Here is a 57671-nt window from a genome sequence, read left to right as displayed (position 1 = left end):
CAGCAAGCAACCAAAGGTGATTTTCTTCAAGCGATTGCCGCAATTGCAGCAACAAGCACTACGGCCACAGCTGCAAATAAGGATGCCGCACAGGCACCTGCCTTTAGCGATCTTAAACCGGGTGATGCAGCCTACGATGCAGCCGTTGCCCTGTTCAATAACGGAGTTTTGACCGGAACAGAAGTACACGCCAAGGATCAGCTGAGCATCTACGCGGCAGTATTCCTTGCCGTAAAAGCAGCCGGATTCAAGGAGCTCGCTTACACTTACCCTGCTGACAAAACAGCCAAAGCACTGGCAAAAGCCGGAATCAAGCCTAACCGCCTGCAAGGAAAATCAGCGCAGGAACTCGCTGCTGCAATTGATACAGGACTGGTTCCAGAAAGCTTGTATCCCGCGCTTGTTAAGGGCGGTGCTGCAAGCAAGGATGCAGCCAACCTCTTGCTTGGACGTGTGCTGGTCAGTCAAGGGAAATACAAAAACGAAATCGGACGCTCCAGTGATGCAGACATCTACTCCAAGCTCTATGCTGCATATCGCACAGCTGATCTCATCGAAGCTCCCGAGCTGAGAAAGATTGTAGATCAGGCGCTGCGTGAGGATCTCGTTACAGGTTACAACCTCAAGGACAGCCGCTTCGATTCCAATTTTATTGATGAATTGACGTTGACTTATGGTCATGACAGCATCAACCATGCAGTGCAGCTGATCGGATTGCTTCGCAGTGAAGGCATTGACGCCGATGTGCAGTTCCAGCCTAAAACCTCTGCCTTCATCTATCTGAAGGAATGGGGTGAACCTAAAGAAACACCGGATTACAAAGTTACACAGATTGAAAATGGAAACTATATTGCTTATGCCAAGGAATATGACATTCAGTTTGAATTCAACAATACAGCTGACAAAGCACGTTTTAACGACATCGTACTGAATTACGCCAAGAAGAACAGTAACAGCACATCACCGCTCATTATCAACTCCTGGTGGCAGCCGCTGTATTATTCTCCGACAGCACTGGCGAACTTCCCGATGATCACCAATAGCAAAATCACGCTCGGTCATTATTATGCTCAATCCTTCTCACTGAAAGAAAATGCCAAGGCTATTCAGGACGGCTTCCGCAAGCTTGCTCCTGAAGCGAAGATCACCTCGTATAACTTCTGGGTGGATCAGCCTTTCTTCAATTATTTGAATGGTGGCTCGGAGTAATCAGCCTTCAAACAATTTATTGACTAAGATTCCCCGTTTATAGCAAACAATACAACCGTCTTCACCGATTTGGATTCAGGTTTCGACCTATGTTTTTCGGTGAGACGGTTTTTGTCTATGCATTTACAAAATTCTTCTTAAAAATCAGACGTCTGATGCAGGAATTGCCAAAAACAGGTCGAATTTCTTATGTACACAAACACGCAATCACCGTTGCGCATCTCCGCAAGAACAGGAGTTAATCATGGTATATGACGGTATTCTGATCGGCTTGATTGTTGGTCTGTTCAGAGGCGGTGTCCGGCACGGACTCCACCAGTTTGCTTCACTCCGGCTACGCGGTGGCTGGATCTTCCCTCTGTTGCTGCTCTTTCAATTTGGCATTTTCTATCTGCAGGAACGCTGGAGCTGGATCGCATCAATAAATGGTTATCTGTTTGCTGCTGTATATATTACCGGGCTTGGTTTCCTGTGGATTAACCGACATCATCGGGGTTTCACACTAATCTGGATCGGGGTGTTTCTTAACTTTCTCGTGATGGCTGTCAATGGAGGCCGGATGCCCGTTTCTGTGGAAGCCTCGGCAGTGCTCGGTCCCTTTTATGTCGATCTGCTTCGGGAAGGCGGAGCTGTATCCAAACATTACATGATGGACGCCTCAACCCACCTGGCATTCCTCGGTGATATCATCCCGCTGTCCAGCCCGTATCCACGGACACAGGTCATCAGCATCGGTGATGTTGTGATGAATGTTGGTATATTCCTGTTCATCCAGCACATCATGGTGAATCGAGGCGCGAAAGTAGCGTCATCCTCAGAGACAGAAACAGCAGAAACATACCAAACCCAATGAGCATCAGACAGACTCCAAGGAAGGGAGGTCTTTTTCCATGAAGAAATTCGAGGGTATCAAATATTCCCGAATTGTTATCAACGCAATCATCGTAGCTTCTGTCGTTGTGGCACTAACTTCGGGGTACAAGCTTGGCGGCTAGGTTCTACTGCCAACCAGACAAACAGGCTGCGAGCGGCCTGTTTTTTCTTGCTGGATTTTTGGGAGCGATCTTGTTATGTTAAAAAACATATAGTATATCTCTATACAAGAATAACCAATATAAATGCAACAAGTTACTCACACGTAAACGAGACGTTGTGCTGTAGCGTTCATTTATCCCTAACATCAAGAGATGACTAAACCCAAGCAGGAGATTTTTTATGAACTTTATCCGTAACCTTATCCGCAAAGCAGATCGAAGCAAAATGTATGTTGTCGGCCTCAGCTGCACCGGGATTGGCGTTTTTATCTATACGAACCAGTGGTCCTATTTCCACCTGTCTACAGCCGAATGGGTCATGGTTTATACCATGCTGGGAGCTGCGCTCATCCTCGACTATTTCACATTCCAGATCCCCCCAAAGGGCAATCAGCAATCCATGGATTCCTCTGTGTATCTGGCCTGCATATTCATGTTCAGCGGAGCATTCAGCCTCTCTGTGTTGCTGCCGATTTCCATCATACTGTTAGTCAAAGACCGCAAGCTCGCCTGGTGGAAGCATGTCGTCAACTTCAGTATTTATAGTCTCATGATCACAGGAGCCTCTGTCGTGTTTGAGTGGACAGGCGGGCAAGCCGGAGCAATCAACGGGTATAACCTGTTCCCTTATTTTGCTGCTCTGGCAGCTTATTTTATGATTAATACAATCACGCTGGGATTGTTCTTTCATTTTTCAACCAAGGATGCATTGCAGCAGATGAAACGGGTATTCGTAACCGAATCCCTTCTGGTGTATCTATGTACGCTTATTCTGTCGCTGGTGCTTACCATTCTGGTTGTGCATAACGGCGTGCTTGGTCTACTGTTGTATCTGAGTCTTAGCATCCTGTTGTCCCACGCGTTCAAGCAGCTATTCATCATGTACCAGTCCATTGAAGAGAAGGCAAATTCGGATCAGCGGACAGGTCTGTTCAATCATAGTTATTTCGAGAACATGCTCGAGATTGAGCTTAATGTGGCACGCACACAGGAAACCCCGCTTTGTCTCGGACTGCTGGATATTGATGATTTCAAAAAATATAACGATCAGTTCGGTCACCTCCAGGGTGACAGCCTGCTAGCCTTGCTCGGGGATTTTCTGCTTCGCAAAACTGCGGGTACTCCCGTTACTGCTTTTCGCTATGGAGGCGAGGAGTTCACCCTGCTGATGCCAGGCATGGAGCTCGATGAGTCCTACCGTTTCATGAACAAGCTGCGCAAGCAGCTGAATGATACGCCATTTGAGGGAGTCGAGGTGTTACCACACGGTTGTCTCTCCTTCTCTGCCGGAGTTGCCGCATATCAGGTGGATATGTACAACAAGTCTCAACTGGTGGATCAAGCGGACAAAGCGCTCTATTATGCCAAAAAGCAGGGCAAAAACAACGTGCACCGCTACGGCAGCAATGACGGCATGGAGCACGAGATTGATCTGGTTCAGGACGTCCGTGACATCGAGCAGCAGCTGAACCTGTTTCAATACAAAGACATGGATACGTTCAAACATTCCAAGAGGGTCTACAAGTACGCGCTGGATATTAGCGAGGTGCTCAAGCTGGACAATGCGGAGAAACGGCGTTTTGTGCTCGGGGCCTTGATTCATGATATCGGAAAGCTGGAGATTCCGTGGTCTATTCTGAACAAAAAGGAAAAACTTACAGTAGAAGAATGGGATACGATTAAGGGTCATGTAACCTGGGGCAAAAAAATGGTGATGACGAATGATCGCTTCGCCGATCTGATTCCGTATATCGAACTGCATCATGAGCGCTACGACGGTCAAGGATACCCTTATGGCCTGAAGGGACAAGAAATTCCGAAGCTGTGCCGGATGCTGACCGTCATTGATTCCTTTGATGCCATGACAACCGAGCGTCCATATCAGGAGACAAAAAATATAGATGAAGCCATTGAGGAGCTGAGAGCATGCTCTGGCACACAATTTGACCCGGAGCTTGCGGAATTGTTTATCCGTTATATCCAGAAGCGTACCGCTCATCAGCGATTACCGTAGACGCGCGGCTCCAAAAACGTCAAAGCGCTATCCCGTCCAGGGATAGCGCCATTTTCATTTTCATCGTGATGTAATCTCATACCAGATATAATGGATATATTCTGGAGCTTCAGTCCTGTGAGACTTCTTCGCTGCTCATCGTATTGAGTTCATGTGAGGTCTGGTGCAGCTCTTTGATCATCTGCTGCAAAAACATGTTGTCCTGGCGACTGATTCCGTGCTGATTGTCTTGAATAAGCATCTGGTGAATGTTCTTCTTGAGCAATTCACTGCGACGTTCCAATACTTCTTGACTCATGTTGTTGCGTCACTCCTTAACATGTTTTGTAATGATTTCTCGTTCTCTATAAGTATAGAGGACCTTCCCTCATAGCGAAAACGGGCAGAGCCCTCCTGAGAAGAGCACATCAAGCCTCACCTAGCATGACAACATTTCACCCTGTGTCATTCTTAGATATGCTTCTGTATCCTCCATGATCCTGCCCCCTTTCCTGCAAATAGCCCGGACTAGGGTCTTGGACAAGGTTGCGTTATAATAATGCCATTACACTTCATTACACTCATTCCATTGATGTCACCATACTAATAACGTCTGAGAACTAAGTTTCGATCTGCCCTATCACGTATCCAGGCCAAATAAAGGAGTTTTGCAAGCATGTCTTACAAACAGATTAAATGGATGATTTTGCTCATCCCCACCATTACGGTAGGGCTATGGGAATATATTCGCCACCAGTTTCTAATGCCTTATCTGTCAATGGATGCCGGAAACTGGCTGACACCTGTCATCGTTTATCTTGTCAGTGTGACGTTGCTGAGCCGTTTGTTCCGCATGCTGGAAAGTGCAAGGGCCGCTCTGGAGCAGGAGCGGGCATCCAAGACTGCTCTCGAAGCCCGCGATCAGCTGGCCCGTGAACTGCATGACGGCATCTCACAATCCTTGTTCCTGCTCTCTGTCAAAGCAGATAAAGCCGGACGCAGCCTCAGCGGGACCAATCATGAGCAAGACATCCGCGAGATTCAGAAAACGGTACATGAGGTCAATACATATGTAAGACAGTCCATTGCTCAGTTGCGTTATGTGCCTTCTCCCACCGCTGATCCTGAAGCAATTGCCCTGCAAGTGCAGGTTGAATCCATCGTCAGCGATACTGTACCTGAAGCAGACATGCAGTGGCACTGGACTGAAATTTCTCTCTCCGCCAAAGAACAAGTGGAGCTGCTGGCCTGTATTCGGGAAGCACTCCTGAACGTACGCAAGCACGCCAAGGCTTCCAAGGTGCAGGTACATGCCGAAGGTAGCGTCTCCGACTGGCTCATTCAGATTCAGGACAATGGCATTGGCCTACAGGGAGACCCGATGCTGCTGAAAGACCGCTATGGCCTGCGAATCACAAAGGAGCGAGCCGAGCAGATGGGCTGGTCATTCCGACTGGAATCCAGGCCCGGTGATACGCGAATGATCATTGGAAAGGGGCGAACATAATATGGAACGGGTTCGTGTACTTGTCGTGGACGATCATGCGCATGCACGTGAAGCGATCTGCAGCATTTTATCGGAGGATAGCCTGTTTGAGGTCATTGGCATCGCGAGAAACGGTCAAGAAGCACTGGAGCAAACAGAGCAGTGGATGCCTGACCTGATTCTAATGGATGTTCAGATGCCCGATATGGATGGACTGGAGGCAACGAGACAGATCAAGCTGCGTTTCCCATACGTTATCATCGTAATGGTGACCGTATCAGATGATGTCACCTACCTCTTTGAAGCATTGAAGCAAGGAGCTCAAGGTTATTTGCGCAAAAATCTGTCTCCCTCCACCTGGCTTGAATACCTTCGAGCAATTGTCAGTGACGATGCACCACTCAGCAAGGAGCTGGCGTACCGCATTTTGCAGGAGTTTCCATCCCCCCGTCATGAGGAGATACAGGAAAATCCGTTAACGGCCCGTGAACTGGAGATCCTACAGTGGGTATCAGCCGGATATACCAATCGCGAAATAGCCGAGCAGTTAGGCATCTCCGATCAGACGGTGAAGAATCATCTAAAAAACATTTTGCAAAAGTTGCAGCTGGAGAACCGGGTTCAGCTTACACGTTATGCGCTGGAGAGCGGACTTGCCGGACGCAAGTCGCGTAAGTAACGTGTCACGAACCGTGCACACGCCAGAATTATCCAAACACACGAGCAATGGAGGATACCATACGTTCAGCATGTGATGCTGTGCGCAATGTAACAGCGCACCAGCATCACATATTTCATTTCATGCATTTGTCACAATTATGCGGTAATCTATGATTTTATATAGCCCAATGTAGTCATACGCCTTTATTTTGGACAAAGTTATAATGGTATAGATTGTGCGCGAATGAACAATTATGGGAATAAACTGCAAATCTATAACCTGAGGGTGATGAATTTTTGAATACAAGAAGCTTGAACCTGCGATGGAGCAAGCGTCATTGGATACTGCTCACCAGCCTGCTGCTGGTGTTCTGCCTTGTGATGCCGCAATGGGCATCTGCACATGCTTATGTTGTGAAGTCATCGCCGGAGGAAAATGAATTGCTCGTCACCGCACCTCAGCGACTGACGCTGGAGTTTAACGAATCACTACAGACCGCCTTTTATGATATTAAAATTACCGACCCGGATGGCAATCCGGCAGGCGACGGCAACGTACAGATTGACCCGCAGCGCCCGCATATTCTGGAAACCGGTTTACGCACCGGGCTTGGCAACGGTACGTATGCGGTCAGCTGGAAAGCAGTATCTGCGGATGGCCATCCCATCTCTGGAGCGTATGTGTTCCATATCGGCGAACCCTCCGGCTCACCTGTCGGTCTGAAGGACCTTGCGTCCGGTTCAGGTGCAGCCGGAGGACCCCTGAAATGGATCGTTTCGTTTACCGACTGGATTCAGTATCTCGGACTGTCGATCATGCTGGGAGCTCTGGCCTTTCTCATGCTGAGAATCGCCCCCGCATCGCTTCAGCGAGAACCGATGGATGTACCTGGCAGCTACAAGCTGATGTGGATTAGCTACGGTGCTGCATCCTTCGCCGCACTGGTAAGCCTGCCACTGAACACCCTGTACGAATCTGGTGTGGAGCTGAATCAATTCAGCTGGGCTTTGATGGGCAGCGCACTCAAGCTGACCGCCTTTGGACAGACCTGGATGCTACAGATGCTAATCGCCCTGCTGATCGCCGTTACACTTTTATCAGGTTATGATCTCGACCGAACTATACGTGTGCGCATCTGGTCTTCATACGGAACGTTACTGCTTGTACTGGGCTGGCTGCTCACACACGCCATGACCGGGCATCCCGCTGCTGCGGAGCAGCGCGTGCTTGCCGTGACCATGGATTTTATCCATCTGGTGGCCGCTGCGTTCTGGATCGGAGCTCTCACCGCCATGGCGGTATGCCTGCCTCTGCTGACGAACCGGCTGCCTGCCAAGGTACGCGGTGAGATATACTGGGCTACGCTACGCAGATTTATGGCTTGGGGGATTGGTGCCGTTGCCATTCTAGTCGCTACCGGCATCTATAGCAGTCTCGTCATCCTGCCTGCACCGATGTTTAAGTCCCTCTTCACGACAGCCTACGGGCTTGTGCTGATTGGCAAAATCGTGCTGCTTCTCGTGATGCTTGCGTTCGCAGGATATCATGCCAAGCGGGCAAGAGCCGCTACGGGAGCACGCCTATCCGGCAGCCTGAAGGCTGAACTCGCTACAGGTGCCATTGTACTTGCACTGGCGGCAATCCTGACCCATCTTTCTCCTGGCCAGCCAGCGTCAGCCGGACCTTATCAAGGCACAGAGACAACAGAGGATGGCTCAGTAATCACACTTCAGGTCAGTCCAAACGTGACGGGAGAGAACCAGTTCGAAGTCGGCATCAAAAAAGCCGACGGCAGTGTGATCAAGGACCTCGAACAGATCACGTTGTCCCTGACGCATCTGGATATGGACATGGGCATTTACGAAATCACCATTCCGAAGAATGATACCGGCATCTACAAGGCAGATGACTACATCTCCATGCCCGGAAATTGGAGCATTAAAGTGCATGCGCTGACACGATCGCTCGATGCGCTCGATGCCGAGTTCAAGATCAATGCAGCCAAGCCATAGTTCATGTCTTAAATGACCTGAGCAGGACAACATATATTTTACAACGAATTGAGAGGGGTTATGAATATGAAGAAAACATCATGGGTATCCAAGCTTACATCAACGGTAGCAGCAGGTGCAGCAGCATTTCTGCTGTTTGCCAGCTTTGCCAGCGCTCACGTTACGGTAAATCCGTCCAACGCACAGACAAGTGCATGGCAGATGTACACCATTAAGGTGCCATCCGAGAAAGAACTGCCAACCACCAAAATCACACTGAAAATTCCGAAAGAGGTTGCGTTCAAGCAATATCAGCCGCTTACGGGCTGGAAAATTTCAACCGAAAAAAATGACTCGAACGAAGTAACCTCCATTACGTGGGAGGTTGACGGAGATAACCAAGGGATTATGGCTGGACAGTTCCAGCAATTCAACTTTGTTGCACAGAACCCGAAGACTGAAGCAAAAGTAGCGTGGGATGCGTTTCAATACTACAGCGATGGAAGCATTGTAGAATGGACAGGCCAGCCTGGCGACAGCAATCCCCACAGCATCACCACGATTAGTGAAGAACCGGTCGCTGCCGGCACTGGTGCAGCTGGAGATGACCATCACAGCTCGGGTACAGCAGGGGCGGGACATGACAGTGCAGGTACAGCTGGCAACACGTCAGGTGGCACATCCAACAATACAGCCTCTGACACTTCGAGCGATGGCAAAAAAGCGAATGATGACACCACGCTGGGCGATGCCCTCTCAGATACCGTAAAAGGTCAACCTAACAACACAGATACGGATACGGGAACGCTGAAGCTTCAGCAAGCAACGCTGATCGTCTCCATTCTGGCTTTGATCATGTCCTTCCTGGGCATCGCACTCGCAACACGTCGCAAAAAGCGTTAATTCACACTTAAATATGCCGTGTCATAATTGAATGAATAGCGAATTCTCATGTAAAAAGGAGTCTGCGCCCTAAGGGAACATCCCTCTGGTGCAAGACTCCTTTTTATTTCATACGATGTATGCCATCCGCAATGTGGCAGTACACGTTGGTGTTTAGCGCTGCTGATCCGTTTGAATCATCACTTCAATGTACTGATTCAAGCTCCGCTTCTGCATTTCAATTGATTGAATACGCTTGGCGAGACCTGCGAAGAATTCTTCAATCTGCTGCCTCGTATAGTTGGCAGACTGCCCTTTCCAATCGTTCAAGCGGCTGTAAAGCGCTCTGGCCTCCTGCTCATCTGCTTGCAGACGAACAAGCAGCTGTGTCAGTTCTTTTTCCGCAATCCGCAGGTCATTCAGTTCCACCAGTAATTGTCCGCTCACTTGCACCCCTCCCCTTATATGCACACTTCTAACATCGACTGCTCGCACTTCACTCGAACGGGCGGGACTCAGTTAAAATGACGAACCGGGCTTTCATCCGCCTGCCGGAAGGCCTCCGCCTTCTCTTCAATAAAGGTCAGGAACTGGCTTGTATGTTTCATATGCCATGTGCTCAGCTCCTGAATGGATGCATCCAGCTGCGTTACGATAGGCTCCAGCCTGCGGCTTCGGCTCGAATGCAAATATTGGGCCATACGTGTCCGCACCTGATTAAGCTCCGCATTACACTGCAAAGCATTCTGCTTCCATCGGGAAGCGACGCTTTTCAGCTCTTCCGGCGTGACCTGGATCAGACCAGACCCAAGTACCCCGGCCATGCCTTTGCCTGCACCCAGTCCCAAGCCCAACGGACCTATCGCTTTACCAAGCGGCCCCAGATTCTCCATAAGCCTTGGTGAGTAACGAACGCGCTCGCCCGTAACCGGATCATACAAATCATTGGAGATATATCCGTTCTTGAAGTCATACTGATCCAAGCTGTGATAGTTTTTTCCACCAAATGTATCCTTCACCTTATCAATCAGACTTACGCCATCGTTCGCATCCGCATAATTGGAATCTATATAATACGTAGAGCCCACATGACGATCATATCCACCTAACGCTCCGCTGGCGACCAGATCTCCTGGACTGGCATAATTTGTGACCTGACCATCAAGCTCGCCCGCCTCCACTCTGCGGCGCATTTCAGGGGTCAGATTCCCCATAACGGACGGTGCACTGAAAGTAACAGCTGGAAGACCCGTATAAGCAGATGCATACTGTGCATCGCCACCCCCAAGAGAATGCCCGGTCAGGGAAAAATTCAGATCACTATACTTATCCTTCATGCGGTTTGCGTAGTTCTCAGAGTGATACATCTGGTTAGCCCAACCCGTAGGGGATAGCGTTCTCTCGATATCCTTCACACGGTCGCCCGCCCAATTCTCCGCATCTCTTAATCGCTCACCTGCCCAGCCTTCCACCCTGGATACCCCTGTGACATCCTTGACATGCTGAACACCCTTGTCAAGCCATTCCGGCGTCAGATTGTCGACAGCTCTCGTAGCCTCCTGTTGTCCTTTACGAATTAATTCTCCGCCCCCAATACGAGCATCCATCACGAAGTCAGGTATGGAGCGATCAAGAGGCGCACTGCCTTCTGTTCCCCGGTACGCAATCACAGCTTCCTTCGTCTCCGGGTTGTAGAACGTTACGGCATCAAAGCCGGACAGCTTGTCGCCCTCCGTGCCCTCCAGCACTTCCCAACCTGGAAGCTCTGTCAAGCGGTCACCTGTCTTCTGATCCTGATAAGCTAACTCTGACAGCGTTTTATACGTTTCGTCATCAATATTCCTGCCGTTACTCACTCACTGCACCTCCCCTTTATTTGGCGTATGGATCATGTCCTTTGGCCCGGATCACTTCCTCGATTTCTGGACTAATCACGAGATTTTTAGTGATTTTTTTCTTATAATCATACGAGATGCCAAAGCTCTGGTCCGTATGATCCTTTACATGCCCTTTAAGTCCAATCTGCGACATCGCCATCTCTGGCAGCAGCTCTTTGCTTGTAATGACAACATCCAGATCAAACTTTTCTTTGAAATGCTGTACCACAACCTTCTCAGCCTCTTGGTACAACGCCTGTTTCTCACTTTCGGTCATCTTCTGACACCCTCCCAGTAATATAGTAAACACCATCATCAGTGCAAATAAACCTTTCATCCATCTTGTGCGCGGAATAGCAATTCCCCCTTTTGGCTTAAACCCTTATATGTAAAAAACGCCCCTCTCAACTGTTACATGCATCATAGTACAAAATCAACATACGACACATCGGCTCACAGGAGCGTTTTCCTGAAACTTTTTTCCTAGATGATTCATGCCTATATTTGGGTGTATATTACCCTCTTCCCATACCTTTGTATCAGCCCGGACTGAATTTTTCCATCTCAAAGCAAAAACGTCCTCCCTAACACCTCTGGGTGTCAAAAAGAAAGCCTTCATTGGTTTGAATACATCCTGCAATTCTAAACCTTGCTATCCTGATGTGAAACGAAATGACATGTCTCATTGACCCCAATTACCAAACAAGAGCCTGCTCTGATAAGAGCGGCTCTTGTTGTCCACCAGCCAGCTTGTGGCCAGCCCTGCCTTATTACTCAAGCACCATCCGCAGCGCAGTCAGCACAACCCCGATAATAAAGCCGGTCACTGCGCCGTTGATCCGAATCCACTGCAGATCCTGCCCCACCTTGTCTTCAATTAGCGAGATGAGCGAAGCATTGTCCATTTTATCTACATTTTCACGAACGAGATTCCCGATTTTGGAATGGTTTTTCTCCAGCAGCGTGGTGACGCCTTCTACAATCTTCGCATTCATACCTGTCATTAATGCTTCATCTGCACGCAGATCAGCCAGAACTTTCTCGATTGCAGGTAGTGCATACGCATCTACGTAACGACCATCCTCCATCGCCACCAGCGCTTTATCCCGCATCTCCGTGAGCTTGTTCAACACGGTTTCCTCGGCATTCCAGCCATCCAGCAGATTGTTCTTCCAGCCGTTAAGGCCATCCTGCACAGCCTCGCTTACCGCAAGACGCAACGCCTGCGTACGCAGCATATTTAGTACTTTGTAGCGCAGCGCACTGCCCTCACGTTTCATATCCTCTACCCGGTCAAAAAGATATCCTTGAATAATGCCGCCTAGACGGTCCTCATTCAGATATCCCATGAATGCGTTCATCGCAAACTGCATGAGTCCGTTCATCTGAATACCACTGATTGCTTTCATGCCGCTCTCACCCAGAAACATAATCGTCTCCGGCTGCACCAGCCACTCCTCCGCCTGCTTGAGTGCATAGTCCAGAGCCTGAGCATCATATCCTTGTTCTGTGACCTGCACTGCGGCCTTTTCCAGAATCGGCCCCAAGTCAAACGCTCCGGCTTGTGACTTGATCTCTCTGGCAACGATTGGAGCAATCTGCTCCAGCGGAAGTCCTGCCAGAATACGCTTGCACAGCGTATCCAGCATTGTTTTGATCCCGTCACTGTGCAGCTCTCTCCCCAGCGTATCAAGGACTGTCTCCGCTGCTTTGAAGCCGGCAATTTTCTCAGTGATACTATCCTTATTCAGCAGGTTATTCTCAACAGCAGAGACCAGACCTTCTGTCATTTTATCCCGATTTTTTGGCAGCAGTGCCGTATGCGGGATGGGAATGCCGAGCGGATGGCGGAACAACGCTGTAACTGCAAACCAGTCTGCAAGTCCACCTACCAGCCCGGCTTCAAAGGACCCTACCAGAAGTTTACCTACGGGAACGCCCTGAAACGGTAAAGATGCTGCAAAGCCGGCACCCATAATTACGAGTGACCAGGCTGCTGCTGTTTTGGTTTTTTTAGGTTTAGCCATGATTCATCTTGCTCCTTTATCATTCATCTTGCGGCACGGAGGTTGTTACCGATAAACCGCATCTTGATGGTTAAAATTATGTATAAGCTTCATACTGCTCAACTGGGCAGATTCCGATTCATGAAGAGCCGCTGTGTTGAGCACGCTTCATTCTTTTTCTCGTATAATTCATCTTATCACCCGGAAGCGCTAAAACCAAACCTGCCGCTGCCGGAAAAGGATAAAACAGGAGCTTTTTCACCTGTGAAATCACTATGCTTTTTTAATGTGCAGGAAAACTTTAGTATAATAAGAGAGGACAGTCTGGTCTACATACGATTGGTTCCCAGGCTGCAGGGTAATAACTTCAGGTAAAGCGAAGAATCAGAGGAGGAATGACAGATCATGAAACACGTTCAGGACACAACAACACTTAATAACGGAGTCAAAATGCCTTGGCTTGGATTTGGCGTATTCAAAGTGAAGGATGGAGATGAGGTCGTAAACGCAGTAAAAACAGCGATAGAGGCCGGATACCGCAGCATTGATACCGCCAAAGTATACAATAACGAAACGGGTGTGGCGCAGGGTATTCGTGAAGCCGGTGTGGCCCGTGAGGATCTGTTTATTACAACCAAAGTGTGGAACAGTGACCAAGGCTATGAAAGTACACTCGCTGCCTTCGAAGATAGCATGAAACGCCTGGAGCTGGATTATCTCGATCTCTATCTGATTCACTGGCCTGTCAAAGGCAAATATAAAGACAGCTGGAGAGCGCTGGAAAAGCTATATAAAGAAGGACGTGTACGCGCCATCGGCGTGAGCAATTTCCAGATTCATCATCTGGAGGACCTGATGATGGATGCAACCGTGAAACCTGCTGTCAATCAGGTTGAGCTTCATCCGCTTCTCACCCAGACGGAACTGCGTGAATACTGCAGCAAACACGAAATTCAGATTGAAGCCTGGTCTCCGCTGGGACAAGGCCATCTGATGGAGCATCCTTTGCTTCAGGACATTGCTGCGAAGTATGGCAAGTCTCCGGCACAAGTTATTCTGCGTTGGGACCTTCAGAACGGTATTGTGACCATTCCGAAATCGGTAACTCCCGAGCGTATTCGGGCTAATACCGAGCTGTATGACTTCGAGTTAACTGCTGAGGATATCGAACAAATCAACAGCCTGAACGAAATTAAACGTTTTGGCTCCGATCCCGATAATTTTAATTTCTAAACCAGAATAGCCTGCTCATCATTCCTTACTTGCGGAAATAGAGGCAACTCAAAAAATCCCGATTAGATGCTCATACATCTAATCGGGATTTTTTATATTTAAAGCATGTGGAATAAGCTTACCCTTTGGACACCAGCTTGAAATCATCGAAGTGAAAACCTGGTGCAACGACACAAGTAACCAGCACCGGCTCATCACCCAGTGGACGTGCGGTTTGCCACACTCCCGCAGGAACCAGCACTTGCGGAGATTGCCCTGCCGCGATATCCATACCGAGAACCAGCACTTCCTCATGCTCAGGATTTTCTCCGTTGCCACCCAGCTTCAGCTCAATTGGACTGCCGCTGTGCCACAGCCACAGCTCATCCGACAGCACGGTGTGCCACTCGGAGACTTCATGGGAATGCAACAGGAAGTAGGTTGAGGTTGCCGAGAACCTTGGACCAGAATAAGCTTCTGGCAAAACGGATTGTGGAATCTGGTACGAGGCCTTCCATACTTCTTTATACCAACCACCTTCAACGTGCGGCTGCATATCAAGCGCAGCGACGAGCGGTGATAATTCATGTGTTGTCATAACATCTTTCCTTCCTTCCAACTCATTTTCGAGGGGCTCCCGGACCGGAGTCTGACCTCGCTCTCCTTACTCTAAAACAACATGACCGATTTGTCACCTTGACAACAAACTTCCTAGCCTCGGGTTCCCCGATTACCAGATCCATTGGCATATCACAAAAATCATGCCACTTCCAATGATAGCGTTTACAAAAATATGAATTTTCCGTTATGATATGGATATCAACCTGAGAAGCGACTTGAATCGTGAGTAGAGAGGAGCTGCATAATGAGTCTCATCGAGGATCGGATTGGCCCCAAATATCGAATCGGTGAATATGCCTTTACCATTGAACATATGCGAAGACATGACGGGAGTGCAATGCCCCAGCCTCATGCCCATCCTTTTTACGAATTATATTATCTGCTTGAAGGAGAACGGGTCTACTCCATGAATGGACAGATTCTGCCTGCACGCAAAGGCGATCTTGTGCTTATCAACCCGCATGATGTACATACCACCTCCAAAGGTAACAAGCCTGGCTTCGAGCGGATACTCATCGGCTTCTCTCCTGCTTTTGCCACAGGCATGGAGCTGGGAATCTGCGGTCTGCTGCCCTTTGAATGCTCCAGTCTGCTGCGACTTCCCGAGTCCGATCAGCCAGAAATTGAACGTATTCTGTGGCAGATGCTGCAGGAATGCAAGGAACGGCGGCCGCATTACGAGATTGCTGTGCGAAGCCTGCTGGCTCAACTGCTTATACTGATCCATCGGGTTCAAGAGGTTATACGAGAAGCCAATCCAGGCTCCCTGCATCCGATGCAGGACAAAATCAGCGAGATTGTAACCTATGTAAATCAACATTATACGGAACCGCTAACCTTGGAAGGTACGGCAGCCCGCTTCTATATCAGTCCTTCATATTTAAGCCGCATGTTCAGCCGTCTAACAGGCTTTCGATTCAGCGAGTACCTGCGGATTGTGCGTGTGCGTGAGGCGCAGCGAAGACTGCTGTCGACACAAGAACGTGTTCAATTCATTGCCGAGAAGGTCGGCTTCGAGCATACAGCCCATTTTAACAAAACATTCAAACAAGTCACCGGCACAACTCCGCTTCGTTATCGCAAGGAGCATCGGTGAACACCAGATCATTCAAAGAACAGCCGCACCAGCGGGTCCGCCTTCCACTAACGGAGAAGCGCTCCCTTCTGGATTGCGGCTGTGCATCCACATCTTATCAGCATTTATCTGCGAATAATAACTCCATTTCTGACTTCCGGCCCCACCGAGATCTGCCGACCTTCGGTATCTGCATCACCTTCCCGGCATACAATTCCTGCCGAATCAAGCCCGCTTACCAGCAGCAGCTTGCCATCAGCTCCCACGCCATGAATGCCCTCCAGTGCTGCACCCTTGCAATTGTGCAAATGAATCAGCGGGCCTTCCATAATACGAGCCTGAAGATTCGTAATCTGCAAATGTTTTGCCTGGGCACATTGAACACCAGTGCGAGACTCTACGCTATAACCTTCAATACTCACGCTGTCCAGCGGCATCTCTGGCAGACCACTTACAAACAGAGCCGTATCGGCACCAGCACAGACCACATCCGAGATTCGAATATCTCTGAAGATTGGTGTCTCTTCACTAACCTCCTGTGCCAGATCACCACCCCGTGCAGAGCCCTCCTGATTGGCGTAGAAAAAGGAAAACGAGATCGCTTCCATAATGATGTCTTTCATATAGATACGCTCGATCTGAATATCCTCCACCACACCTCCGCGTCCGCGTGCGCTCTTGAAGCGCAAACCAATGTCCGTACCGATAAACGTACAATCCATAACTCGTACATGCCGGACTCCGCCTGACATCTCACTTCCGATAACAAAGCCACCATGACCATGGTACACCGTGCAATCCCGAATCGTGACATATTCTGAAGGCAGTCCAAGCTCACGTCCCTCCGCATCCTTGCCTGACTTCATGCAGATTGCATCATCACCAACATCAAATACACTTTGCTCCACCAGAACATGGCGACAGGATTCAATATCAAGCCCGTCTCCGTTCTGGGAAAACCATGGGTTGCGCACACTCACATTACGAATCGTTACATGCTGACATGCCCAAGGATGCAGATTCCAGGCAGGGGAGTTCTGGAACGTAGGCCCGTCCAGCAGTACCCGTGTGCATCGGCGCAGACTGACCATGTTTGGACGCAGGAAATCCCGAATGTCCTGATACGCAGCAGCATCACGGACCCTATCCCGATGCAGCTTCTCGGCAAGCACTGCACCATCAAGTGCAGATTGGGAAGGCCACCAGATTTGTTCATCTGAGCCGGACTGCTCTACAACCCCACCCGTGGCAAGCAATCTCTTCCACTGGCCAGCTGTCATTTTGGAGCGCTTAACCGGACGCCAGGCTTCACCGCCCCCATCCCAGATTCCTTCCCCGGTAATCGCAATATCTTCGAGTCCGTCAGCATCAATGGGAGATTGACAGCGCACAGCTTGCCAGCCTTCAAAGCTTGATGCGATAAGCGGATACTGGTCGAAATTCCGGCTGAAGGTGACCAGAGCACCGGCTTCTACATGCAGTTCAATCCGGCTGCGAAGCACAATGGGTCCCGTGAGCCATACTCCGGCGGGAATGATAATTCTACCGCCACCCGCGTCTGCACATGCAGCTATAACAAGGCGAAATGCCTCTGTATTATCCGTAATCCCATCTCCAACAGCACCATACTCCGTAATGTGATATTCACGTTCAGGAATAACGGGCAGCGTCACTTCATAAGCTTGCAGATCAGATACGCTGCCTGATCCTGCCGACATCGGGGATTGATATATATTCATGGTGCCAATCATCCTCTCTACTATGGTTCTATCGTTCCATCCATCATATCAACGGTATTATGGTGCTAGGTTGAGCTTTCTTGCCATCTACAGGGTGAACTTGATGTTATTTGTTATTTATAGGTTAAATGCACTTCAGTAGGTTTCAAGACACGCCCTAGAACTATTGATTCAATTTTCTGTCAGGATTCGTCATAAGTCTTTCATTCACCTAACATATATATTACGCATTTAATGGCTATAGCCCTATAAAAACCATTACTTATGTCATGTTTTATCACAGACTAATTGCTATTAGCAGGATGACTATGTATGATTAAATAACTACTTTGCAATATTTACTTTTTATTCCTTTTAATCCTCATTGCAGAAAGGGTGTGTGTGTTCTTGATTGAATTCAAAAGTGTCCAAAAGCATTTTGGTCATTTCCACGTTCTCAAAGATATTCATCTTCGTATTGAAGAAGGAGAGGTCGTGGTCATTATCGGACCCTCAGGCTCTGGCAAAAGCACACTGCTCCGCTGTATCAACCGACTCGAAGCCATCAGCGATGGCGAACTCATCGTCAGCGGCATCCCCTTACATCAGAAAAAGGTGGATATCAACCTCTTCCGCCGCGACATCGGCATGGTGTTTCAGCATTTCAATCTGTATCCCCACAAAAAAGTCATCGACAACATCACTCTTGCACCCGTCAAGGTACGCAAACAACCCAAAGCCCAAGCAGCAGCAACCGCCATGAAATATCTGGAGCGCGTCGGTATTGCCGATAAAGCAGACAGCTACCCTTCCCAGTTGTCCGGCGGACAGCAGCAGCGTGTAGCCATTGCAAGGGGACTCGCGATGGAGCCCAAAATTATGCTTTTTGACGAACCCACTTCAGCCCTTGATCCAGAGATGATCGGGGAGGTGCTTGATGTCATGCGTTCCCTGGCTCACAACGGTATGACTATGGTTGTTGTTACACATGAGATGGGCTTTGCCCGCGAGGTGGCCGACCGGGTTATTTTCATGGATGAGGGTCGGATTGTGGAGGAAGCTTCTGCGGCAGAGTTTTTTGACAATCCCCGAGAAGAAAGAGCACAGCAGTTCCTTAGTCGTTTAATCCATCATTAATTTTTTCATTGATCAGGATGTTAATCTCATTGCGAAAGGGGTCTTATGTTGATGCAACTGAATAATAAATTGAAATGGCCATCATTGACGATTATGTTGGTCCTTATGCTCTCACTTGTTCTGTCAGGCTGTAACTCAGGCACAGATACACCTTCTGCAAGTGGCGGGGGCGATGCACAAGCCAAAGGAACGATCGAGCAGATCAAGGATCGCGGCAAGCTTATTGCTGGTGTAAAATACGATACCAAATTATTCGGACTGAAGGACCCGGCAAGCGGGGATGTGGAAGGCTTCGATATTGATATAGCCAAGGCGCTCGCCAAGCAGATTCTGGGCGATGAAACGAAGGTTGAGCTGAAGGAAGTCACATCCAAAACACGTATTCCGATGCTGCAAAATGGAGATATCGACATTATCATTGCCACGATGACCATTACGGATGAGCGTAAGGAGCAGGTTGATTTCAGTGATGTATATTTTGAGGCAGGGCAATCCTTGCTGGTAAAAAATGATAGTGACATCACCGGGCTGGAGAGCCTGGATGGTGTAAAGGTGCTTGCCGTGAAAGGCTCCACGTCGGCACAAAATATTCGCGAAAAGGCACCGAAGGCCGATGTGCTGGAGTTCGATAATTATCAGGATGCCTTCACCGCACTGAAAGCAGGTAAAGGTGAAGCCCTGACGACCGACAACATCATTCTGATCGGCATGCAGCAGACGGACAACAATTACAAGCTGGTTGGCGGCAACTTTACCAGTGAGCCTTACGGCATGGCTATTCGCAAAGGCGACACGGCCTTTGTCGAAGAGGTTAACAAAATGCTGAAGGAGCTGAAGGACAGTGGCGAATACGACACGCTGCATGAGAAGTGGCTTGGCAGCAAGCCCGAGTAACGTTCAAAGGACAGTCTACTGCTGACTTTGGATATACATCCTGCTGCTGGCGTTTCTATGCGTCTAATGATGGGAGAACAATTGGACCTTCTGACATCAGGCTGTCGCTTAATCTGATGATAAGCGAGTCTATACTGGTCTGACACGCACTATGCACCTGCAAGCATCTGCCGTATGCGAGAGATATGCATACAGCAGATGCGCTGTTGTTTTATTTTCACACCTGGAGAACGGGGGCTCTTGTTATGGGTACATTGGATTTTAGCGTACTGTTCAGGCACTCCGACCGATTCATCGAAGGGTTTCTGAACACGATTCAAGTAAGTGTGATGGCCCTGATCGGCAGCTTTGTGCTGGGAGCTATTCTCGCTATTTTTCGCATCGCTCCGGTCAAACCTCTGAATTGGTTCGGTACAGCTTTTGTTGAATTCATTCGCAATATTCCATTGCTGCTGGTTGTGTTCTTCTTTTACCTTGGACTGCCTGCGCTCGGCATATCCCTGGATGGATTTGTTTCAGGAACACTGGGGTTGACCATCTACACGGCCGTTTTCATCGCAGAGGCCATTCGGGCAGGTATTCAGACCGTACCTCGCGGACAACTGGAAGCCGCACGCTCCTCGGGGCTGTCCTATATACAGGCCATGAACCTGGTCATTCTGCCGCAGGCCATCAAAATTGTACTGCCCTCCATTGGCAATCAATTCATTAATCTGGTCAAAAACTCTTCCATTCTGGCGGTTGTAGCCGGCATGGACTTGATGTATTTTGCCGACATTGTGAACTCGGATACGTTCCAGCCGTTAAGTGTATACACCATTGTTGCCCTATTCTATCTGACGCTGACCTTACCGCTTAGCTTTCTGGTGCATTATATGGAACGCAAATTTGGACAAAGTGATGCCGAGGCCCGCAAACCGAAGGGCAAACCCGGAAAGAACAAGCCCGCCGGGCAGGTTACGATATAAGCTGGCTACTCTCCAATCACTGAACGTCATTCGACCCGACCGTGTGACTGGCATCGGTATACCGTTCATACGCTGCAATCTGTTGTATTACACTACTCACCATGGGAACTGTAACTTCAGCGCTCATTGCAATTTATATCGCTCACCGAAGGAGGCATCTGATGTATGGACTTTAGCGGGGCCTATGAATGGCCTAACCTTCGCTTCCTGTTGCAAGGATTCTGGGTGACCCTTCAAGTCGCGGGATTATCCATTGTTATTAGCTTTGCACTGGGTACACTGCTCGGTACGCTACGTTATACACGCATTCCCGTAATCTCGCAGATTGTCGCTGTCATCGTGGACACCATTCGAAACCTGCCATTGCTGCTAATCATCTTTTTCATCCATATCGTACTCCCCCAGCTTGGCATTAAAATGTCTGTTTTCTGGTCCACAGTCGTGGGGCTAAGTCTGTTCGAAGGAGCGATGATCGCAGAAATTGTGCGAAGCGGACTCAAGTCAGTAGAACGCGGTCAGGTGGAAGCTGCCCGTTCCTCTGGTCTGAGCTACATGCAGACACTCGGCGGCATCATTATGCCACAGGCCCTGCGCCGCATGTCACCGCCAATGGTCAGCCAGTTCATCTCACTGCTCAAGGATACGTCACTGGCGATCATCATTTCCCTGCCGGAGTTGATGCGCAATGTGCAGATTCTCGGCGGTCAAAGCTTCGATTATGTGATTCCGGCGCTACTGCTGGCAGCAGTGCTGTATTTTATCATCAACTACTCCCTTTCCATCGTTGCAAGAAGGCTTGAAGCACGTATGAACTAGGGAATACACGTTGTCGCTTTGCGCTTGTGTATGTGGGTGGAGCAGGAGCCGCAGGCGCAGGCAGCAGACGCATTTAGCGCTAACGATCTCAGATGACCTTATTTAGCCATTTTCGAGACATGTTCAGTTCTAACGATCCGTGGGGAGCTTATTTTGCCGATTCAGGCCACTTTTCACTCCATCAGAAGCCCTCTCAGCAAATAGCATCACTGGGGATCGTTAGATTTACAGCACCAATTACTCCTGATTCCTTACGATGCCTGCTCCTTCACTCAGCCTCGTTAGTCCCCCCAATATGATCCATCTGACCTCGGGCGCGAGTTCATATCACTCCTTCGCTTCATCAGATTCTTCCTATTGATCCTTCCTATTGATCCCTCACATACCTTTCCTGCATTTCTTCCCGTGTTCCTCCCTGTAATCCCCGCCTCCCTCTCTTCACTCGTTCCTGCTCGCTTTCGCTGTTTTTCTATTTCGCGGCTTCCTTCATTCCTTGCTTCACACCCTTCATTCCGTCTATCTCCGGTTCCTTTCCTTCGTTCTTTATCTATTCCCGCTCCGTCCCTCCAACCTCTCGCCCTTCCTCATGGTTTATCCTGTTTGCATGTCATACTCACTCAGATCGCTGCGCCGCTGCGTCGCAGTTCCGTCTGTAATCGTGATATTGGCAGCATCGCAGGAGTGAGCTTCAGCTTCACTGCCAAAGCGGCGGCTGTTCCCGCAGCCTCTCCCGTTGCCATACAGCTTGGGGTCAGCCTGGTGGTCGCATGGGCCTCATGTGTCGTAGAGATACAGCGACCGGCAGCCAGCAGATTGCTCATATTCTGCGAGAGGAGACAGCGATAGGGAATATCATACGCTCCGTCACCTTGGATAAAAGCCGCCGTCACACCTTGACCGGAGGGATCATGAATATCAACAGGATAGCCACTTCTGGCGATCACATCATCGAACTTACGCCCTGCAATCACATCCTCCTGCGTCAACGCATAATGCCCGATCACACGTCTGGACTCCCGAATACCGATCTGCGTTGCAACAGCCGAGATGGAAGCCCGCTCAAATCCCGGAACATCACGGCGCAGAAATTCGGCAATCATTAACACCTGCTTCCGCCCTTCCTGCTCTGCCACCGTTAAATCCTCCGTATTTGTGGCATCAAGCCCCTGCACCCGGGTACAGTTAATCAACACCTCATCTTCAGCCGGCCCCGTAAAAAATAATACCTGATCACGTTGAATCGGCATCGCCGCGTTCTTCCAGTGCGAGTAGAAGCCGCTCACACCCGTTAACGGAATCGTGTCCAGCTCCTCAAAGGGTGTCTTCTCATAAAAATCCTCCGGGTGCTCCTGCATGTACTGCTTGACACGCGCAAGGTCTACTCCGCGCATGCGAAATTTCATCGTCATGGGCTGGGACTGACTGTCCACATCCCTTCCCTTCGCTATAGCAGCACCAGCAAGATCAGCCACATCCGCATCACCGCTTGCATCCACAAATATGTCCGCCTGAAGCTCCAACCGACCAGATTTACTCGTCACTCGCACGGCTTCCAGTCGGTCACCCACCACAGCAACGCTATCCACGAAGCTGTGCAATAACAGTCGCACGCCTGCCTCCTTCAGCATCTCTGCCGCAACCACCTGATAGACAGCAGCATCGTAAGGTGTCACACTGTGCACAAAACCGACCGTATCCCGCAGATGCCCCGGCGAACCTCCGCAGGCCTGCAAGCGATCTACAATCTCCTGTGCAATCCCCCGAATAACCTGCTCGCCCCGCTCGGTATGGAACGTCATCCACGGATAGACCATCGCGGCTGTTGACATGCCGCCTACGAATCCGTAGCGTTCCACCAGCACAACGCGCACACCCTGTCTCCCTGCTGCAATCGCCGCCGCAATTCCTGCGGGACCCCCACCAACGATGACTACATCGGCTGTTTCTCTTGTTACGTTTGTCATTTCACTCAAACGGTACCTCTCCCTTCCACTCCTACAGGGTGAACTTCTTCATGCTCACGACACCTTGCTCCCCCTGCTTCCAATGCTTGCGTCCCGCTCACTCGCACCCATCCGTTCTTCCACCGACACACTTAACAATATTCATACACTCCTTCACGCTCCTCCTCCCACTTGCGTCCTCGATCCTCTTCATTCCACTCACTCCTTCAGCCCCGTCATCGCCACACCTTCAATGAAACGCCGCTGCGCGAGGAAAAAAACGATCAATAGCGGTACTGTGGCCATTACCGTAGCACTCATCAAATACTGCCAGGCTGTGCCCGCCTCATCCGTAAACAGGGACAATCCCAGCGGCAGCGTCATCAGCTCTCTTGAATTGATAAAAATCAACGGATCAAAGAACTCATTCCAGCTTGTCACAAATGTAAAAATCGTCAGGGTCGCCATGCCCGGCTTGGCCAGGGGAAGCATAATCTGCGCATATATCCGAAAACGGCTACAGCCGTCAATCATGGCCGCTTCCTCCAGCTCGGTAGGCACCGTCATGAAGAACTGCCGCATTACAAAGATGCCAAACACACCGCCCGCGCCAAAGATCGGCATTAAAATCAGCGGAAGATGCGTATCAATCCACCCCAGCTGCCGCATAAACAAGAACATCGGAATCGCCGTCACCTCATGCGGAATCATCATTGCGCTCAGTAGAATAAGAAAGACCACATTCCGTCCCTTAAACGGAATCTTCGCGAAGGCATACCCTGCAAGAGAGGCAAAAAACACCGTGCCAAGCACCACCAAAGCAGAGATATAGACACTGTTCCCGTAAAAACGGTGAAACGGAATCAATCGAAACACGTCGATATAATTCTGAAATTGCAAGCTATCCGGTATCCACTGCGGTGGATAGGTAAATATGTTTTGCGGCTCCTTGAAGGAGGTCGAGATCATCCAGATCAACGGAACAACCATGACTAGCGAAACCACCGTCAGTACGAAATATGTGCCCGCAGCGGAGCCGAACCTCCGGCCTGTCAATCTAGGCATCGCCTTCACCAAATACCCACCTCTTTCGGAGCTGCCATTGCAGCAGCGTCAGAATTAGTACAATCAGGAACAGCACGTACGCCAGGGACGAGGCATAGCCGAACTGAAACAGCCTGAACGCTTTTTCCCAGATGTAATAGACCAGAACCTTCGTGCTGTTGCTCGGCCCACCTTGGGTCATTACATAGATCTGTCCAAATACTTTAAGTGACCCAATGACGGTCATCACTACGGTCAGAAATACAGTCGGCGTAATCATAGGCAGGGTGACGTTGAAAAAAGTAGCCCTCCTGCCCGCGCCATCCAGCGTCGCCGCTTCGTACAGGGAACGAGGCACTTGCTGAAGGGCAGCAATGAACAGCACCATGTTCAGCCCAACATTTTTGAGCACACTGGTCACAATGACCGCAGGCATCGCCAGATTCGGATCGTACAGCCAGGCGGGACCCTTGATGCCAATCATCAGCAGCAGCTGGTTAATTAACCCCGATTCTGTCGCGTACATCAGCTTCCACACAATGGACCAGACAATTAATGACGTCATGACCGGCACAAAAATGGCCGTTCTGAACAAACCAATCCCCCGTAAACTCTTGGATAACAACAAGCCGAGCAGCAGAGCAAGAACAATATTCAGCGGCACCAGACCTGCGGTAAAGTAAACGGTATTACCGAGCACTTCCCAGAACATGGCGTCCGTCATAATATGCGAATAATTGTCCAGTCCGATAAAATGATGCTCCCCCAGCAGCGGCCAGTCCGTCAGGCTCATATAAAACGCAAGCCCCATCGGGAACAAGAGCAGCAAGGTAAAGCCCAGCACCATCGGTGAAATAAACAGCCAGCCGGCAATCTGTGCCTCTCTGGCGAGTGGCCCTCCGCGTCTTCGCTTGCTGGAGCGGCTCACGCCCCGTCCCTCCCTGCCAGACGATCAATTGCATGGCGAAAACTACTCACCGCTCTGCGCAGCTGATCCTCCGTCTTACCTGTGACAATGGCCCCAAGCATAATGGCCTTGATGCCGCTATGATGCAGCACCGGAATATCCTCCGGCACCAGCTTGCGCTGGGAAGGAACCAATACCGGCACTCCGGCCTGCAAGACCAGTTGCCGATAATGAAGCACGTCCGCGAAGCTGAGCGGGGTACCGTATTCTTTGCCGGGTACAATCGAAGCCTCCAGTGCATCAATACCGAAGTGCGAAGCCGATGCCACCAGAGACGAGTCATATTCATCGTTAATCGCAAACGTAGATTCCAGCCCCGAGTTACCCAGCATAAAAGACGGCAGATGGTGCGCGTAGATCGAGTAAAAGTCAAAGCCCAGTCCCGCGAGGCGTTCCACATCTTCTCTCCGTGTCCCTTCAATGCTGCCAGATGGCACAACGCCGAATGGACCCCCGAACTCCGAACGAATCGCACGAAATACCTCGGTGTACTCATCCAGCGGACCAAAATGGTTGCCGCTGGCTCGGTGGCCCACATTACAATGCACCTTCAGTGCATCCGCACCTTCCTCCAATGCTGCCTGGGCCAACGCAAGATCGTTCTCAGGCAGACTGACGATAAGCGAAAGCGGTTTGTGATTCAGCATCGCTTGCAGTTGACCTGTCTTTGGCGTACCCTGAGTATCCGGTGATCGGCCCACCTCCTTGATTTTCTCCATACTCTTCATCCCCCTTCCTCTGTTCTTCCAGATCCCCTTACCTCTTCAGGGCTGCAATATACGCTGCACCTCAGTCTGCATCTGCTTCAAATTATCCTCAGACGATGCTGTACGGGCGAATAACCGATCAAATCCCTGCAGCACCGCATTATCAATATCCTGCCAGCGAATATGTCCCGGAATTAGCCGCGCCTTTGGCATCTCATCAATAACAGCCTGCACGATATGCTCCTTGCTGGGATTGTTAGGCTGCTGGATGAAGACATCGGAGTTCAGCACCGATGTACGAGCAGGGACAAAATACGTCGCGGTTGCCTGAGTCCCCTGTTCATTGGCAAAATACTTCAGCAGCTTCTTCGTCTCCTCCGGGTGTTTGCTATCGTTAAACATCGCATACCCCGCCTGCCCCAGCATCGGTACACTGCCCTGTGAGCCGGACGGCATAGGTGCAATGCTCCATTCAAAGTCCTTGATCTCCCTTGCTTTGGACACATAGCTGTAGTTATCGAAGAACATACCCACATTGCCTGTATCAAAGCTCACCTGCTCCCCCGCTTTCGGGTGGGATTCATCGGTAAACATCATGCGCTCCAGCATGGCAAAGGTCTGTACACCGTACTCATCATTCCAGGTAAACGCTGTCATATCCTCATTAAATGGCCCGCTTCCATTCGACCAGGAATAAGAGGAAAGCACCGCCCAAGTCTTCCAGTCCCGAAAAAAGTTAGCCCCATAGATGCGATTCGCCGCATCCTTGCTGGTAATCGCTTTGGCAGAAGCCTCAAACTGCTCCCATGTCCACTCTCCTTTGGCAGCCAGCGTATTCGGATCGGTCAGCCCAGCCTTGTCAAACAGCGTCTGATTATAAAACATCACCACAGGCGGTGTGGAAAACGGCAAGCCTAACAGTTGATCTCCCTCACGGAAGAGATCCAGCGTGCTGGGAATATAATCGTCCAGCTTGAACTGTGCATCATCCTTGAACGCCGACACGTCGGCCAGGATGTGATTGGACTTGAACTGTGGTATCATGCGTTCCGATACCCAGGCCAGATCGGGCAGAGAGCCACCCGCCGCAAGCACCGATATTTTCTGCTGATAATCGGCAAAGGGTACAGATTCCATCGTCACCTTGATGCCCGGGTTTTCTTTGGTAAAGCCATCAATCAGCTTGTTGTACACATCAATATGTGCCTGGTTGCCCCACATCATGAACTTCAGCTCTACCGTGTCGTTCTCTCCACCAGATACATTCGAGTTACCAGCCTTCTCGCTGCTTGTGCACCCGATCAGAGCGGTAATCATAAGTAAGAGAATCAGCGTCAGTCCTGCTTTTTTCATGAAAATCCCCCTTATGGACGTTATGTTATTCCTGTGCCACCCCAGTATATCGAAAGCGCTGCTTGCTCCTAAATCACGTCAGTTGCAGAAATGGTACGGAATTTAAAGAGGTTTTTTCGTGCTGTATCCATCACGATACTCCCCTGCTGTACACCCCATCTGCTGCTTGAACACCAGCATGAAATGCTTTGGACTCTGGTATCCGGATAACCGAGCAACGTCATAGATTTTGAGCCCGGTGTTGACCAGCAGCCATTTGGCTCGCTCCATCCTTGCATCCGCAATGTAATCCGAGTAATTGATGCCTGTCTCGGTTTTGAACAGCTGGCTAAGATAGGTCGGGTTCAGATTGACCAGCGAAGCAACCGTCTGGAGCCGCAGATCACCATCGGGATGCTGGTGGATATGCTGCTTCACGCTGCGAATAATTTTGCGAGGTTCCCCGTAATCCGGCTCAGATACGCCAGAGGATTCGGATATGGGAAGTGTAGAGCGGCCGTATCTGCGGTCGAGCAGCGATTGCATTTTTTGCAGACATTTTACCAGCTCATGACGCTCGATTGGCTTCAGCAGATAACTTAATACCCCGTGCTCCATTGCCCTGCGTGCATATTCAAACTCACCGTACCCGCTGATGATAAGCATCAGCAGATCAGGGTACATCTCTCTTGCCAGCGAAACGAGCGTCAATCCATCCATCTCGCGCATGCGGATATCGGTGATTAATACATCGGGCACTTCGCAGCGCAGCACCTGCAGCGCCTCGGCCCCACTTGCCGCTTCCCCTACCACCTCAAACTGGGGTGAGGCCTGTACAATCAGCTCCCGTAATCCCTGACGAATTACCGTCTCATCCTCTACAAGCAGCACTTTGTACATGTGTTTCAAGCCCCTTTCGAATGCAAATGAATGGATAATGTGACCACCAGTCCTTGTCCAGCGCTTCCATCAACACTTAGTCCGCTGTCTTCCCCATAGATCAAACGAAGCCTTTGAGCGATATTATGCAGCCCCAGACTATCCCCGGCGTGGCGATGCAAAATGGGATTGCTGGGTTGGGATTGCTCCATGACCTGTCCAGAGACAGAAGCATTCAAGCGATCCAGCTCGTCCTGCTCCATGCCTTTGCCGTTATCCCGCACACTGATCAGCAGCTCCTGATCAAATAACACCGCAGACACCCAGATGATGCCGCCCTCTTCACCACCTGTTTGCTGTCCTTCAATTCCGTGACAGATGGCATTCTCCACCAGCGGCTGCAATATCAGCTTGGGAACCATACAATCGTTAACTTCTTCCTCCATGTCGTAGATGATTTTCAGCTTGCCGTTATAGCGCACCTGTTGAATTCGCACATAGGCATCGACAAATGCCAGCTCCTCCCGAAGTGTCACCATGCGATCAGCTTGGCCAATCGTGTATCGCAGCAGCTTGCCAAGCGCCGTCACCATTACAGATACCTCGGCATGTCTCTCACGGATAGCCATCATGTTAATGGACTCCAGCGTGTTGTATATAAAATGAGGATTAATCTGGCTTTGTAGCGCCGAAAGCTCGGCCTCCCGTTCCTGAATTTGGAGTAAATACACCTCATGGAACAACCGATGAATCTCCTCCATCATGCGGTTAAAGCCGCGGCTGATCTGCCCCAGCTCATCATTACTGTAGTGTGCAACCCGCTGGCTGAAATCCCCCCGCTCTACACGAATCATGTGATGCTTCAAGCGAATGAGCGGACGGGTAACCCTGTAAGATATCAGCACAGCCAGGGTTGCTACAGCCGCCATACATAGCAGGGCCAGCCCCATGGTGAAGGTAAGCATCTCCCTGGATTCCTTCTGAATAACAGCTATGGGCGTCAGGCTGATCACCGACAACCCGGAATACCCCGAGACATGCCTTACATGGAGATAGGACTGTCCATCCAGTTCTACCTTCTGGTTCTCTGTATTATTCGGAAGATTTTTGCCGTCAGATAACAAAAGTTTGTAAGCGTATAATCCTTCCGTAGAAGCTCGCTCAAACATAAGACGCTGCTGGCTGTCCACAATCATCAGGCTTGCCTTTTGCTCAAAATTCAGATTGGACAGCAGCTGCCCAAAGGCCTCCGGGCGGATATCAATTAAAATGTAACCCAGCCGCCGAAGCGTGCCCGGGTCACGCAGCTCCCTGCCCACGGTGATGTATTCCGCTTCCCGCTCACCCACGTCATATCCGGGGACATGTGGAGGAAGCAAGCGCCATTTTCCTTCCGTATCCCTGAGCTCGGCAAACCAGCTCTCCCGGCTTCCATCCCAGACCGGTTTCACTGTGAGTGAGTCCAGATTAGAGAATAGGATACCGCTGTTGCTGAGCAGATGAATGCCCCGAATTTCCGGCCGATCATAGGCTTGAGCTGACGTATACAGCTTCATTTTCAGATAATCATTCGACTTCGCCCACGTCCCCGAACCCATCGGGCCATCGTACTCTCGTAAGATATCAAGCACCGTCTGGTCATAGAGCGGCAGGAGCGACAAACGCTCGAAGTCCTTGAGCATCCGGTTCAGATTCGTGTTGATCTGGCGCACCATATCAATCGTGAACTGCTCTGTCTTGCGATCCAGCGTCTGTGAAAAATGTGAATAGCTCATCACCCCCTGCAAGCTTAGCGGCAGCAGCGTCAGTGCAAGAAAAAGCACTAGCAGCTTGGTGCGCAGGTTTATACCTTTTCCGAAATAACCCTGTACCTTGTCCATCATTTCTATTCATTCCTCCCTCTCCCGAACATTGTATGAACCTCCTTCAAAGATCCATCTGGGTATAACTGGAGTTCATCATATCCAGTTTTAATGATCGTTGGCTATCCTGCCAACCTTGGGATTGTTATGGAATTTCAAGATGGGATTATTCATTTTGATACAAATACAAAAAGGCCAACTGTATCGCTACAGTCGACCATTTCTCAATGAACAAATCAGCTCAATGAGAAGAGAAATCCATTCATGTATTTGCTGTAAATGTGTTGAATAACCAATAATAGATAGAAGAACCTCAACCTCGGGCCGACTTGATTGAATCCGCCGCAATTAACTGGATTAACTTAGATGATTCGGCAATTGGAGATTAAAATAATTACAGATAAACGGGAAAATATCTTGATTATTATTAATAGGCTTCTTTAAACTCACTTTGGTACTTCCTACTATCGCTCCAACAAAAATTCCATGGAGAGATTGAAGTCCATTGTAAGTTCCGTGACTTGCTGTTTTGGGAAATGGGACTACTACTCTCCCCTTCGTTTGCAAGTTTGCCGAAAACTCATATCCAGGAGCAGCTAAAATGAGCATATCTCCAAGCATATCAGTACCTTCTCTGGGTTTATCTATAAGGGAAATGATTTCTCCAATCACTTTATTCCCATATTCTTCTTGCCAGTGAGTTAATATATCAATGACGGATTTAACAATACGCGACTTATACGCAATTAAAGATTCGTCCCCTTTTAATTTGGGGTTTAATATCCATATAGAACCATTATTTGCGGGATGATATATCACAAGACTATCGTCCAAATCAATACAGTTGTCGCTGTCCACACTCAGTAAACCATGCATTCGGAATAGTTCGTTAATATTCACCATCTGGCTCACGCCAGCCATACCGTGATCTGAGGTTACAAATAGTAAATCTCCACTCGATAAGAACGACTTGATATGGCCTAGGTGGTTATCTACAAACTGATAGACCTCTTTAATGTAGCTCCAAATGGCTTCAGCATGTTCGGAAGAATAGCGATTACTTGCGGGATCACACCACCCTAATAATTCATGCTCAATATCATCAATACAGGGTTGATAAGATAAAACTAATTGACTATCTTTGCTATTTTGAATAACGTTATTTGCACACTCGGCAAAATATTTCCCAACCTGTAGTATACTATCCGTCAAACAACGCTCAGCAAAGCCATCTCCGCCTTCCACTAGCTTTGGACCAAAAAATCCTGAACGGTATAATCGACCAAGCCCTTCTCCAATAAAAGTTTTACAATCTGGTGAGAATTCACCATGTGTAACCACCTCCCAAATCCCCGTGTGAACTATATAGAGATTCTGGTTGAAGTCTTGATATACTGCTATTAAAGTCCCTTGATTTTTATTGTTAAACATCTTAAATTCCAAATTTGAACTATAACAATAATCAATACTTTTTTGGGTACTTATTTCTTTTACTTTAACTGATGTATTACGAGTAGTGATTTGAAACGTAAAAGACTCAAGATTCAGTGTCATTGGTACATCCATGTCTATATTCTCAATCCGTACAGCCCCGCTTTTTAACAGAGGCGAAGAATACCCTTCGATATAATTAGAATTCTTATTTTCAGAGAGATACTTTTTTTTAACCCATGGAATATGGGAGAAGGAACTGACATAACCGAATATATTCAAATGCTCCCAAATGGTTTCTACTTGTAGAGGTATATTAAATCCAACTTCTGGAAAACGGACGTTATTATAATTAGGTACACGAAATCCTGTAATTCCATGCTTTAACAGAGAAGAGCCAGTAAATAAAGTAGCCAGACTTGGAGGTGTCTGACAGTTCGGATAAGGAGGCTGTATTTCAGAATATTCCCCCTCGCTTGCCAGAACCTGCAGATTAGGTAATATTCCTTCATTCATTAATTTTTGCACGACCCAATTTGCAGCCGCATCCCATATCATCCAAACTACTTTTTTCTTCCGATCTATGAGGTAGCACCTCTTTCTTCGGTGACTTTTAATATTAGGAGTTGTTGATCACTTATTAATAATTCGTCATTTGTTTTTATTTCATCAATAATAGGGGAAATCAAACTTGGGATCTCATTTTCTCTTAATAGAACAGATAAATGACAAAGTAGAGATCCTTCTTTAAAAATGAATCCTGCAACCTTATCGAAAAAAATGGATAGAACTGCATAGGGTTTATCAACCACAATGATGGGTTTAGTTTCAAATGCCTCTAAAACGCCAAATATTTTTTTTAATTCTGTATGATAAGCTAGATCATCCGACTTGTTAATACTAACAGCTGGTCCAACACTTAGTCTAAATAGTGTCTCTTTTTCTTGAATCAAATTAAGTGCAGGACCATGAGCAGACCCTTTGACAATGGCTAGACCATCACCATTTTTTTCAAAAGTGATTAGAGAACTCTCATTAGAATAATCAACAAAATATGGAGTTCCCTGATACATTACCCATTCTAACTGACATCCATGGTGCTTGTTGTTCATTTCTTCAGTCAGTTTTTTTATGAAGTTAAAATTCTCAGCCAACGTTGTTGATACTTCTTGATCGGTCTGAATTTCAACATTACCTTCTTCAGTAAAATAAACTTGATAACAATCAGCTATACCTCTATTTATAGCAAGCAATCCATCATAGGAGTATTCAATGAACAATTCATTTTCCTTATAATATTTACTTATGAATCCAAAATCGCCTTGTATAAACTCCCGTAGAATCACTGTGTGCTGCTCTAGTGAGTTCAAGGTTAACGTGTATGTATCCACGAGGTAGGTGAAAATATCATCTTTCGTTAATATAACTTGTCGGATATTGTCGTTAAGATCCAATACATATTTATCTGATTGAGAAGAATTTAACAAATCATTAAACTTATTTGCAAAGGTAAGTAAACCTTTCCCATTAAAATTAAGGACGTATCCTTTACCTGTTTTGCATCCGAGTTGTTCAGCGAGCTGATAAATAGATGATCTTTTCTTTACATAGGACGCGTATACTGAGGCACACTCACCCAGGTTTAGATCTAATGGTAGTTGTTCTAAGTAAAGAGAGGCGACTAAATATTTTGGGTCATTATTTGTTTCCGCTAATTCTTTAGTAACAGGACGCATTTGCAAAATATATAAATCTTTGCGATGATTCATAGCCCATTCAACATCAACTTGAAATCCAATTACTTTCTTTAATTCCAATATTACAGAAATGATATCATCAAGTTTCTGGTCGTCAGTCGCATAATTACTCGCATTATAATCGGTTTCTGTGCTATACCTGTATGGTTCGATATTACCAGATACAAGCTTATCACCTAATCCTTCTACATACTCCAACATGCATTCTTTTTCTTTAAATGTAAAAGCAACACCTGCATATAATGGTTCCACCATCTGCTGAATTATTATTCCTAAATCAGGCATATACTCATAGTTATTGACCCTGATTCTTGAAGCAATTGATGAATAACTATAATATTGACTCATAATTAATAGAATTGAACTGCAAATCTGTCCAATGCCCTTTACATTTAGTTCTGAATGATATACACCTGCGTAGCTGTTATTTACTGAATCTTCCGAGACACTGGAAGACCTCACAGCGTATGATTTCAGTAGATACCGCTCTCCAAACACTTCCTTTAATTTATACTCAAGATTATTACGGAATGATTGATCTAGTGTGAGATTCTGGATCAATGAATTTAAATCTGCTATCGAATCTACGAGGTAACAACCAACCGTAGCTCTTAAATCTTCGAAGAAGTGCTTTAACCAATCGATTCGTTCATGCCCCAATATCTCTTGAAACATATTAGTCGATATACAAATTGCTTTAGGAACAAAGAAGTTCCCTTGTAAGCGAGATAATTGAGATAAATAAAAGAATTTGTTACCGACTAAATTAGGGTTATCAATATCATCATATGTTAAAAACAACTTTACTCGCCCCTTTCTCAAAATCTTTGTAGATTTGGGTTTGTTGTGGTCCATTTGAACCTTGATATTTTCCATTGTAAAGTTTGATGTCACCTTGCGGTTTCCACCACATAATTTGACCGATTCTCATGCCTCGATATATTCTCAATGGATGAATTGTAAATAGTTGCAAGGTCCACTGTCCAATGTATCCGATATCACCTAAGTCAGCCGAGAGATTTATAAATAGACCTAAGCGTGCGATTGATGAACGGGCAGCAAAAGTGGGTGCATAAAAATTACTCCCCATAACTTCCTCGGTAGAAGCCAAATACAACCTATTTGGTTGGAGAACATACCCCTCTTCGGGGATAATGATTTCTTCCACTGAATTCATGACTTTTGGATCCAGGGGAAAAGAATTGTACACCTTAATCATTGCACCAAGTCTGAAATTGTAGCTATTGGGATTTACCTGCTCCTCATGATAGGGAGATATAATTATTTCTTTAGTTTTAACTTTACTATCTATATCAAGTCCAGTGAGTATCATTACATATCCTCCCCCCTACTTGAGGTATATTCGGTTGAAATTTTGGAAGCTATAACATCTTGGGAAGATGTATACTTTCCGGAGTAATCTACTGGCTCACCTTGTGTAGACCAGAAGGAAATTTTCCCAATTGTCATTTCAGGATATACAATCACTGGATTTGTTACTGCTATTTCTAGCGTCCAACGAATTAATGCTCCTGTATGACCTAATGGTGCACTAAAGTGAATCCACATGCCCAAGCAGCTAACAGAACGTGAAGCAAATAACTTAGAAGCGTGGTACTTCCCCCCCATAGTTTCTAAAGTGCTTCCCAGATAGAATTTGTTGGGTTCTAGACAGTAGCCACTCTCAGGTATTTCAATCTCACTATATGATGAAGTTTTTTTAACATCCAAAACTTTGTCATTATAAACAAGAAGCTTCTTTCCAAGACGGAACCCATAACTGTTCGGTTCAATTCTTTCAACGTAAAAAGGATTTATGATAATATTCCCTTTTTCAACTTCTGCTTTAATCTCGTCCCCAGTTAAAATCATTTTATCCCCTCCAACATATCCGAAATAGAAGACTCTAACTGTAAGAGTGAAAGATTGGAATTATCGATGTGGTAGTGATAGAGGAAATCTTGTATTCCTTTTGTTGTTTTAGAATTTTGAACAATCGATAAATCATCTCGTGATTTTAATCTACTTTGTCTTATTTCCTCTTTACAGGATACCTTAATAAAAATAAACCCGGAATCAGTTAATCGGGGATAATCTGTGTGATAGTCTCTTAAATCATCGTTAATAATAACATTTGCTTCCGAATTATTTACCTTCTCCATAAATGTTTCTACCAGATAATTTGGAGAGATTCTTCGTATATTAGTTGCTAAATTTTCAAGAAGAATCTGGTCTTGTGCCCCTTCTTTGTAGGGAAGAAGGAGTTTTTTATATACATGATTCTGAATTTCATATAATGGTGATGCTAATTTAACAACTTGAACCGTTTTACGCTGTTTTTCGTAATAGTTTTGGACAATTCTAGCAATAGTAGATTTCCCACTACCACTTTGTCCAAAGATTACAAGTTTAATAATCAACAATCCTCCCCCCCTGTTTCAACTTTTTCTTTATTCATTATTGATAAAGTTGATACATTAATGGGGTGTGCACCAGAAGCACTATAAAAATTAAGGGTTTCTATGATCGTCTTAAATTTTTCAACCATAGTTTTACAATCCTTTGGCGGCAGCATCTTCATATAATTGTGATATCCAGCAAAGTAGTTATCACAACAGAATTCAAAGTGTTTCAAAAATTTCATTTTTCGGTCAATGGAGTGAACAAGATCGAGACTCGTCTTCTCAGTGGCTGCTTGTACATTTGGGAAAATAACGTTTCTTAGAGGAACTCCGTTCTTTTTTACAGCGTATCCAAAAGCCTTTTGGAGTATGTCAGAAGTAAATAATAACTTTTCTTTCATATTTAAATCATCAATTGTATAACCTGCTTTACTTAATTCTTCAATTAACGCAGGATGACCCTTCAAAGTGTCATAGCCCAAGTGCGGAAATTCAGGCCATCCATAAAGCAATGCAATTCCATTCTTGTTTCGTATAAAAACTTTGTCTCCAGAAATGAAGTTATAACCTTGCCGTCCAACCAAATCCAGTAAAAATGTTGATTTTCCTGCTCCTTTATTACCTACAATGACGATCCCATTGCCATGATGATCGACTGCTGCTGCTGCATGCAGAATAAGTGTTCCACAATGCTCTTCGTGCTTTATGATGAGATCCCTAATCAATTCGACAAATTGAACATGAGAGCCTATGGATAAATAAGCCTTTACGGTTTTCTTTTTTGAATTAAGCACAAAAGCAGTCCCGGTTCCTTGAGAGTCAATTATTTCAAGATCATCAACATTAGCTTTATCCCCTTCTAAATTGAATTCTTTTGCAGAACTTCTCCTGATTACAACATTTTCAAACTCTGCAGTTGGGTACGAACCTCTATTAAATTGTTCGTAAGGATTAACTTCAATTGTTGCAAGAGGTTTCCCAATAAGATTTTCATCCATTTCGAAGTGCGAACAAAAAAAGTTGAATATACGATCAATTTCCGTTTGCATCTCATAACAATTTGTGAATAGTATTTCGGAGTTTAGAAATCGAAGAACTCTGTTATTCATCATTTAACCTCCCAGCATAATTATCTTTTAGAAAGGTAAGCTTGGAATAGTATGTTTTTTCAAACTCTACATTTAAGGTACTTAAAACGCCACTAACCCACTCTGTTATTTCCTGCATTTCCTCTAATATTATTTGCTCATCAAACGATATCAAGCTACGACTACGTAAGTACTCAACTTCACATTGAGACATGCTATTCTTCTTTGTGTCATTAATTGTAGTATGGTCAAAGAAGATTCCGTAGACATGACCAGAACGTAAGGATTCAAAATTAACGTCATAACGCACTCTTCTAAAAGCAGGGTACTCGATTATGTTCACTTTGAATCTTTCCTCGATGTAGGGCTTGAAAGGCTCTTCTATTTCCTGATTTTTATAATGATGCTCTCTCCTCATAAAGGTATCTTTCTCGTACCATTTTCTCTTAATAGTAAATTTCCCGTCCGTTGTAGGAATAAGTGAGATATATCCTACTTCTGGACCAGGCTCCACAACTTCAAATAAATAGTTCCAATAATCCCATGCTTGGAACTCATCCTTATACTCGGGAATATAGCCTACAAGTTCTGCATTTCGTATTCGATGGTAGAAATCGACAGTCAGGGCCCAAATATCATCAGAATTTGATACCAATAAAAACTTATTTTCTACCTCGATCTCATTAAAAAGTTTTCTATAATAACACTGATGATTATTTAAAAACAAACTGTTATCTTCATGATTTTTAATTGCTTTTTTAAACAGTACTTCATACCATTCCGGTGTTATAACAGCAGATTTAATATCAATCGCAGTCTTATTTGTTCGTATAAAGAGTGCATCCTCTATTGTAAAGCGAATCATACTATGTAAATGAACTTCTTCGATATTGATGCCGTCTGTTGCTGAAGAAGTTTCAGACCAAGTAAAAAGGATTAAGGGAACTGCATATTTAAAAAGTTCATTATGTTTAACCATTTCTAGGTTAAGGCACATTTCACTGAATATACTTGTTTCTGAATACTCCCACTGAAGAGTTTGAGATTCATTGAGTATGCAATATCTAACTCGATGTGGAGTTTCAAAAGAAATTTTCTTTGTATGAATACCATTAGCAAAATAATCAAAATTCAGGAACTCAACAATTAAAATATCCTGGAATTTTATAGAGATACCATTAAGATAATTCGGACTGCCAATTGCCATAACCATCTTTTGTTGTTTCATAATGCTACAGATCTCCCTTCTTATTCTTAATAAAAATATCCTATATAAAAACAATACCATTAATTCCCAATTGTTTGGTCGTAGTGCATCCTATTTTCAAATAATATACTATGACTTTTGTTACAAGTTATCACCAAAAAAATCTTTTTTCAACATAATATGTAACATTAGATATTCTATTCAAAATCAATCCAGGGTATGTGACAACCCGAATAGCCCATATCTAACTGATATGGGCTATTCGGGTTGTCACGATTTACTGATAACATTTAACCTTTCATGGCTTTTTAGATAGTCTATAATTGTTACAACGCATTCTTCTATCGTGCTTATTTCCGTATCAATCACAATTTCTGGATTAAAGGGTTCCTCGTAAGGAGAATCAATTCCAGTAAACCCTCTCAAACCTTCTTTTTTTACTTTTTGATACAAACCCTTCGGATCTCTCTTGATACAAGTATCAATTCCACATTTTACGAACACTTCTATGAACGATTCATCATCAAATAAATTTCTTACTTCATCACGAGCTTCACGATACGGAGAAATTAACGACACTAACGTAACAATTCCTGAATCCACAAAAAGTTTAGAGACTTCGCCAACCCGTCTAATATTTTCAAGTCGACCATATTCAGAAAAATCTAAATCCCTGCATAACCCATGTCGCAAGTTATCACCGTCTAAAATAACAGTATGAACACCCATATCATACAGTTTCACTTCTAGTTCTTGTGCCAATGTTGACTTTCCTGAACCTGAAAGACCTGTCAGCCATAAGGTGAAACTAGAATGACCCGATAGAATATTTTTTTGATAACTATCAATGTTCGGTTTAGCCCACACCAAGTTTCTTGTCATTATGGTATCCTCCCCTGTTAAATTACAACCATGACTGATAATCTTTAACACGGTATCCTAATTCATCACATAGCTCTATCACTTGTTTGTTTTGCAATATATCAATAATGGATTCGTTCCTTGTTTTCCATCTCTGAGCAGATGGAGTTGATGTAGCATTTATGACAGCCGGATTCTTAATAGCATCCAGAGGCAATTGGGCTTCCATACCTTCTATTTTTAAGGAGACCTTTTTAAACATCTCCATTCTTTGTTCTATGCTCCCTTGGAAATCTTCAAAATATAGGTCGGTCCAATTATTTTTTATTTCTTTTTTAAATTGAAGTATCTTTTCATGGGAATGACACCATTGTGAAACTGCAACCTCCTTCAAAGGTTTAGATATTTTTAACTGCCAATCTTCAAATAAATCAAACTTCCAGGAAAATTCCCTTTTAATTTCAGGGGACGGAGTAACTTTATATTTTTTTTCTAAGTAATTGAGATCATGCTGCCCAAATGTATGATGTTTCCATCCATCCAGCAGTCCATTCACAGACGACAACGGATTTCTCTTTAAATGAACATAGAATTTGTTGAAACCCTCAAATAAGGAATCGATTTGATGTATTCGATAACAATCACTTGAGGCTTTTACTACAAGGGTATTTGTATGATTATAATCATGGCTTAACTTTCGCGGCTTAAGTAATAAGAAAGGTGGTATTTCTACTATTAGTCGATTTTGATAGAAATTTTCTTTCAGTGCTTGTAACTGGAAATCCTTATTCTGCAATTTGATTAATGGAGCATCATAAAATGCACTATCCACACCTTTAAAGTTTTCTTCAAAACATTTGATGAGTTTGTAGAAGAAAAGTTCATTCTGATTATTATATAGTAGCTCATTTTCTTTATAAAACGTTTTGACGATTGACACAATTTTATCTGGTGAAAATGAAACATCTGGCCATTGAATTGGTAGTTTAGATGCCCAATCCCACCCATAGAGCTCTAGCTCCCTATCTGATAGTGATTCATTTTGATTCACATAACTTTCGAAATACATATTATTTAGTATGTAACGGATTTCTTCATCACCCAGTAGCTGATCTTTTTTTTCCTCATAGCTGCCTCCATGATCAGGAAAATTATAACCAAGCAGTGTAAAAAGATGCCTATGTTCTCCAGAGAGGCAGCTCACATTGGGGAAGTTCCCCAGAACTCCTTTAAATGCACTTGTGCCTCCCCGAGCACTGCCGAGAATAATAATTACATTGCGAATTTTATCCCTACAAAACTGCATGTATTCGAATACTTCGGGAAATTCATTTGTAATGTGTTGCATAACCATTTCCCTATCTTTCATAAGTGAGGCAAGTCTTTCTTTTCGCATGATCAATTCTTCCATTCTTCAATCACCTCTGTAATATATTTAATAGTGCTAAGAACCAGCACTTTGGTAACTTCTTATGCCCATTCTCCAAACCAGATATGCAAGACCAAGCAAGCAAAGTGTAACTACAGGAATAAAAACGACTGTAATGGGACTAAAACTAGCCGTATCCTTATGGTCTAAGAAGTATATTGAAGGAAAGTAATTAATAAATGCATAGGGAATAACTATTGTTATAAGCAATTGAAGGAATTTGGGATAGATTGTAATAGGGTAATCTATAATAGGCTTAATACCGTTATTCGCGTTGTACAATAGACCTAATATATCTGAAGAGCGAATTGTCCAAAAGCTTATTGCACCGGTTATGACTAGGATAGAAATATTTAATAAAGTAGCATTTAAAACTATTAATATTAAAAAGATCAGTTGAGTAAAAGTCATCGAAAAGTTTAAATGATCTAAACTATACCCAAAAAAGTAAGTTGGAATTAATAGCCAGGGAATATATGTGTAGGAGAATTTGCTCATAATCAATACCCAAAAGCTGTCGATTGGTCTTATCATCATCGTATCAAATTCCCCTTGCTCGATAATCTTACCTAAGTTGACCATTGGTCCCCATATGAAGATACCGCTTAGTCCATGCGCAAAGATATTAATGCTATACAAAAATAAAACTTCGTATTGATTCCACCCAGCAATAGATCCAAATCGGTCTATAATAATCCATATCCCTGCAAATGTGACAAAACACCATAACGCATTAGCCAATAACTGCATATAAAATGCAAATTTATATTCAAGTAAAGTTTTGAATTGAATAAGACAGTATTTAAAATATACCTTTATCAGTCTCATCGGTAACCAGCCTTTCTTCTGTGTTAACCACCTTGCACAACTATTTTTTTAGTACCGTATTTCCATAGAAATATCGCTAGTGAAATAAAAATCATCACCCAGATTATTTGTTGTAGAACGATTACTTGCAATTCGCTCGGGTGTATTTGCCCCAGTATAACTCTAATTGGATCGAAATAAATAAGCTTAAACGGTAAAATTTCCGCTACTTTGCTTAATTGCTCAGGGAAAAACCAGAGAGGTATCCAGCTACCAGACAATAACTTGATTAGGCTGTTCATTAACATATCCATTGGCCATACTTCGATCCACCAGAATGCCAAGAGTCCAATAATATAATTAATTAAGTACTGAATAATGATTGCATTCATAATAACTATTAGTGTAAATAATATATTGATTTCATTGCCTGGTAAGTTGGAAAGGATAGAGAAATAAAAAATTAATAAAATAGGGATTTGAATAAAAACTCTTCCTATCTTTTTTCCGATCTCCATAGAAAAAATGTAAAGGTTAAAATTAAATGGTCTCATTAAATCCAGAGCAATATTTCCTGTTCGTATCTGGTTAGCTATATATTGAAGGGGCTGACTGGTGATAATAATGTTTAATAGTGAACTAATGACAACATACTGTAACATGGTTTCTAAGGTTATTGCTTCAGTAGCATTAGTAGCATCCTCTTGTGAATAAAGTGCTTTCCATATTAATATTTGTATAAATACCATTGCCATGCTTACAAATATATTAAGAAAAATATTAAATTTGAAAGAGATAAAACTTTGAAAAGAAATCACGGCGAGTCTATAATATACTTTTATTTTCATAAACATTCCCTATGATATCCTCCAACGAATCCTCGATTATCTTAATATCAATAATCTTGTTTGTTTTTGATATGAATTCAATTAATTCTATAGTGTTTACTTTTTTGGAACAGATGAAAGTTATAGTATTTTTGTCTATATTTATTTTAATAACACCTTCGATATTATACAGACTAGGATCAGAAGTCGCCTCTTCTAATACAATTTCGACTCTAGTGAAAATTTCAAAAGTTTCCTTCATCCTCCCTATTGGACCATTAAATAACACTTTCCCATGGTCAATGAGTATAACTCTATTACATAGCTTTTCCAAATAATTTAAATCGTGACTAGTTATCAAAATAGTTGTGTTAAATTTCTTGTTTATATGAATTATAAAATGCTCAATTCGCTTTTTTATAATAACATCAAGCCCAATTGTTGGTTCATCTAAGAGGAGTATCTTAGGTTTATGAATGAGTGCAGCACATAATTCTGCGCGCATCCGCTGTCCTAAGCTTAACGTTCTTACAGGTACATGTAAGATGTCCTTAATTTCAAGAACTTCTACAAGTTCATTTATGGTCTGTATGTATTCCTCTTTACTAACTCCATAAATATCAGCAAGGAGTTGAAAAGTTTCACTTATAGGTAGGTCCCACCACAATTGAGACCTTTGCCCAAAGACCACTCCAATATCCTTAGCCAGCTTCTTTCTATCCTTGAATGGTGAATAGCCGTTAACATCAATCAACCCAGAGGAAGGCAGTAAAATTCCAATTAACATTTTAATAGTACTTGACTTTCCAGCTCCGTTGGTTCCTATATATCCTACAATTTCACCTTCGTATATTTCAAAACTCACCCCATCTACAGCTAATTTACTGGTGTAGTCATTAACAAATAATGATTTTAGTGCACCCACTATGCCAGCCTCTCTTTTTTTCTGCCGGTATACTTTGGTTAAGTTCTCCACATGGATGATACGATTCATTTATACGATTCCTCCCCATATTTGGATACATCCAAATCATTCAAGCATCCAAGTATCGATTTGTTTACGATCAATTTTCCCGCTACTCAAAAGAGGGAATTTGTCTACTTTAACGATAGAGTCAGGGAGCATATATTTCGGGATTTTATTTTGGAGCATGCTATTCACCTGATCCTGTTCAACTTCGCTATCGAATTCGATATATGCAATAATCGCTTTACCTCCCTCGCTTGTCCTAAATTTGCAAACGCTATTTTTAACGCATTCAAGTAAATTTATAGCTTCCTCAATTTCGGAAAGATAAATTCTGTTTCCGTATTTCTTTATCATATTGTCACTTCGGTCTACATATACATAAAGCCCTTGCTCATTAAGCGTAATGATATCACCGGTCCTATATAACTCTATCCCTAATGGGTTATCCGAATTTAAAACCTTTCCAGTCAGTTCTCTATCGTTCCAATAACCGTCCATCACCTGTATTCCACCAATGAGAAGTTCTCCTGTTTCTCCAGTAGTAATCGGCTGTTCTTTTTCGTTAAATGCATAGAAAGAAACATTTCTTTGCGGTATACCAATTGGCATTTTAGTGTTGTACAGTAATACTTCCTCTGTCACTTCACAACTCGATACAACAACTGTTGTTTCGGTCGGACCATATCGATTAAAAATTCGTATGCTAGGAAATAGACCCTTTAGTCGTTTAACAAATTTAACCGGACATTCCTCTCCACCTATCCCAATAGTTTTCAGCATTATTCTCTTAGCTGCTTCTTCATCAATATGATCAAGAAGTATTTGTAAATAACTCGGGACACCACTTATATGAGTAATATTCTCATTTATAAGAAGATTAATAAAAGTACGGGGCAATAGTAAATTTCCATTAACAATGACCAGAGTACCGCCTGCAAAGATGGTGCACATAACACTACCGAGAGAACCATCAAAATGAAAAGGGGAGCTTCCCAGCGATTTCGTTGATGTATTAAAGCCAAAAATATCAATGGTTTCCTTAATAAAATTATTTAAACTCTCATGTCTGATCGCAACACCTTTAGGCTTTCCTGTTGATCCAGATGTGTATATTATGTAAGCAATAGCATTTGGATCTTCAGCAGGCAAAGAGGTATACGTATTTCTAAAGAGAGAAGTCTGTTGCAAGCCTAACTTTCCTTTTTCAACAGATAAAAAAGAAGTATTATCAAACTCTTCTTGTTCAAAGTTACTAATAAACTCCTCTCTTGTGATCACAACCTTTTGTTCACTATCCCTTATTAAATCAACTACTCTCGCTTTTGGATCTTTTATAGAGAGGGGAACATAAATAATATGTAAAGATAGAGCAGCGTAGATAGCCACAACAAAATCAACACTGCTTTCAAATAAAATCCCAATCCTGTCGGCCTTTTTTAAACCGATCTCCCGAAAATATTGAACACAGTTAGCCACACGTTCATGAAACTCAATGTACGTTACTTGTTCGTAGTCATCTTTTAAGACTGGCCTTGTTCCATAAGTCTTTGAATACTCTTTTAACATCTGAAATACGGGAAGCATAATTTCATTCCTTTCATTTTATGATCCTGCAAGTAGTAATGGAGTATCTCCAATGTATGAAAACACTCCATTGACTAACTAATATTTTTTTAGATCGTTGCATTCATCAGCGCTTTTATTGTGTGCATTCTATTTTCCGCTTGATCGAATACAAAACTGCGTGGTGATTCAAATACATCTTCAGAAACTTCCATAATATCCGGGTGATTTTGAGATATAATAGTATTCTGATCGTGTAGCGCTGGTAAACAATGCAAATATATTGTTTCATCATTATCAGTTAGACTCATAAGTTCTTGAGTTACTTTATACTTTGATAAAAGTGCAATTCTCTCTTCAATCAGGTGTTCTTCGCCCATAGATATCCAAACATCACCGTAAATGATATGACAATCGCGCACCCCTTCTTCAATATTATCAGTTACAATTACACTACCGAAGAGTTCATCCGCGCAATCTTCCTTAATAGATTTTAGTAATTCTAACGAAGGTGCTAATTCATTCGGAGTCACAATTTTTAAGTCAACCCCCATTTTCAAACAACCTATAATTAAGGAGTTCACAACATTATTTCTACCATCGCCTACGTAAGCTAACTTTATCCCTTTCAATTGTCCAAATCTTTCTTTAATTGTCATCAAATCAGCTAACACTTGTGTCGGATGATATGATTCAGTTAAGCTGTTCCAAACAGGGATACCTGCATATTCTACAAGTTCAAGTAACGTAGAATGATCTCCGCGATAGGCAATTCCATCGAACATTCTTCCAAAAACACGTGCTATATCTTTGACGGATTCTTTTATTCCAAATCTTATGTCCTCATAAGGGAATATTTCCAAGTGTGCTCCTTCATCTGAAGCCGCCACTACAAAAGAAGTCCTTGTTCTGCAAGATGGTCTATCAAAAATCAATGCAATATTTCGATTCGAAAGATTTTTCGGAAAAACACGCTGATTCTTTAATCGCTTTAGTTCAATAGCTGAATTGATTAAATAATCAATTTCTACAAAAGAGAACTCCAACATAGATACAAGGCTTCTGCCTTTTATATTGATTGGCACTGCCGTAACCCCACTCTCCACATGATAATTAATAAATTATAATGAATAAAAATTCATAAAGCCGAGTGATTTTTCCTGTTAATTTTAAATATATGAACCAGTTACAAATTCACTTACTATACCTCATCAAGCAATTTCTTAAGATAATCTGTATTTAGATCAGCCCTAGCATAGATCCTGCTCCAATTTTTGATTGCTAACAAAAGTTCGTCTTGTCCCTCTTGAAGCATCGCTTCAGGTAATTTACCAGGAAACTGAGCAATTATTCTTTCCCAAATATTAAAAACATTATCCAGATTAACTTGATCATTTTCAAACTTTTCGTTGAACTGAAAAACATCTACAATTTCAGCCGTATTCAAAGGGAGAATTTCTCTGAGTCCATATTCTAGAGACATAGCACCATAGTGGATCGGATCTGACATCTCATAGCCAGACAAAAGGAAATCTATTTCAGACAACAACTCAAAAAGCCTCCACTTCAGTACTTTTAAATACTGTGGTTGGTCAGCTCCGCCTACCATATCTTCAATAAATGCTTTTCCGTCTACAGTCAACATAAAAGCTACAGTAGACATTTTCTTTATAAGAGTTTGTAAATCCTGTCGGCCATACATTCCTTGTGAAAAGGATTGATTATTTAATTTTTGCATGTCCATATCATCAGTCTCCTAGTTTATTTTCAGCAGCCCTGTCCTTAGTAATGAAAGAATTTGTCTTGCAGTGCTTTCCTTCAGTGTTGATAAGGAAGATAGCGGAATTTTCCAATCCACAATGTCAGATGAATTTAGAAGCATAGCTTTTTGTTTATTGTCATTGTAAACGACAATGGATTCTTCAAGAAATGGAAGTGAATGTAGCTTGGATTCGCTGGTGATCAGATTCTCATCTGATATTTCAATTTTCATAAGATTTCTTGAGTATAAATATAACTCGTATAATTGAGAGCTTAACTCTGATTTTCTTTCTAAAATGGATAATACAAAGTTATACATAGTGTTGATCTTTGTCGTGAGTTCCTGGAATTCTAATGAATACTTATTTTCTCTCACAAAATTAGTATATCTCTGCAAATACCACTTTTTATTAGAATAAACGTACCCATGGAATGAGAGAACCGAATCCATTAAATACAACAGAGAATTCAGTCCATAAGAAACTGTTGCAATATTTTCTCCCGAACGTTCCGACAGAATAAAATAAACGACACATTTACGAAAAATCTCAAAGGAATTGGTTAACCAAACATATGCAAGTGAAGGAGTATAAACCATGTATGGACATTGCCCATTTATATCTACACCATTGATTGTCCGTTCAAGGTGTTTTTTTGATACTTTGCAATGGTCGTTCCAATGACTTAAAATCTCAACAACATTAAAAAAGGGTTTATTTTCAACTGATTTTAGGAAAACTAATGCTTCATTTATATCCTCTTCCCAAATCGGCTTAACTTCCATATGATTTCCATTACTAAAATGTTGGGCAGCAACTCGATCAGATGGGAAATTCTTTAAATTTACAGATATGAAATCTATATCACTTCCACTATTGGCTAATCCATGAACAGCAGAGCTTGTCAGCAGTAGATACTTCGAATCATGCACATCACAACCGAATGCTTTTTCAATATTATCGTATTTAATACTTCTTTGTTTAAGGAACTGATCTGCATAAGCTATCCTTTCAGCAATAATTTCATTGATCTTTGATTTCATTTGCTACCCTCCGTAAACTGTAATTCGTCCATTTCCTTTTTCAAATTCGTTAACTTATCTAAACCTAGCATTACGTCTTGTTCGTTCATACCAAAATCAACTAGTGCAGCAATTTGTGTCACTCCACTCTCTTTTACCTGCCGAAGCAGTTCTCTAGAGGTCTCTAATGTACCCATTAGAGACCGTTCCGGAGAATATTTTTTAAATATATAACTTTTCGTGATTTCCGACTTTCGATCATTAGAAAGTTCCAATTTCTGACCTTCAAGTTCTAAAAATGAATTTTGGTAACTGAAAAATGCATTTTTAGATTTATCTTCAACCTGATCTAAGGTGTCACCTATATAAGTATGTAACATTAAAACGATTTCTTTATCGGTTATACTGTGTCCCCCTTCTCTTAATCCATCTTGGTAAACCTTGATTTTTTCCTGAAGATCTTCTAAGTCATTTGAGATGAAATGAGTGAGCAGATTGTAACCATTGAGACCCGCCTGGTAACATGTATCTGTGCTTTTGGATGAAGTAATAAAAATAGGGATATCTTGCTGATATGGTGTTGGAAGGATTTTGACTTTATTCAAGGTGTTTTTCCATAACTTAATAATATATGAGATTCCATCCCACATAATTTCTTTTCTATTCTCATAATTACTCGGAGAAAACACAAAATCTTTTGAGTTCCAGCCGGACGCAAACGACATATCGACTCTGCCTCTGGATAGCTGGTCCACCATTGCCCACTCTTCCGCTACAAAAGCAGGATTATGCAAAGGCAATACAACGCTTCCTACTTGAATTCTCAGATTTTCTGTTTTCATCGCTACTGCAGAAGCAAATACCGCCGGGTTAGGAAAAAGACCACCAAAAGAGTGGAAATGTCTTTCTGGTATCCAGACTCCATGATAGCGCTGACTTTCTGCGTATGCCACCAACCTCAAAAGGAACTCATATTGCTCTGCTATTCGATTAGGCTCAGAGGAATCGACATTTGAAAAAAAACTCAATGAGAACTTCATAACTCCCCCCTAAAAATAATTTCCGACTATAAGCTCTTTACAATTTTTTCTAAACAGCTTCAGTTTCCAATTTTTCAGAAAGCAATTTATTGATTGTTCCGATTGTTTTAAAATTACTGATTTTAAACTCTTGATTATTAAAAGTTATATTAAAGAGGTCTTCGATTTTTACAATTAAGTTTATACACTTCATTGAGTCCAATCCTAATTCTTTTAGATCTTTATCCAAATCAATAGGATTATGAATATCAAGAATTTCTTTAACCGTTTCCTCGACTTTGCTTTTTATATTCACAACTCGTGTCTCCTTTAAAAAGATCAAATATCTAACTTTTCTTTTACATCTTGGGGCCATTTATTTATATCAGTTCCATAGGTCAACAATGTTGCATATACCCATCGATCAATACCAAAAGCAACGCAACCCGAATGTTTTATGTCTCCGCTGCTATTACGAATATTAAATTCTTTGCATAAAGTATCTTGTACATTGTTGAATGATACAATTGAGAATGACTTATTTTTTCCATTATCATATAATAGTTCATATTTCATACTTGAAAGTAATTGGTATTGTCCCTTAGTCGAATAATCTTTTGGAAAATAAAATGGGTCTGAAGCAGTTTCAATTCTTCCCGAAAATCCAAGCTCCTCAAACAATCCCCAAATTTCGTCAATGAGTTGTTGTCTCTTCTCTTCGACAAATAATGAATCACCAATAAAAATAACTTCTCTCATTGTGAATTCATTCAAACGTTGTCCTCCGACGCGCCAAGGCGCTTCATGTCTATAACAAGTCCCGACAGATGTAAGCATCAGATTATTCTCAATAATGCAATTGCTGAATTCTTCATAGCAATGGAAACACACAGCCGGTGATAGTACAAATTCATTATGTCTTGTAAGTTCTTGATAATTATCAGTAGTTTTGACTTTTTCCAGCACATCAATCCTATGGGGGAATTCAGATACAAAAAGAACGTTCTGCGGAAAAGAAGTGAAGTAGTTACACTTTGAAAGAGTATCCCTAGCGATTAATGAGGGATATTTTCTATTTTGAACATCCAGGCGTTGAGCAATTTGATCAAATAATTTGTCGTATTTTTTAAATAACTCAACTGCTATTCCCCTTCGTACACTACCGTCAAATTCAAAAACCGCCTCAATCGATGCATCACTAACATTATTTGATACATTTTTTTTAGTATCCCGTATCAAAGAAGGGACAACTGTTCTTTGTCCTTGTTGCTGTTCCACCAACTTTTCTATAGTACTTTGAAAATATTGAAGATCATTTGTAGTAGTGTATTCCACTACAATATCCTTTGCATTTCCATCGTAATAGACATTCGATATCCCTTCCATGCTATATATTAGTCTTGAAACGACCATCTCAGCAGCAACATGAGAGAGTATATCAGCAATTGAAAATCTGTATTCCATCTCAAATCTCCTTTAAGAAATGACATGATAAAGATAGATAATTAGTGTTAGTAAAGTGATTACAAACTAGCATAGACCCAGAGTAACTTCAATGAGATATGTATTTTTGGATAGAGGGTTACAATAGTTCGTTGTACTTGGTAGTGTATAATTCTTTTCCTATCACTTTTTGAGAAATCAAATCTACTATTCTTGAAATCGTAGAGAAGTTCTCGAATAGTAGGTCGTTATCATCAATTACAATATCGAATTCTTCTTCCAACTCTACTACCAAATTTATTGTTTTCATGGAGTCTAGTCCAACTAAAATCAAATTTTGATGAATGTCATTGATTTCTATACCGATCAACTGTGTGATGATTTCTTTAATCCTTGTTTCGTTCATCTTTTTTCCTCCTCAATAGTTTTCTGTTTTGAGATATTCAATATCCTAAACTCGAGTGGTGTATAGAGGTAGTACCTTTTAAAAATCACACTGAATTGAGAACTGGATATATATCCTAAATTTTTAGCTATTTCTTTAATTACCAAGTCAGTTTCAGCTAATAACATAGCTGCTTTTTTCATTCGAATCATTTGAAGGTGTCTTATAGGAGGAACTTTAAACACTTTTGAATATGTGTTACTTAAATACACAGGTGTACATCCTATCATTTCAGCTAGAAAATCTAATGTTATCGGTTTCCAATAGTATTTACGAATATATCTATTGATCTTTATCAATCTGGAATCAATGAATTGTGTTGAGAGGAATTGAGTACATTTTGAGAAGTTTAGTGATAGTAAAGAACCCAAATCCTTATAAATCTGTTCTAGATTTTGAGAGCCCTTTGGTAAATTTAGCGTTCTCTTTGCGAGCTGTACTTGATATTCATCTTTAATCGAAATTATGTTTGGAGCGTTACGAATAGATCTTTTTAAGTTAGAGAACGTTATACCTCTTATCTCAACTGATTTTTTACTTGAGCAATTATTTAGCTTAAACTTATTTCCTACAAGGATGATTTCATTATTTAGAGATACTCGCTCGTTCGTAGTTATAATTTCGACCGATCCTATATTTTCTAACAACATATAACCGTTTTCAAAACAGGAAAAATCCACTGTGCTATTAGGGTATATTATTTGATTAAATATGCAATTTATTTGAATATTCATCATGTCCCCCTATGTAAAAACAAATCAGCAAATACAATTTTATACAGTTTATTTTGATCTGTCAATATTTTACTCGTTGAGCTATCACTTGACGGATATTTTTTTTTGAATTATATTATGAATCAGATTTTGACTCCATTTACCATTAATACTTAAAATTTGTTTAAAATTCTATTGATATTTTAGTTATTTCGTTTCGAAAATATATAATTATGGTTTTATTGGATTTATATAGATTTTTATTATGATAATAACTTTTACAGTATTACTGTTAAAAAGCGAAGTAGAGGTAAAATCCTATTTCCTCAAAGAATACACCCAAGATACTTTCCTTATACTCGTCGTGCATTTTTATTTTTTTAAAAAAATTAATATCCACAAACCTCTATAACTTAACTTTGTATTTTTATACAAAAAAAACACCTTACATCATCTTAGGATTTTCTTGACTAATTTTAGTCATAAACTTCTTCATTAGTTCAGGGAGATAAACCACAAGATTTGACATTTGATCTCCTTGAGCTTAAACATACATTTGCAAAAAAAATCATTCGCACATATGCTTATTACATTTTTTTATATTATTACCACCCTGCAAGGAGTTGATATTAATGGTCGGCTATACGAAAGTTGATTTACGAGAATGGTTTACCGGAAAATCTTTTGCTTATGAGCATAATTACCTCTCCTGCGATTTTTCAGGATTCGGGTCTAGTTATCCAGCAGAAGATTTACCTAATTCCAACGAGATAGTATTTATTCAAGACGTCCCGTTTCTTTTTCCGGAAAAGAATGATGATTCATTCAACAGTCTCGAATTTAACAATCAAACCATTAATGTGGATATACACAATTGCCTAAGAGTACATGTTTTAGGAGCTTGTGATAATGGTTCATTCAAAGAATGTGTTACTTTGGCAAACAAAAGTGAAAAAATAAAATATGAAATAGGATTAACTGATTGGACAAATAAAAATCCGTATTTCAATAATACTATTGCCTTCCGCTGCAAAGGTTCTTATTCAGCAAGATTAGGATTCAATGAAAACATGTCTACAACTATATGGTATACACATGTGAATCTTGATGAAAAATTCTTTGATATCAATTCAATTACTTTTTCTGATAACCCAAGCATGCATATTTTTGCAATCACTTTAGAAGGTGGGAAATAGAGTGTGATTAGAGACATGGTTCCAAATCGACAATCGGGCTATAATTGCAGACATCTTACAATTAATACAATATTGAACTTTTTTGAATATCCTTATACTAGTTCTATATGGAAACAGTGTGGTTTAAACTATGTTAGAAAAAATGGAGATATAATAGGAGAATTATCTCCAAATTATTTGGACTGGACAGAGGAGATTAGCTGGTTATCTGGTCTTGATTTAGTTCAAATAAGTAACGAAGACGATCTACTGTTTATTTCTACTTTACAAAATATTCTTATAGAAGGTTATCCAATTATCTTAATTGTAGATTTATTTTATATGAAAAACAGTATTTACTATGAACAAAAACACGCCTACCATTATATAACTCTTATTGAGATTATAAATGAAGAATGTCTTATTTTGGATGACACCTATAATTTCAAAGGGAAAATATCTATTCATTCACTTTTAAAATGTGTTAAATCTGAAAATTTTAATATTTATAATAACGGCTATTACATCGTACAAAATCACATTAAAAATCTTGATAAAGAAGACCTTTATGAAATTATAAAATTAAATGTGACTCACCTTAAAGGAAATGCTCAACATACAGGAATTATCTCAGTAGGTATATTCAATAAAGAACTAAAATCAATAGACAAAAGTCAATATAGTTATGAATTATACCAAGATATCTATACAAGCCTCTCTCGTATAAGCAGTTCTCGTTTCGCCTATTCAAATTTCTTATCTGGATTTAATAATCTACATGATGATGTTGTTGGAGAATTAGCAGAAACGTATTTTGAACTCAGTCAAAAGTGGCAGGTTGGAGCCAATATGATCTTAAAGGGGACAGTTAAAAATAGTGAAGATTATTTTCAACGCATGATAAATAAACTTGATGAAATTTCAACAATGGAGCAGCAATGTTTAAGTTTATCAGAGTCTTTTTTAGATAATGTTTAAAAGTAACATCTTCTTTAAGGAGGTGATCTAAATGAATCAAGACATTGCTTACTAAGATTGGAATAATTGTTGAAGTATATTTTAAATAAGCTTCTTAATAGAAGACTTTTAGTGACACAACGTGTACCTACTGCCTCTATTAAGAAGCTTTTTCAATCTTGTAGATTTAATTTCTACACGTTTCATTAGGTTGGTAAGTTATCACAAGAAAACAATATGCGGGGATGTATTTAGAGGTCTTTAGCGAATAGACGAAATAGGGGTACGCGAGATGAATCATCATCATATTTATCTTGGCATTCTGGTCTTACGCCTGTGCTTCTGCTCATTTGGAGCGAGTACAGAGCCACTTGTAATAATTTGCTCTGATTAACCTGTAGTAGCTAACAAGATATATAACTTAAAATTGCCGTACATATCAATCACTTCATACTCTGCGCGCAGGCTTAGTTTCGTTCCATTCCTAATTTACGCAGTCGGCTGTCTCTTCATATAACGCTTTTTATATTGAAAACGGTAATATTCATTGATCAATTCATCCAAAACCATGGACTGCTCGAGGACTTTGTTATCCTGCATGCCATGATTCTCCGCCAAGCGACGTAACTCCTGTCTATTTCGCTCAATTCGATCTTTGATCTGCACCGGTTCACTCACAGCATGCACCCCCCTCTTTCTTTCTACATCATTTTAGGATACATTGCCAAAAAATTCATATTTTATTCCTTTGCAAAGTCAAATGATTGTTTGCAAGGTAGTTTCATAAGTCTATTTTCAAATAAATTCTTGTAACCATTCTATAGCTTCTTCACCCACTAAAATATCAGGTTCTTCTGGCGTACCGATATTGATACTTTTTATAAAAGCTTCTTCTAACCCCCGAAGCCCTGTTAATTTAGCACCTTTTAACAATACTCTTTCAAACGTAGCTAAACGCACATCAGCATTTTTAAAAATTGCATTGCGAAAATCCGTCTCATCAAACAGAGCAGCTACTAAATTAGTATTTGATAAATCTGCTTGAACAAACACCGTTTCAATACATTCACTATCAGCAAGCCTGGCAGCTTTAAGATTAGCATTTGTAAAGTCTGCATACGAGACAGTAGATTTACAAAAATCTGCTTCTTCCAAGTTAGTAGATATAAAAGTTGATGAGCTCAGCAAAGATGAGGAAAAATCTTTGTGATTTAATTCCATGCCATCAAAGATACAAGCTGTTATATACGCTTGGTCTAATGGGTATTGAGACAAATCCACATTTCGCAAATCAATTTCATCTATACCTAGTTTTTTACCTTGTTCTCCAATAGTTTCAATCCAAAGACGGTGTGATTTTAATCGAGTCATAATTTCTTTGATATCAGTTGTCATACCTAGCCCTCCAATCAATACTACATAATTAAGCTGTAGTAATAAACGTAATAAGTTAGAAAACTGCTATTTCATCCTCCCTATCAGGGAGGCGCATTCTACAGTTGGCGCCACTGGGCAGCCTCCACTACCACAGTCCCTAAGTCAACAACTCTATTCAGCATTACTAGGTGCATTATAGTTCTTTTGGATTTTTGTAACACCAACTTTCATCATAAGGTCTATTCGATATCTTTTCGAAGTCATTTAACGTATAGAACCCATCATCTTCCATCCATATTTTCGAATTTGGATATTTTTTCAGAAATTTAAAAAGAATATTAAATAATAGGTCTTCATTGTCTCAAAAATCATCTACTATTATTGCTTCAAAAAATTCTGTATCTTTCCCTAACCAATCAAAGGAAATGTTTTGAAATTCATAAGGCTCATCGTAAAAATCAATACATAATTGCCTTGATGAACTCTCGACAAATGGTAGATCACTTATAGATGCTCTAACATGTTTTAATTGATTTTCACCATTTTTTTTTTGAAACTAATTCCATAAAATAAGTTTAACTCCGCACAAAAATCTTCCGTATATTTCAGAAGATTGGTTAACGGAATGTTACTACCAGTTTCAAATAATACAAATGCAGAAATACCCATTATTTCAACACCTTCCCTAATTGTTCTAAAGAATTAACTACTATTATACCTTTTTCTTTAAGATAGTTAACCTTTGCTAAGGTTTGAGGATTAGTAGTTGTGATGGCTTCATCAATATAAACAATAACTTCCTTGCCAGATTGTAAATCTATCTCCTTACTTAATGCGGCACCTGTGCACTGAAATCATCCCGGCTGGAACGATCTGCATGGTAAAAGACCACATCTCCATCTCGTAACGAAAACGTATGGTTATAGCTATCCTGCACCTGACGCTGGAAGCCTTCCAGCAGCCACTGGTTCATCAGCGGAGCATGGATATATTGCAGATGCGGAGCGGCAAGGTTGCCTTCCCGGATGGACTCCAGGTTAAAATTCACCACGATATATCCGTTCTTCAGGAAAATAGGCGATTTAGAATCCAGTCCACCATGCGTTTGCCCTCTTTTTCAGTTAGCATCTGCCTTGTTTGTTCCAGCCGCTCCTCTGCATCCTGTACCATTTTCGCTAAACTCCCCTCTAACCTGAAAATCTGTACGTCCGATCGCTGCAATTCTGCCGCCTGTTCACGAAATTCCCTTACTTGCTGACAGTACTCACGAATTTCTCCATAAGCTGTTCGTACGCTGCGCGAGCCTGGGCAATAGGCCTCACTTTTTTTCTGCTTCCTGTTCAAGCTGTGGGTATTCAACTCTTCTGCCCCTCCCTGTTCACGTTTTGCCATTCGTTTCATCCTCCTTAGATTTTTGGCGCGCAAAAAAAGCTCATTCCTACTCATAAAACAAGTTGGAAAGAGCTTTTGAAAGTTTATCAAGTGTTTAGTTTGTTGGTTGTGTTGTACAATCTTGTTGTTGGCGCTGTAAACCCTCATAAGTTAGTTTTTAGGATTTTTATAGCACCAATCTGGGTCATACGGTAACGATTTTAATTTTTGCATATCTTCCCAACTGTAGACCCAATCATAATCTGTGACCCAAAAGTATTCGTCGGGGTTTAGCTTGAGGTATTCGTAAACAAAACTAAAGATAAGTTCTTGGACGCCGTATATTTCTTCAATACAACCAACTTTACAAAGTTTTCTACTTGGTTCTAACCCAACATCCTCATTATAGTAAAATTCTATACTCGGATTATTTGTTGCATCTACGTAGTATATAAACGAATAACCGTTTTGTTTAACTAATTTATGGCTAATGTTCAATGTAGTAGAGAGAAACTTTCCATCCATTGAATAATTTTTACTGTTGTGGAAGTTGAGCATAGCATCGGCATAAAATGCTGCAACTATTGAATCTCCCAATAATTTTTCAGTTGTATATTTCTTGTGCTCCATTAAGATATATGCTGAAGTTCCCATTAATGTAATACCCCCTTTAGCTCTTCCAATGAATTAACAATTGTTACTCCTTGCTTCTTAATGTCTTCTAACATTTTGGCATGCTCTGGTCTCAAGTTAGTCAACGGTTTATCAATGTAAAGAATTACTTTCTTTTGTTCTGGATTAAAGAAGAAATCATGATTTCCATTCATCAATTTATTAAACTGGTCTTCTTTAACAGCTTTAATTGATGCTTTGACCTCAATTATTGCATTTTTTGTAACTACATCTAAATCTCCAGCAGCTTCGCCATTTTCCTTAAGAACTTTTTGCCCAAATCCCGTGACTTCCTGCTCTTTTCTTACGAAATCTGCAACTTTTGCTTCAGTAGCCTTGCCAACGTCTGAACTTTTCAAAAAGCTATCAACATCACGATTAATATTCTTAGGATGTTGATCAACCCATGTGAGCTCATTACCAGCCGAATTCGTATATTTCGTTTTGTTTCCGTCCTTAACTACACTCCCCATATTAGGAGCTTGTCCCGTCCCCTTACCACTCTTGCCTGCCTGTTCCCTCTTCGCCTTTGCATCCCGAATCGTCTGCTTCACCTTGTCCAATGCTGCACTGGTTCCGCGGCCCTTATAGGGACCCTTACCACTTTTCATACTTCCCGTGACCATCCCAATCCCGGCTACAATCTGACTCCATTTCAAGGAGGAGATCATCATCTTGGCGTAATCGTCTGTGACAGGCTCTCCTGTAAAGGGATTCACTCCGAGCTCAAATGCTTCAATCTGTAACTGGATCAAATCTTGATCTGGAGGCTGGGCAGGTGCCATTCCCTGACTCAAGCTGCCCTGATCCAGCTTCCCCTTGTCTTTCTCGTACGCTTGCAAGGCCGCCTGATCCGTCACACCCTGGTCGTTCACAGGTAACCACATATGCCACTGTGAATTGTATGCCATCTGATATCCCTTATCATCATTGCTCTGCGTTGCTTTCAGCCCAATAGACTTCGTTGCTACGTTTCCTGCTACGGCTGCTCCGCTCACTTCATCCGCCTGCTGAAAACGTACGCCGATCTCTCGAAGCTCCTTCGCAATGTGGGCCAAGCT

At 42.8% G+C, this 57671-nt stretch carries 54 protein-coding genes and 2 pseudogenes (1 of these 56 running past the window's edge); 15 read left to right on the top strand and 41 right to left on the bottom strand.

What is annotated here, in order from left to right; all coding sequences use genetic code 11:
* From DFQ00_RS19425 to DFQ00_RS19415, 3 genes are all read left to right on the top strand, one after another.
* Positions 1-1209 carry the 3' portion of a hypothetical protein gene (locus DFQ00_RS19425; RefSeq protein ID WP_110898139.1) on the top strand. It extends 231 nt beyond the left edge of the window, so 1209 of the gene's 1440 nt are visible here — the last part of the coding sequence; its start codon lies beyond the left edge, outside the window; its stop codon occupies positions 1207-1209.
* A 244-nt stretch (positions 1210-1453) separates the two neighbouring features.
* Positions 1454-2062, top strand: a complete 609-nt coding sequence (locus tag DFQ00_RS19420; RefSeq protein WP_110898138.1) for a DUF5317 domain-containing protein — start codon at positions 1454-1456, stop codon at positions 2060-2062.
* 362 nt (positions 2063-2424) lie between these two features.
* Positions 2425-4257 carry a bifunctional diguanylate cyclase/phosphohydrolase gene (locus DFQ00_RS19415; RefSeq protein WP_110898137.1) on the top strand — a complete coding sequence of 611 codons (1833 nt, stop codon included), beginning with the start codon at positions 2425-2427 and terminating at the stop codon, positions 4255-4257.
* Between the two features lie 109 nt (positions 4258-4366).
* On the opposite strand, the gene DFQ00_RS19410 is transcribed toward DFQ00_RS19415, so the two are convergent.
* Positions 4367-4555, bottom strand: coding sequence for a hypothetical protein (locus DFQ00_RS19410; RefSeq protein ID WP_110898136.1), 189 nt, complete (start codon positions 4553-4555; stop codon positions 4367-4369).
* A 357-nt stretch (positions 4556-4912) separates the two neighbouring features.
* On the opposite strand from DFQ00_RS19410, the gene DFQ00_RS19405 reads away from it, so the two are divergent.
* The 4 genes from DFQ00_RS19405 (at position 4913) to DFQ00_RS19390 (ending at position 9277) form a co-directional block, all read left to right on the top strand.
* Positions 4913-5743, top strand: coding sequence for a sensor histidine kinase (locus DFQ00_RS19405; protein WP_110898135.1), 831 nt, complete (start codon positions 4913-4915; stop codon positions 5741-5743).
* A gap of 1 nt (position 5744) precedes the next feature.
* Positions 5745-6401 (top strand): response regulator, encoded by a 657-nt coding sequence (locus DFQ00_RS19400; RefSeq protein WP_110898134.1) that lies wholly within the window; start codon positions 5745-5747, stop codon positions 6399-6401.
* 278 nt (positions 6402-6679) lie between these two features.
* The gene (locus DFQ00_RS19395) at positions 6680-8395 is read left to right on the top strand and encodes a copper resistance protein CopC (protein ID WP_110898133.1); all 1716 of its coding nucleotides are present in this window, start codon (positions 6680-6682) and stop codon (positions 8393-8395) included.
* Positions 8396-8461: 66 nt separating this feature from the next.
* A complete protein-coding gene (locus tag DFQ00_RS19390) occupies positions 8462-9277 on the top strand; it encodes a YcnI family protein (protein WP_110898132.1) in 816 nt (271 codons plus the stop codon).
* Between the two features lie 153 nt (positions 9278-9430).
* Here DFQ00_RS19390 and DFQ00_RS19385 read toward each other — a convergent pair whose 3' ends face one another.
* The 4 genes from DFQ00_RS19385 to DFQ00_RS19365 all read right to left on the bottom strand — a co-directional run bounded on the left by DFQ00_RS19385 (position 9431) and on the right by DFQ00_RS19365 (position 13160).
* Entirely contained in the window at positions 9431-9703 is a 273-nt protein-coding gene (locus DFQ00_RS19385) for a hypothetical protein (protein WP_110898131.1), read from the bottom strand.
* 68 nt (positions 9704-9771) lie between these two features.
* On the bottom strand, positions 9772-11112 hold the full coding sequence (locus DFQ00_RS19380; protein WP_174812216.1) for a Tle-like phospholipase domain-containing protein: 1341 nt from the start codon (positions 11110-11112) through the stop codon (positions 9772-9774).
* Between the two features lie 16 nt (positions 11113-11128).
* On the bottom strand, positions 11129-11410 hold the full coding sequence (locus DFQ00_RS19375) for a hypothetical protein (protein ID WP_110898130.1): 282 nt from the start codon (positions 11408-11410) through the stop codon (positions 11129-11131).
* Between the two features lie 493 nt (positions 11411-11903).
* A complete protein-coding gene (locus DFQ00_RS19365) occupies positions 11904-13160 on the bottom strand; it encodes a DUF445 domain-containing protein (RefSeq protein ID WP_110898128.1) in 1257 nt (418 codons plus the stop codon).
* 384 nt (positions 13161-13544) lie between these two features.
* On the opposite strand from DFQ00_RS19365, the gene DFQ00_RS19355 reads away from it, so the two are divergent.
* The gene (locus tag DFQ00_RS19355; RefSeq protein ID WP_110898126.1) at positions 13545-14372 is read left to right on the top strand and encodes an aldo/keto reductase; all 828 of its coding nucleotides are present in this window, start codon (positions 13545-13547) and stop codon (positions 14370-14372) included.
* A 118-nt stretch (positions 14373-14490) separates the two neighbouring features.
* On the opposite strand, the gene DFQ00_RS19350 is transcribed toward DFQ00_RS19355, so the two are convergent.
* Positions 14491-14949, bottom strand: coding sequence for a cupin domain-containing protein (locus DFQ00_RS19350; protein ID WP_110898125.1), 459 nt, complete (start codon positions 14947-14949; stop codon positions 14491-14493).
* 267 nt (positions 14950-15216) lie between these two features.
* Here DFQ00_RS19350 and DFQ00_RS19345 point away from each other — a divergent pair, with 267 nt between their 5' ends.
* Entirely contained in the window at positions 15217-16068 is an 852-nt protein-coding gene (locus tag DFQ00_RS19345) for a helix-turn-helix transcriptional regulator (RefSeq protein ID WP_110898124.1), read from the top strand.
* Between the two features lie 104 nt (positions 16069-16172).
* Here the strand turns inward: DFQ00_RS19345 and DFQ00_RS19340 are convergent, their stop codons facing one another.
* Positions 16173-17786, bottom strand: coding sequence for a glycoside hydrolase family 28 protein (locus tag DFQ00_RS19340; protein ID WP_110898123.1), 1614 nt, complete (start codon positions 17784-17786; stop codon positions 16173-16175).
* 387 nt (positions 17787-18173) lie between these two features.
* On the opposite strand from DFQ00_RS19340, the gene DFQ00_RS19335 reads away from it, so the two are divergent.
* From DFQ00_RS19335 to DFQ00_RS19320, 4 genes are all read left to right on the top strand, one after another.
* A complete protein-coding gene (locus DFQ00_RS19335; protein ID WP_110898122.1) occupies positions 18174-18902 on the top strand; it encodes an amino acid ABC transporter ATP-binding protein in 729 nt (242 codons plus the stop codon).
* A gap of 51 nt (positions 18903-18953) precedes the next feature.
* Positions 18954-19796 (top strand): transporter substrate-binding domain-containing protein, encoded by an 843-nt coding sequence (locus DFQ00_RS19330; protein ID WP_425271044.1) that lies wholly within the window; start codon positions 18954-18956, stop codon positions 19794-19796.
* Between the two features lie 245 nt (positions 19797-20041).
* Positions 20042-20764: an amino acid ABC transporter permease gene (locus DFQ00_RS19325; RefSeq protein ID WP_110898120.1), complete on the top strand. Its 723-nt coding sequence runs from the start codon at positions 20042-20044 to the stop codon at positions 20762-20764.
* A gap of 165 nt (positions 20765-20929) precedes the next feature.
* Entirely contained in the window at positions 20930-21580 is a 651-nt protein-coding gene (locus DFQ00_RS19320; protein ID WP_110898119.1) for an amino acid ABC transporter permease, read from the top strand.
* 617 nt (positions 21581-22197) lie between these two features.
* Here the strand turns inward: DFQ00_RS19320 and DFQ00_RS19315 are convergent.
* The 28 genes from DFQ00_RS19315 to DFQ00_RS19180 all read right to left on the bottom strand — a co-directional run bounded on the left by DFQ00_RS19315 (position 22198) and on the right by DFQ00_RS19180 (position 51079).
* Entirely contained in the window at positions 22198-23544 is a 1347-nt protein-coding gene (locus DFQ00_RS19315) for an FAD-dependent oxidoreductase (RefSeq protein ID WP_110898222.1), read from the bottom strand.
* Between the two features lie 198 nt (positions 23545-23742).
* On the bottom strand, positions 23743-24588 hold the full coding sequence (locus DFQ00_RS19310) for a carbohydrate ABC transporter permease (protein ID WP_110898221.1): 846 nt from the start codon (positions 24586-24588) through the stop codon (positions 23743-23745).
* The gene (locus DFQ00_RS19305) at positions 24581-25414 is read right to left on the bottom strand and encodes a carbohydrate ABC transporter permease (RefSeq protein ID WP_167433784.1); all 834 of its coding nucleotides are present in this window, start codon (positions 25412-25414) and stop codon (positions 24581-24583) included. Before DFQ00_RS19305 ends, DFQ00_RS19310 begins: the two co-directional genes overlap by 8 nt.
* Positions 25415-25491: 77 nt before the next feature.
* A complete protein-coding gene (locus DFQ00_RS19300) occupies positions 25492-26253 on the bottom strand; it encodes a hypothetical protein (RefSeq protein WP_244213924.1) in 762 nt (253 codons plus the stop codon).
* Positions 26254-26298: 45 nt separating this feature from the next.
* Entirely contained in the window at positions 26299-27594 is a 1296-nt protein-coding gene (locus DFQ00_RS19295; protein ID WP_110898117.1) for an ABC transporter substrate-binding protein, read from the bottom strand.
* A 102-nt stretch (positions 27595-27696) separates the two neighbouring features.
* Positions 27697-28473 (bottom strand): response regulator transcription factor, encoded by a 777-nt coding sequence (locus tag DFQ00_RS19290; protein ID WP_110898116.1) that lies wholly within the window; start codon positions 28471-28473, stop codon positions 27697-27699.
* Between the two features lie 5 nt (positions 28474-28478).
* Positions 28479-30335: a cache domain-containing sensor histidine kinase gene (locus DFQ00_RS19285; RefSeq protein ID WP_110898115.1), complete on the bottom strand. Its 1857-nt coding sequence runs from the start codon at positions 30333-30335 to the stop codon at positions 28479-28481.
* Between the two features lie 336 nt (positions 30336-30671).
* Complete coding sequence (locus DFQ00_RS19280) at positions 30672-32273, bottom strand: alkaline phosphatase family protein (protein WP_208643802.1); 1602 nt, start codon at positions 32271-32273, stop codon at positions 30672-30674.
* A 53-nt stretch (positions 32274-32326) separates the two neighbouring features.
* The gene (locus DFQ00_RS19275; RefSeq protein WP_167433782.1) at positions 32327-34303 is read right to left on the bottom strand and encodes a PEP/pyruvate-binding domain-containing protein; all 1977 of its coding nucleotides are present in this window, start codon (positions 34301-34303) and stop codon (positions 32327-32329) included.
* Positions 34287-34835: a dCTP deaminase gene (gene dcd, locus DFQ00_RS19270; RefSeq protein ID WP_110898112.1), complete on the bottom strand. Its 549-nt coding sequence runs from the start codon at positions 34833-34835 to the stop codon at positions 34287-34289. Before dcd ends, DFQ00_RS19275 begins: the two co-directional genes overlap by 17 nt.
* Positions 34835-35374 carry a dCTP deaminase gene (locus tag DFQ00_RS19265; RefSeq protein WP_110898111.1) on the bottom strand — a complete coding sequence of 180 codons (540 nt, stop codon included), beginning with the start codon at positions 35372-35374 and terminating at the stop codon, positions 34835-34837. Before DFQ00_RS19265 ends, dcd begins: the two co-directional genes overlap by 1 nt.
* Positions 35371-35922, bottom strand: a complete 552-nt coding sequence (locus tag DFQ00_RS19260; protein ID WP_167433781.1) for a DEAD/DEAH box helicase family protein — start codon at positions 35920-35922, stop codon at positions 35371-35373. The genes DFQ00_RS19265 and DFQ00_RS19260 overlap by 4 nt, the downstream gene beginning before the upstream one ends.
* Positions 35919-37013, bottom strand: coding sequence for a hypothetical protein (locus DFQ00_RS19255; RefSeq protein WP_110898109.1), 1095 nt, complete (start codon positions 37011-37013; stop codon positions 35919-35921). The genes DFQ00_RS19260 and DFQ00_RS19255 overlap by 4 nt, the downstream gene beginning before the upstream one ends.
* Positions 37006-38220 carry a hypothetical protein gene (locus DFQ00_RS19250; protein ID WP_110898108.1) on the bottom strand — a complete coding sequence of 405 codons (1215 nt, stop codon included), beginning with the start codon at positions 38218-38220 and terminating at the stop codon, positions 37006-37008. The genes DFQ00_RS19255 and DFQ00_RS19250 overlap by 8 nt, the downstream gene beginning before the upstream one ends.
* Positions 38221-38469: 249 nt before the next feature.
* Positions 38470-39081, bottom strand: a complete 612-nt coding sequence (cysC, locus tag DFQ00_RS19245; protein ID WP_110898107.1) for an adenylyl-sulfate kinase — start codon at positions 39079-39081, stop codon at positions 38470-38472.
* Positions 39082-39103: 22 nt separating this feature from the next.
* Positions 39104-40471 carry a hypothetical protein gene (locus DFQ00_RS19240; RefSeq protein WP_110898106.1) on the bottom strand — a complete coding sequence of 456 codons (1368 nt, stop codon included), beginning with the start codon at positions 40469-40471 and terminating at the stop codon, positions 39104-39106.
* A 33-nt stretch (positions 40472-40504) separates the two neighbouring features.
* Positions 40505-41317, bottom strand: a complete 813-nt coding sequence (locus tag DFQ00_RS19235) for an ABC transporter permease (RefSeq protein WP_110898105.1) — start codon at positions 41315-41317, stop codon at positions 40505-40507.
* Positions 41318-41340: 23 nt separating this feature from the next.
* A complete protein-coding gene (locus DFQ00_RS19230) occupies positions 41341-42051 on the bottom strand; it encodes an ABC transporter permease (RefSeq protein WP_208643801.1) in 711 nt (236 codons plus the stop codon).
* Positions 42052-42121: 70 nt separating this feature from the next.
* Positions 42122-43117, bottom strand: a complete 996-nt coding sequence (locus tag DFQ00_RS19225) for an ABC transporter ATP-binding protein (RefSeq protein WP_208643800.1) — start codon at positions 43115-43117, stop codon at positions 42122-42124.
* A 36-nt stretch (positions 43118-43153) separates the two neighbouring features.
* Positions 43154-44659, bottom strand: a complete 1506-nt coding sequence (locus DFQ00_RS19220) for an amino acid adenylation domain-containing protein (protein ID WP_174812213.1) — start codon at positions 44657-44659, stop codon at positions 43154-43156.
* A 107-nt stretch (positions 44660-44766) separates the two neighbouring features.
* The gene (gene argF / locus DFQ00_RS19215) at positions 44767-45741 is read right to left on the bottom strand and encodes an ornithine carbamoyltransferase (RefSeq protein ID WP_279630422.1); all 975 of its coding nucleotides are present in this window, start codon (positions 45739-45741) and stop codon (positions 44767-44769) included.
* Positions 45742-45857: 116 nt separating this feature from the next.
* A complete protein-coding gene (locus tag DFQ00_RS19210; protein WP_110898101.1) occupies positions 45858-46400 on the bottom strand; it encodes a DUF6031 family protein in 543 nt (180 codons plus the stop codon).
* Between the two features lie 12 nt (positions 46401-46412).
* Positions 46413-47459 carry a DUF6001 family protein gene (locus DFQ00_RS19205; RefSeq protein WP_110898100.1) on the bottom strand — a complete coding sequence of 349 codons (1047 nt, stop codon included), beginning with the start codon at positions 47457-47459 and terminating at the stop codon, positions 46413-46415.
* Positions 47456-48478: a MupA/Atu3671 family FMN-dependent luciferase-like monooxygenase gene (locus DFQ00_RS19200; protein ID WP_110898099.1), complete on the bottom strand. Its 1023-nt coding sequence runs from the start codon at positions 48476-48478 to the stop codon at positions 47456-47458. Before DFQ00_RS19200 ends, DFQ00_RS19205 begins: the two co-directional genes overlap by 4 nt.
* A gap of 49 nt (positions 48479-48527) precedes the next feature.
* On the bottom strand, positions 48528-48773 hold the full coding sequence (locus DFQ00_RS19195; protein ID WP_167433779.1) for an acyl carrier protein: 246 nt from the start codon (positions 48771-48773) through the stop codon (positions 48528-48530).
* A 23-nt stretch (positions 48774-48796) separates the two neighbouring features.
* Positions 48797-49921 (bottom strand): aminoacyl--tRNA ligase-related protein, encoded by a 1125-nt coding sequence (locus DFQ00_RS19190; RefSeq protein ID WP_110898097.1) that lies wholly within the window; start codon positions 49919-49921, stop codon positions 48797-48799.
* Between the two features lie 118 nt (positions 49922-50039).
* Positions 50040-50306, bottom strand: coding sequence for an acyl carrier protein (locus DFQ00_RS19185; protein WP_110898096.1), 267 nt, complete (start codon positions 50304-50306; stop codon positions 50040-50042).
* Positions 50303-51079, bottom strand: a complete 777-nt coding sequence (locus DFQ00_RS19180) for a helix-turn-helix transcriptional regulator (protein ID WP_208643799.1) — start codon at positions 51077-51079, stop codon at positions 50303-50305. Before DFQ00_RS19180 ends, DFQ00_RS19185 begins: the two co-directional genes overlap by 4 nt.
* 611 nt (positions 51080-51690) lie before the next feature.
* On the opposite strand from DFQ00_RS19180, the gene DFQ00_RS19175 reads away from it, so the two are divergent.
* Together DFQ00_RS19175 and DFQ00_RS19170 are read left to right on the top strand one after the other, a co-directional pair.
* Positions 51691-52254, top strand: coding sequence for a hypothetical protein (locus DFQ00_RS19175; RefSeq protein ID WP_110898094.1), 564 nt, complete (start codon positions 51691-51693; stop codon positions 52252-52254).
* Positions 52255-52257: 3 nt separating this feature from the next.
* The gene (locus DFQ00_RS19170) at positions 52258-53211 is read left to right on the top strand and encodes a hypothetical protein (RefSeq protein WP_146236194.1); all 954 of its coding nucleotides are present in this window, start codon (positions 52258-52260) and stop codon (positions 53209-53211) included.
* 468 nt (positions 53212-53679) lie between these two features.
* Here the strand turns inward: DFQ00_RS19170 and DFQ00_RS19165 are convergent, their stop codons facing one another.
* From DFQ00_RS19165 to DFQ00_RS29580, 6 genes and pseudogenes are all read right to left on the bottom strand, one after another.
* Positions 53680-53868, bottom strand: coding sequence for an aspartyl-phosphate phosphatase Spo0E family protein (locus tag DFQ00_RS19165; RefSeq protein ID WP_110898092.1), 189 nt, complete (start codon positions 53866-53868; stop codon positions 53680-53682).
* Between the two features lie 117 nt (positions 53869-53985).
* On the bottom strand, positions 53986-54585 hold the full coding sequence (locus DFQ00_RS19160) for a pentapeptide repeat-containing protein (RefSeq protein ID WP_110898091.1): 600 nt from the start codon (positions 54583-54585) through the stop codon (positions 53986-53988).
* Positions 54586-55396: 811 nt separating this feature from the next.
* Positions 55397-55678, bottom strand: a pseudogene (locus tag DFQ00_RS19155) (DUF5704 domain-containing protein); the annotation flags it as partial.
* Positions 55633-55959 carry a hypothetical protein gene (locus DFQ00_RS19150; protein WP_110898090.1) on the bottom strand — a complete coding sequence of 109 codons (327 nt, stop codon included), beginning with the start codon at positions 55957-55959 and terminating at the stop codon, positions 55633-55635. The pseudogene DFQ00_RS19155 and the gene DFQ00_RS19150, both read right to left, overlap by 46 nt.
* 150 nt (positions 55960-56109) lie before the next feature.
* Positions 56110-56592 carry a hypothetical protein gene (locus DFQ00_RS19145; protein ID WP_110898089.1) on the bottom strand — a complete coding sequence of 161 codons (483 nt, stop codon included), beginning with the start codon at positions 56590-56592 and terminating at the stop codon, positions 56110-56112.
* Positions 56592-57671 (bottom strand): annotated as a pseudogene (locus DFQ00_RS29580) (hypothetical protein); the annotation flags it as partial. The gene DFQ00_RS19145 and the pseudogene DFQ00_RS29580, both read right to left, overlap by 1 nt.

It is taken from the genome of Paenibacillus barcinonensis, assembly GCF_003217495.1.
GTDB lineage: Bacteria > Bacillota > Bacilli > Paenibacillales > Paenibacillaceae > Paenibacillus > Paenibacillus barcinonensis.
This window is presented reverse-complemented; position numbering and strand designations above follow the sequence as displayed.

Excerpts from the sequence above, each read along its gene's own strand:
- DFQ00_RS19420 (WP_110898138.1), top strand. The coding sequence starts at position 1,454 with ATGGTATATGACGGTATTCTGATCGGCTTGATTGTTGGTCTGTTCAGA.
- DFQ00_RS19415 (WP_110898137.1), top strand. The coding sequence starts at position 2,425 with ATGAACTTTATCCGTAACCTTATCCGCAAAGCAGATCGAAGCAAAATG.
- DFQ00_RS19410 (WP_110898136.1), bottom strand. The coding sequence starts at position 4,555 with ATGAGTCAAGAAGTATTGGAACGTCGCAGTGAATTGCTCAAGAAGAAC.
- DFQ00_RS19405 (WP_110898135.1), top strand. The coding sequence starts at position 4,913 with ATGTCTTACAAACAGATTAAATGGATGATTTTGCTCATCCCCACCATT.
- DFQ00_RS19400 (WP_110898134.1), top strand. The coding sequence starts at position 5,745 with ATGGAACGGGTTCGTGTACTTGTCGTGGACGATCATGCGCATGCACGT.
- DFQ00_RS19390 (WP_110898132.1), top strand. The coding sequence starts at position 8,462 with ATGAAGAAAACATCATGGGTATCCAAGCTTACATCAACGGTAGCAGCA.
- DFQ00_RS19375 (WP_110898130.1), bottom strand. The coding sequence starts at position 11,410 with ATGACCGAAAGTGAGAAACAGGCGTTGTACCAAGAGGCTGAGAAGGTT.
- DFQ00_RS19365 (WP_110898128.1), bottom strand. The coding sequence starts at position 13,160 with ATGGCTAAACCTAAAAAAACCAAAACAGCAGCAGCCTGGTCACTCGTA.
- DFQ00_RS19355 (WP_110898126.1), top strand. The coding sequence starts at position 13,545 with ATGAAACACGTTCAGGACACAACAACACTTAATAACGGAGTCAAAATG.
- DFQ00_RS19350 (WP_110898125.1), bottom strand. The coding sequence starts at position 14,949 with ATGACAACACATGAATTATCACCGCTCGTCGCTGCGCTTGATATGCAG.
- DFQ00_RS19345 (WP_110898124.1), top strand. The coding sequence starts at position 15,217 with ATGAGTCTCATCGAGGATCGGATTGGCCCCAAATATCGAATCGGTGAA.
- DFQ00_RS19340 (WP_110898123.1), bottom strand. The coding sequence starts at position 17,786 with ATGAATATATATCAATCCCCGATGTCGGCAGGATCAGGCAGCGTATCT.
- DFQ00_RS19330 (WP_425271044.1), top strand. The coding sequence starts at position 18,954 with ATGCAACTGAATAATAAATTGAAATGGCCATCATTGACGATTATGTTG.
- DFQ00_RS19325 (WP_110898120.1), top strand. The coding sequence starts at position 20,042 with ATGGGTACATTGGATTTTAGCGTACTGTTCAGGCACTCCGACCGATTC.
- DFQ00_RS19320 (WP_110898119.1), top strand. The coding sequence starts at position 20,930 with ATGGACTTTAGCGGGGCCTATGAATGGCCTAACCTTCGCTTCCTGTTG.
- DFQ00_RS19315 (WP_110898222.1), bottom strand. The coding sequence starts at position 23,544 with ATGACAAACGTAACAAGAGAAACAGCCGATGTAGTCATCGTTGGTGGG.
- DFQ00_RS19310 (WP_110898221.1), bottom strand. The coding sequence starts at position 24,588 with ATGCCTAGATTGACAGGCCGGAGGTTCGGCTCCGCTGCGGGCACATAT.
- DFQ00_RS19305 (WP_167433784.1), bottom strand. The coding sequence starts at position 25,414 with ATGGTGCTGGGCTTTACCTTGCTGCTCTTGTTCCCGATGGGGCTTGCG.
- DFQ00_RS19300 (WP_244213924.1), bottom strand. The coding sequence starts at position 26,253 with ATGGAGAAAATCAAGGAGGTGGGCCGATCACCGGATACTCAGGGTACG.
- DFQ00_RS19295 (WP_110898117.1), bottom strand. The coding sequence starts at position 27,594 with ATGAAAAAAGCAGGACTGACGCTGATTCTCTTACTTATGATTACCGCT.
- DFQ00_RS19290 (WP_110898116.1), bottom strand. The coding sequence starts at position 28,473 with ATGTACAAAGTGCTGCTTGTAGAGGATGAGACGGTAATTCGTCAGGGA.
- DFQ00_RS19285 (WP_110898115.1), bottom strand. The coding sequence starts at position 30,335 with ATGATGGACAAGGTACAGGGTTATTTCGGAAAAGGTATAAACCTGCGC.
- dcd (WP_110898112.1), bottom strand. The coding sequence starts at position 34,835 with ATGATACTCACTGGACTTGATATAGATAGTAAAGTTAAAACTAAAGAA.
- DFQ00_RS19265 (WP_110898111.1), bottom strand. The coding sequence starts at position 35,374 with ATGATTTTAACTGGGGACGAGATTAAAGCAGAAGTTGAAAAAGGGAAT.
- DFQ00_RS19255 (WP_110898109.1), bottom strand. The coding sequence starts at position 37,013 with ATGAATAACAGAGTTCTTCGATTTCTAAACTCCGAAATACTATTCACA.
- DFQ00_RS19250 (WP_110898108.1), bottom strand. The coding sequence starts at position 38,220 with ATGAAACAACAAAAGATGGTTATGGCAATTGGCAGTCCGAATTATCTT.
- cysC (WP_110898107.1), bottom strand. The coding sequence starts at position 39,081 with ATGACAAGAAACTTGGTGTGGGCTAAACCGAACATTGATAGTTATCAA.
- DFQ00_RS19240 (WP_110898106.1), bottom strand. The coding sequence starts at position 40,471 with ATGGAAGAATTGATCATGCGAAAAGAAAGACTTGCCTCACTTATGAAA.
- DFQ00_RS19235 (WP_110898105.1), bottom strand. The coding sequence starts at position 41,317 with ATGAGACTGATAAAGGTATATTTTAAATACTGTCTTATTCAATTCAAA.
- DFQ00_RS19230 (WP_208643801.1), bottom strand. The coding sequence starts at position 42,051 with ATGGCAATGGTATTTATACAAATATTAATATGGAAAGCACTTTATTCA.
- DFQ00_RS19225 (WP_208643800.1), bottom strand. The coding sequence starts at position 43,117 with ATGAATCGTATCATCCATGTGGAGAACTTAACCAAAGTATACCGGCAG.
- DFQ00_RS19220 (WP_174812213.1), bottom strand. The coding sequence starts at position 44,659 with ATGTTAAAAGAGTATTCAAAGACTTATGGAACAAGGCCAGTCTTAAAA.
- DFQ00_RS19210 (WP_110898101.1), bottom strand. The coding sequence starts at position 46,400 with ATGGACATGCAAAAATTAAATAATCAATCCTTTTCACAAGGAATGTAT.
- DFQ00_RS19205 (WP_110898100.1), bottom strand. The coding sequence starts at position 47,459 with ATGAAATCAAAGATCAATGAAATTATTGCTGAAAGGATAGCTTATGCA.
- DFQ00_RS19200 (WP_110898099.1), bottom strand. The coding sequence starts at position 48,478 with ATGAAGTTCTCATTGAGTTTTTTTTCAAATGTCGATTCCTCTGAGCCT.
- DFQ00_RS19190 (WP_110898097.1), bottom strand. The coding sequence starts at position 49,921 with ATGGAATACAGATTTTCAATTGCTGATATACTCTCTCATGTTGCTGCT.
- DFQ00_RS19185 (WP_110898096.1), bottom strand. The coding sequence starts at position 50,306 with ATGAACGAAACAAGGATTAAAGAAATCATCACACAGTTGATCGGTATA.
- DFQ00_RS19180 (WP_208643799.1), bottom strand. The coding sequence starts at position 51,079 with ATGAATATTCAAATAAATTGCATATTTAATCAAATAATATACCCTAAT.
- DFQ00_RS19175 (WP_110898094.1), top strand. The coding sequence starts at position 51,691 with ATGGTCGGCTATACGAAAGTTGATTTACGAGAATGGTTTACCGGAAAA.
- DFQ00_RS19160 (WP_110898091.1), bottom strand. The coding sequence starts at position 54,585 with ATGACAACTGATATCAAAGAAATTATGACTCGATTAAAATCACACCGT.
- DFQ00_RS19150 (WP_110898090.1), bottom strand. The coding sequence starts at position 55,959 with ATGGCAAAACGTGAACAGGGAGGGGCAGAAGAGTTGAATACCCACAGC.
- DFQ00_RS19145 (WP_110898089.1), bottom strand. The coding sequence starts at position 56,592 with ATGGGAACTTCAGCATATATCTTAATGGAGCACAAGAAATATACAACT.